The 57,671-nt window shown below is 75.0% G+C and carries 47 protein-coding genes and 2 rRNA genes (2 of these 49 only partly in view); 29 read left to right on the plus strand and 20 right to left on the minus strand.

Annotation, left to right across the window (positions count from 1 at the left end; translation table 11 throughout):
* Both ACN20G_RS32175 and rrf read left to right on the plus strand, forming a co-directional pair.
* Positions 1-1,258, plus strand: a 23S ribosomal RNA gene (locus tag ACN20G_RS32175) (it extends 1,863 nt beyond the left edge of the window).
* Between the two features lie 76 nt (positions 1,259-1,334).
* Positions 1,335-1,451, plus strand: a 5S ribosomal RNA gene (gene rrf, locus ACN20G_RS32180).
* 118 nt (positions 1,452-1,569) lie between these two features.
* On the opposite strand, the gene ACN20G_RS32185 is transcribed toward rrf, so the two are convergent.
* Positions 1,570-2,631 carry a M20/M25/M40 family metallo-hydrolase gene (locus ACN20G_RS32185; protein ID WP_424217417.1) on the minus strand — a complete coding sequence of 354 codons (1,062 nt, stop codon included), beginning with the start codon at positions 2,629-2,631 and terminating at the stop codon, positions 1,570-1,572.
* Between the two features lie 222 nt (positions 2,632-2,853).
* On the opposite strand from ACN20G_RS32185, the gene ACN20G_RS32190 reads away from it, so the two are divergent.
* The 4 genes from ACN20G_RS32190 to ACN20G_RS32205 all read left to right on the plus strand — a co-directional run bounded on the left by ACN20G_RS32190 (position 2,854) and on the right by ACN20G_RS32205 (position 7,370).
* Positions 2,854-3,363, plus strand: a complete 510-nt coding sequence (locus tag ACN20G_RS32190) for a hypothetical protein (RefSeq protein WP_424216773.1) — start codon at positions 2,854-2,856, stop codon at positions 3,361-3,363.
* A 265-nt stretch (positions 3,364-3,628) separates the two neighbouring features.
* Positions 3,629-4,600, plus strand: a complete 972-nt coding sequence (locus tag ACN20G_RS32195; RefSeq protein WP_424216774.1) for a hypothetical protein — start codon at positions 3,629-3,631, stop codon at positions 4,598-4,600.
* Positions 4,601-4,768: 168 nt separating this feature from the next.
* Entirely contained in the window at positions 4,769-5,776 is a 1,008-nt protein-coding gene (galE, locus tag ACN20G_RS32200) for a UDP-glucose 4-epimerase GalE (RefSeq protein WP_424216775.1), read from the plus strand.
* A gap of 196 nt (positions 5,777-5,972) precedes the next feature.
* A complete protein-coding gene (locus ACN20G_RS32205; RefSeq protein ID WP_424216776.1) occupies positions 5,973-7,370 on the plus strand; it encodes an oxygenase MpaB family protein in 1,398 nt (465 codons plus the stop codon).
* A 12-nt stretch (positions 7,371-7,382) separates the two neighbouring features.
* On the opposite strand, the gene ACN20G_RS32210 is transcribed toward ACN20G_RS32205, so the two are convergent.
* The gene (locus tag ACN20G_RS32210) at positions 7,383-8,468 is read right to left on the minus strand and encodes a MerR family transcriptional regulator (RefSeq protein WP_424217418.1); all 1,086 of its coding nucleotides are present in this window, start codon (positions 8,466-8,468) and stop codon (positions 7,383-7,385) included.
* A gap of 1,101 nt (positions 8,469-9,569) precedes the next feature.
* Between ACN20G_RS32210 and ACN20G_RS32215 the strand changes: the two genes are divergently transcribed.
* Positions 9,570-10,430, plus strand: a complete 861-nt coding sequence (locus ACN20G_RS32215) for a DUF3626 domain-containing protein (protein WP_424216777.1) — start codon at positions 9,570-9,572, stop codon at positions 10,428-10,430.
* Between the two features lie 41 nt (positions 10,431-10,471).
* Here the strand turns inward: ACN20G_RS32215 and ACN20G_RS32220 are convergent, their stop codons facing one another.
* Positions 10,472-11,863, minus strand: a complete 1,392-nt coding sequence (locus ACN20G_RS32220) for an MFS transporter (protein WP_424216778.1) — start codon at positions 11,861-11,863, stop codon at positions 10,472-10,474.
* A gap of 301 nt (positions 11,864-12,164) precedes the next feature.
* On the opposite strand from ACN20G_RS32220, the gene ACN20G_RS32225 reads away from it, so the two are divergent.
* A complete protein-coding gene (locus ACN20G_RS32225; RefSeq protein ID WP_424216779.1) occupies positions 12,165-13,073 on the plus strand; it encodes a helix-turn-helix transcriptional regulator in 909 nt (302 codons plus the stop codon).
* Here the strand turns inward: ACN20G_RS32225 and ACN20G_RS32230 are convergent.
* Entirely contained in the window at positions 13,033-13,299 is a 267-nt protein-coding gene (locus tag ACN20G_RS32230) for a GlsB/YeaQ/YmgE family stress response membrane protein (RefSeq protein WP_424216780.1), read from the minus strand. The genes ACN20G_RS32225 and ACN20G_RS32230 overlap by 41 nt on opposite strands.
* Before the next feature lie 310 nt (positions 13,300-13,609).
* Positions 13,610-14,362: a VOC family protein gene (locus ACN20G_RS32235; RefSeq protein WP_424217419.1), complete on the minus strand. Its 753-nt coding sequence runs from the start codon at positions 14,360-14,362 to the stop codon at positions 13,610-13,612.
* A gap of 529 nt (positions 14,363-14,891) precedes the next feature.
* Here ACN20G_RS32235 and ACN20G_RS32240 point away from each other — a divergent pair.
* The 3 genes from ACN20G_RS32240 (at position 14,892) to tatA (ending at position 18,450) form a co-directional block, all read left to right on the plus strand.
* A complete protein-coding gene (locus tag ACN20G_RS32240) occupies positions 14,892-15,299 on the plus strand; it encodes an ArsR/SmtB family transcription factor (protein WP_424216781.1) in 408 nt (135 codons plus the stop codon).
* Between the two features lie 46 nt (positions 15,300-15,345).
* Complete coding sequence (locus ACN20G_RS32245; protein WP_424216782.1) at positions 15,346-18,039, plus strand: HAD-IC family P-type ATPase; 2,694 nt, start codon at positions 15,346-15,348, stop codon at positions 18,037-18,039.
* 189 nt (positions 18,040-18,228) lie between these two features.
* Positions 18,229-18,450, plus strand: coding sequence for a Sec-independent protein translocase subunit TatA (gene tatA / locus ACN20G_RS32250; RefSeq protein WP_424216783.1), 222 nt, complete (start codon positions 18,229-18,231; stop codon positions 18,448-18,450).
* 132 nt (positions 18,451-18,582) lie between these two features.
* On the opposite strand, the gene ACN20G_RS32255 is transcribed toward tatA, so the two are convergent.
* Positions 18,583-19,041 carry a hypothetical protein gene (locus ACN20G_RS32255; RefSeq protein ID WP_424216784.1) on the minus strand — a complete coding sequence of 153 codons (459 nt, stop codon included), beginning with the start codon at positions 19,039-19,041 and terminating at the stop codon, positions 18,583-18,585.
* A gap of 300 nt (positions 19,042-19,341) precedes the next feature.
* Here ACN20G_RS32255 and ACN20G_RS32260 point away from each other — a divergent pair, with 300 nt between their 5' ends.
* From ACN20G_RS32260 to ACN20G_RS32275, 4 genes are all read left to right on the plus strand, one after another.
* A complete protein-coding gene (locus ACN20G_RS32260) occupies positions 19,342-19,719 on the plus strand; it encodes a hypothetical protein (protein WP_424216785.1) in 378 nt (125 codons plus the stop codon).
* Between the two features lie 83 nt (positions 19,720-19,802).
* The gene (locus tag ACN20G_RS32265; RefSeq protein WP_424216786.1) at positions 19,803-20,405 is read left to right on the plus strand and encodes a TetR/AcrR family transcriptional regulator; all 603 of its coding nucleotides are present in this window, start codon (positions 19,803-19,805) and stop codon (positions 20,403-20,405) included.
* Between the two features lie 161 nt (positions 20,406-20,566).
* Positions 20,567-21,838: an MFS transporter gene (locus ACN20G_RS32270; protein ID WP_424216787.1), complete on the plus strand. Its 1,272-nt coding sequence runs from the start codon at positions 20,567-20,569 to the stop codon at positions 21,836-21,838.
* On the plus strand, positions 21,835-22,008 hold the full coding sequence (locus ACN20G_RS32275; protein WP_424216788.1) for a hypothetical protein: 174 nt from the start codon (positions 21,835-21,837) through the stop codon (positions 22,006-22,008). Before ACN20G_RS32270 ends, ACN20G_RS32275 begins: the two co-directional genes overlap by 4 nt.
* Positions 22,009-22,042: 34 nt before the next feature.
* On the opposite strand, the gene ACN20G_RS32280 is transcribed toward ACN20G_RS32275, so the two are convergent.
* The 4 genes from ACN20G_RS32280 to ACN20G_RS32295 all read right to left on the minus strand — a co-directional run bounded on the left by ACN20G_RS32280 (position 22,043) and on the right by ACN20G_RS32295 (position 25,783).
* Positions 22,043-22,393: a hypothetical protein gene (locus tag ACN20G_RS32280; protein WP_424216789.1), complete on the minus strand. Its 351-nt coding sequence runs from the start codon at positions 22,391-22,393 to the stop codon at positions 22,043-22,045.
* A gap of 1,029 nt (positions 22,394-23,422) precedes the next feature.
* A complete protein-coding gene (locus ACN20G_RS32285; protein ID WP_424216790.1) occupies positions 23,423-23,818 on the minus strand; it encodes a GntR family transcriptional regulator in 396 nt (131 codons plus the stop codon).
* 40 nt (positions 23,819-23,858) lie between these two features.
* Positions 23,859-24,851 carry an ABC transporter permease gene (locus ACN20G_RS32290; RefSeq protein WP_424216791.1) on the minus strand — a complete coding sequence of 331 codons (993 nt, stop codon included), beginning with the start codon at positions 24,849-24,851 and terminating at the stop codon, positions 23,859-23,861.
* Positions 24,848-25,783, minus strand: a complete 936-nt coding sequence (locus ACN20G_RS32295; RefSeq protein ID WP_424216792.1) for an ABC transporter ATP-binding protein — start codon at positions 25,781-25,783, stop codon at positions 24,848-24,850. The genes ACN20G_RS32290 and ACN20G_RS32295 overlap by 4 nt, the downstream gene beginning before the upstream one ends.
* A gap of 300 nt (positions 25,784-26,083) precedes the next feature.
* Between ACN20G_RS32295 and ACN20G_RS32300 the strand changes: the two genes are divergently transcribed.
* The 3 genes from ACN20G_RS32300 to ACN20G_RS32310 all read left to right on the plus strand — a co-directional run bounded on the left by ACN20G_RS32300 (position 26,084) and on the right by ACN20G_RS32310 (position 30,005).
* Positions 26,084-26,758, plus strand: coding sequence for a hypothetical protein (locus tag ACN20G_RS32300; protein WP_424216793.1), 675 nt, complete (start codon positions 26,084-26,086; stop codon positions 26,756-26,758).
* A gap of 326 nt (positions 26,759-27,084) precedes the next feature.
* Complete coding sequence (locus tag ACN20G_RS32305; RefSeq protein WP_424217420.1) at positions 27,085-28,416, plus strand: M20/M25/M40 family metallo-hydrolase; 1,332 nt, start codon at positions 27,085-27,087, stop codon at positions 28,414-28,416.
* A 17-nt stretch (positions 28,417-28,433) separates the two neighbouring features.
* The gene (locus tag ACN20G_RS32310; RefSeq protein ID WP_424217421.1) at positions 28,434-30,005 is read left to right on the plus strand and encodes a YfcC family protein; all 1,572 of its coding nucleotides are present in this window, start codon (positions 28,434-28,436) and stop codon (positions 30,003-30,005) included.
* Between the two features lie 28 nt (positions 30,006-30,033).
* On the opposite strand, the gene ACN20G_RS32315 is transcribed toward ACN20G_RS32310, so the two are convergent.
* Both ACN20G_RS32315 and ACN20G_RS32320 read right to left on the minus strand, forming a co-directional pair.
* The gene (locus tag ACN20G_RS32315; RefSeq protein WP_424216794.1) at positions 30,034-30,711 is read right to left on the minus strand and encodes an HAD family hydrolase; all 678 of its coding nucleotides are present in this window, start codon (positions 30,709-30,711) and stop codon (positions 30,034-30,036) included.
* Between the two features lie 84 nt (positions 30,712-30,795).
* Positions 30,796-31,890 (minus strand): glycerol dehydrogenase, encoded by a 1,095-nt coding sequence (locus ACN20G_RS32320; protein ID WP_424217422.1) that lies wholly within the window; start codon positions 31,888-31,890, stop codon positions 30,796-30,798.
* A gap of 372 nt (positions 31,891-32,262) precedes the next feature.
* On the opposite strand from ACN20G_RS32320, the gene dhaK reads away from it, so the two are divergent.
* The 5 genes from dhaK (at position 32,263) to helR (ending at position 38,734) form a co-directional block, all read left to right on the plus strand.
* Positions 32,263-33,261, plus strand: a complete 999-nt coding sequence (dhaK, locus tag ACN20G_RS32325; RefSeq protein ID WP_424216795.1) for a dihydroxyacetone kinase subunit DhaK — start codon at positions 32,263-32,265, stop codon at positions 33,259-33,261.
* Between the two features lie 70 nt (positions 33,262-33,331).
* The gene (dhaL, locus tag ACN20G_RS32330) at positions 33,332-34,525 is read left to right on the plus strand and encodes a dihydroxyacetone kinase subunit DhaL (RefSeq protein WP_424216796.1); all 1,194 of its coding nucleotides are present in this window, start codon (positions 33,332-33,334) and stop codon (positions 34,523-34,525) included.
* Between the two features lie 206 nt (positions 34,526-34,731).
* Positions 34,732-35,139 (plus strand): YciI family protein, encoded by a 408-nt coding sequence (locus ACN20G_RS32335; protein WP_424216797.1) that lies wholly within the window; start codon positions 34,732-34,734, stop codon positions 35,137-35,139.
* On the plus strand, positions 35,136-36,314 hold the full coding sequence (locus ACN20G_RS32340) for an RNA polymerase sigma factor (RefSeq protein WP_424216798.1): 1,179 nt from the start codon (positions 35,136-35,138) through the stop codon (positions 36,312-36,314). Before ACN20G_RS32335 ends, ACN20G_RS32340 begins: the two co-directional genes overlap by 4 nt.
* Before the next feature lie 269 nt (positions 36,315-36,583).
* On the plus strand, positions 36,584-38,734 hold the full coding sequence (gene helR / locus ACN20G_RS32345; protein WP_424216799.1) for an RNA polymerase recycling motor ATPase HelR: 2,151 nt from the start codon (positions 36,584-36,586) through the stop codon (positions 38,732-38,734).
* 40 nt (positions 38,735-38,774) lie between these two features.
* Here the strand turns inward: helR and ACN20G_RS32350 are convergent, their stop codons facing one another.
* Positions 38,775-39,689, minus strand: coding sequence for a GntR family transcriptional regulator (locus ACN20G_RS32350; RefSeq protein ID WP_424216800.1), 915 nt, complete (start codon positions 39,687-39,689; stop codon positions 38,775-38,777).
* Between the two features lie 239 nt (positions 39,690-39,928).
* Between ACN20G_RS32350 and ACN20G_RS32355 the strand changes: the two genes are divergently transcribed.
* Positions 39,929-41,395, plus strand: coding sequence for a cellulose binding domain-containing protein (locus tag ACN20G_RS32355; RefSeq protein ID WP_424216801.1), 1,467 nt, complete (start codon positions 39,929-39,931; stop codon positions 41,393-41,395).
* 81 nt (positions 41,396-41,476) lie between these two features.
* On the opposite strand, the gene ACN20G_RS32360 is transcribed toward ACN20G_RS32355, so the two are convergent.
* The 3 genes from ACN20G_RS32360 to ACN20G_RS32370 form a co-directional block, all read right to left on the minus strand.
* Positions 41,477-42,985 carry a peptide MFS transporter gene (locus ACN20G_RS32360; protein ID WP_424216802.1) on the minus strand — a complete coding sequence of 503 codons (1,509 nt, stop codon included), beginning with the start codon at positions 42,983-42,985 and terminating at the stop codon, positions 41,477-41,479.
* A 152-nt stretch (positions 42,986-43,137) separates the two neighbouring features.
* Entirely contained in the window at positions 43,138-43,632 is a 495-nt protein-coding gene (locus tag ACN20G_RS32365; RefSeq protein ID WP_424216803.1) for a hypothetical protein, read from the minus strand.
* Between the two features lie 188 nt (positions 43,633-43,820).
* Positions 43,821-45,290 (minus strand): cytosine permease, encoded by a 1,470-nt coding sequence (locus ACN20G_RS32370; protein ID WP_424216804.1) that lies wholly within the window; start codon positions 45,288-45,290, stop codon positions 43,821-43,823.
* Positions 45,291-45,754: 464 nt separating this feature from the next.
* On the opposite strand from ACN20G_RS32370, the gene ACN20G_RS32375 reads away from it, so the two are divergent.
* Positions 45,755-47,719, plus strand: coding sequence for an ABC transporter ATP-binding protein (locus tag ACN20G_RS32375; RefSeq protein ID WP_424216805.1), 1,965 nt, complete (start codon positions 45,755-45,757; stop codon positions 47,717-47,719).
* Here ACN20G_RS32375 and ACN20G_RS32380 read toward each other — a convergent pair.
* Positions 47,707-49,278 carry a PH domain-containing protein gene (locus tag ACN20G_RS32380; RefSeq protein ID WP_424216806.1) on the minus strand — a complete coding sequence of 524 codons (1,572 nt, stop codon included), beginning with the start codon at positions 49,276-49,278 and terminating at the stop codon, positions 47,707-47,709. The two genes, ACN20G_RS32375 and ACN20G_RS32380, sit on opposite strands and share 13 nt — an antisense overlap.
* Positions 49,275-49,796, minus strand: a complete 522-nt coding sequence (locus ACN20G_RS32385; protein ID WP_424216807.1) for a PH domain-containing protein — start codon at positions 49,794-49,796, stop codon at positions 49,275-49,277. The genes ACN20G_RS32380 and ACN20G_RS32385 overlap by 4 nt, the downstream gene beginning before the upstream one ends.
* A gap of 86 nt (positions 49,797-49,882) precedes the next feature.
* On the opposite strand from ACN20G_RS32385, the gene ACN20G_RS32390 reads away from it, so the two are divergent.
* Positions 49,883-50,506: a TetR/AcrR family transcriptional regulator gene (locus tag ACN20G_RS32390; protein WP_424216808.1), complete on the plus strand. Its 624-nt coding sequence runs from the start codon at positions 49,883-49,885 to the stop codon at positions 50,504-50,506.
* A 148-nt stretch (positions 50,507-50,654) separates the two neighbouring features.
* On the plus strand, positions 50,655-51,224 hold the full coding sequence (locus tag ACN20G_RS32395) for an NADPH-dependent FMN reductase (protein ID WP_424216809.1): 570 nt from the start codon (positions 50,655-50,657) through the stop codon (positions 51,222-51,224).
* Positions 51,225-51,276: 52 nt separating this feature from the next.
* Here ACN20G_RS32395 and ACN20G_RS32400 read toward each other — a convergent pair whose 3' ends face one another.
* Together ACN20G_RS32400 and ACN20G_RS32405 are read right to left on the minus strand one after the other, a co-directional pair.
* Positions 51,277-53,391, minus strand: coding sequence for a PIG-L family deacetylase (locus tag ACN20G_RS32400; protein WP_424216810.1), 2,115 nt, complete (start codon positions 53,389-53,391; stop codon positions 51,277-51,279).
* Positions 53,392-53,555: 164 nt separating this feature from the next.
* On the minus strand, positions 53,556-55,460 hold the full coding sequence (locus ACN20G_RS32405; protein WP_424216811.1) for a stealth family protein: 1,905 nt from the start codon (positions 55,458-55,460) through the stop codon (positions 53,556-53,558).
* Between the two features lie 345 nt (positions 55,461-55,805).
* Between ACN20G_RS32405 and ACN20G_RS32410 the strand changes: the two genes are divergently transcribed.
* Positions 55,806-56,816, plus strand: a complete 1,011-nt coding sequence (locus ACN20G_RS32410) for a hypothetical protein (RefSeq protein WP_424216812.1) — start codon at positions 55,806-55,808, stop codon at positions 56,814-56,816.
* On the plus strand, positions 56,813-57,671 hold the 5' end (the start) of the coding sequence (locus ACN20G_RS32415; RefSeq protein ID WP_424216813.1) for a stealth conserved region 3 domain-containing protein. It continues 1,991 nt past the right edge of the window; 859 of the gene's 2,850 nt are visible here — the first part of the coding sequence; it begins with the start codon at positions 56,813-56,815; the stop codon falls past the right edge of the window. Before ACN20G_RS32410 ends, ACN20G_RS32415 begins: the two co-directional genes overlap by 4 nt.

Consider the following 57,671-nt stretch of genomic DNA (forward strand, 5'->3'; position numbering starts at 1 on the left):
GGTGAACTATGGTTAAGGAACTCGGCAAAATGCCCCCGTAACTTCGGGAGAAGGGGGGCCACGTCTGGTGATGAGTCTTGCACTCTGAGCTGGGGGTGGCCGCAGAGACCAGCGAGAAGCGACTGTTTACTAAAAACACAGGTCCGTGCGAAGCCGTAAGGCGATGTATACGGACTGACGCCTGCCCGGTGCTGGAACGTTAAGGGGACCGGTTAGTGACCTTTCGGGGTTGCGAAGCTGAGAACTTAAGCGCCAGTAAACGGCGGTGGTAACTATAACCATCCTAAGGTAGCGAAATTCCTTGTCGGGTAAGTTCCGACCTGCACGAATGGCGTAACGACTTCTCGACTGTCTCAACCATAGGCCCGGTGAAATTGCACTACGAGTAAAGATGCTCGTTTCGCGCAGCAGGACGGAAAGACCCCGGGACCTTTACTACAGTTTGATATTGGTGTTCGGTTCGGCTTGTGTAGGATAGGTGGGAGACTGTGAAGCGGCCACGCCAGTGGTTGTGGAGTCGTCGTTGAAATACCACTCTGGTCGTGCTGGATGTCTAACCTCGGTCCGTGATCCGGATCAGGGACAGTGTCTGATGGGTAGTTTAACTGGGGCGGTTGCCTCCCAAAGAGTAACGGAGGCGCCCAAAGGTTCCCTCAGCCTGGTTGGCAATCAGGTGTTGAGTGTAAGTGCACAAGGGAGCTTGACTGTGAGACCGACGGGTCGAGCAGGGACGAAAGTCGGGACTAGTGATCCGGCGGTGGCTTGTGGAAGCGCCGTCGCTCAACGGATAAAAGGTACCCCGGGGATAACAGGCTGATCTTCCCCAAGAGTCCATATCGACGGGATGGTTTGGCACCTCGATGTCGGCTCGTCGCATCCTGGGGCTGGAGTCGGTCCCAAGGGTTGGGCTGTTCGCCCATTAAAGCGGTACGCGAGCTGGGTTTAGAACGTCGTGAGACAGTTCGGTCCCTATCCGCTGTGCGCGTAGGAATATTGAGAAGGGCTGTCCCTAGTACGAGAGGACCGGGACGGACGAACCTCTGGTGTGCCAGTTGTCCTGCCAAGGGCATGGCTGGTTGGCTACGTTCGGGAGGGATAACCGCTGAAAGCATCTAAGCGGGAAGCCTGCTTCGAGATGAGTATTCCCACCTCCTTGAGAGGGTAAGGCTCCCAGTAGACGACTGGGTTGATAGGCCAGATGTGGAAGCCCGGTAACGGGTGAAGCTGACTGGTACTAATAGGCCGAGGGCTTGTCCTCAGTTGCTCGCGTCCACTGTGTTAGTTCTGAAATAACGAACTCCCGTTTGCCGGTTGAGTTCAGAATTTCATAGTGTTTCGGTGGTCATAGCGTTAGGGAAACGCCCGGTTACATTCCGAACCCGGAAGCTAAGCCTTTCAGCGCCGATGGTACTGCAGGGGGGACCCTGTGGGAGAGTAGGACGCCGCCGAACAATTATTGTGGGGGAGCCCCGCACCTTATGGTGCGGGGCTTTTCCGCGTTTACGGGGCTTTTTTGGGCAGCGCGATGCCGGCCGCCTTTCGGGGGCCGGCATCGCCGCGGGTTCGAGGTCAGCGGGTGCGGATGGCCTCGATGAGGCCGGTGACCAGGGTCGCGCGTTCGACCATCGCGGCGATCTCCAGGTACTCGTGGTCGGCGTGGGCGCCGCCGCCGACCGCGCCGAGGCCGTCCAGGGTGGGGATGCCGAGGGCCGCCGTGAAATTGCCGTCGCTGCCGCCGCCTACCGAGACACCCTCGATGTCGGGGAGGAGTCGGCGGGCCAGGGCGAACAGTTCGGTGGACGCGGACTCGGGCATCGGCGGGCGGAGGATGCCGCCCTCGACCGTGATGCGGGCCTCCGGCAGGTACGGGATGAGGTCGGCGAAGGCCCGCTCCACCCGGTGCTTCTCCGCGTCCGTCTCCACGCGCACGTCCACGCCGACGGTGGCCTCGGCCGGGACCACGTTGTCCAGGGTGCCTGCCGTGGCCACGGTGGGTGTGACCGTCGTGCCGATCTCCGGGCGGCCGAACTCGGCGATGCGCAGTACCTGGTGGGCCGCCTCGACCAGCGCGTTCACGCCGGCCGCCGGCTCCAGGCCGGCGTGCGAGGCGCGGCCGGTGATCGTGACGTGGAAGGAGCCGCAGCCCTTGCGGGCCGTCTTCAGGCCACCGCCGTCCGCGGCGCCTTCGAACACCAGGACCGAACCGCAGGCCCGCGCGCGTTCCTCGATGAGGGCGCGCGAGGAGCGCGAACCCACCTCCTCGTCGGCCGTCATCAGGATCTCCACACCCGAGCGGTCCGCGAGGGCGGCGACGGCGTGCACGGCCTGGACGAGGCCGCCGAGCATGTCGAACACGCCGGGGCCGGTGACGCGGCCGTCGGCGACGGTGAAGGGGCGGCGTTCCAGAGTGCCCAGAGGGAACACCGTGTCGTGGTGGCCCAGGATCAGGACCCGGGGCTCGCCCCCGCCCGACCAGTGCACGTGCGGACCGGCCTCGCTCTCGACGAGTACCGCGCGGCCGCCGAGACGGCTCTCGATGACGCCCGCGACGATCTTCGCGGAGGCCGCCAACGCGTCGAGGTCACGCGACGGGGACTCGACCTCGACCAGGGCCCGCAGGTCCTCGATCATCGCGTCGACGTTCAGGGTGGGGCCGGGTCCGGTCTTCTGCTTCGTCACGGCCGTCAGCCTACTTGGTGGGTGTCCACCCCTTCGAGAGGGTCGATTCCGGTCATGGTTTCGAGGTGAATGGCCGGAAATGCGCGGGTCGCGGGATGGGGGCGTGCGCTTGGCGTGCGCCCCCATCGGGTATCGGGTCGGCGAGGTCTCGGGTCTCGGGGGAGGGGAGCGGGGATGAGGATGGTCGGTCGGCGGCGGGTGTTGGGCGTGCTGCTCGGAGGGGTGACGGCCGGGCTCGCGGCGGCGTGCGCGGCCCCCGAGCTCGGGGGGCCGGGGATCCGGACCCTGCGGCGGTACGTCGTGGGGGACTGGGCGTTGATCCTGGCCGACGGCAAGGAGGGCACGCTCACCGTGGACGAGGACGGCACCTGGCGCGAGGACCTCTCGGGCCGGACCGGGACCTGGGCACTGGGTGCGACGGGGGCCACCGTCGGGCTCGACCCCAGGGACGGGGAGCCGGCCGCGGCGCCGGTGCGGGTGTCGGGGGTGCCGGAGCGGGCGCGGGCGGCACTGTCCCGGACGTACACGGTGCGGGAGGGGTGGGCCGGGCGGTACGGCGGGCCGGTGGTGTTCGGGGTGGAGGGGGACACGGTGACGGTCCGGTTCCCGGCCGGGGGATCGAGGGCCGCCGACGAGACGGTCTCGCTGACGAAGGTGTCGGGGGCGCCGCGCGACGGGTTCTGAGGTTCGGTGGAACGGTGTCGGGACCTGAGTCGTGAACTCGGCCTCCGAACGGGCCGTTCTGGGGGGTGGTTGTTTCGCGGAACGGAATTTCCGGGGCGGATCATGGGTGTATGTCCGAGTTCAGCTCCGCGTCGGGGTGACGGTTCGTCATGATCGGGGGTGGATGGGTCTTTCATCGTTTCCTAGGGTGATCACACCGCATTCCAACGGTTCGTCCGCCGCCGATGTTCGGCCGTGGCCGTGACGACCGCGAAGGGAAACAGACGTGAAGCTGAAGCGCATGACCGTGGTCGCCGCCGCCGCGATGGCCGGCCCCACCGTTCTGATGGCCTCGCCCGCGATGGCGAGCGAGATCGACGCCCCCGCCGTGAGCGTTCCGGACGCCGCGCCGAAGGACGACTCCGCCCCGGCCCCGGCCTCGGAATCGAAGAAGCTGGAGGCCGATCCGCGGCTCACCCTGGCCGGTGTCCCGAAGTCCCTGACCCCGGGAGAGTGGCAGGAGATGACCCTGGAGGTGGACAACTCCAAGGGGAAGGCGCACAAGGGCTACGTGTACGGGGTCGGTGTCAAGGGGGTGCCCCGCGCGAACGTTCAGGTCGAGGCATTCGGCGTCGGCGGCGTCAACGCCTGGGTGTCCACCGCCTTCCTCTCGGGCGACATCGTCACCCCCGGGGGCCACTACGCGATGATGTCGACGGGGAAGCTCGGCGCGGGCGAGCAGACCTCGATGAAGGTCCGGGTCAAGGTCACCGCCGAGTCCGGCAACCTGACCCTCCAGGCCGCCGGCCTCTCCGAGAAGGCGATGTACGAGCAGAAGGCCGCCCTGGTCTCCGCGGAGTACGTGCTGGGCATCGGCGCCGTCACCCCCGACCCGGGTGACGACTGCACCGACCCCGGTGAGGACACGAAGCCGCCGGTCACGGACCCGGACCCGGAGAAGCCCGGCCCCGGTGACGAGACCAAGCCGCCGGTGACCGACCCCGACCCGGGCACCGACCCCGGTACCGACCCGGAGAAGCCGGGTCCCGGTGACGAGACCAAGCCGCCGGTCACCCCCGACCCCGAGAAGCCCGGTCCGGGCGAGGAGACCAAGCCGCCGGTCGTCAACCCCGGTGACGAACTCGCCGACACCGGCGCGGGCCGGGCCACGAGCTGGGCCCTCGGTGCCGGTGGCGTCGCCATCGCGCTCGGCGCGGCCTTCGTGGCGGGCAACGGCAAGCGGAGGCGCTCCGTCTGACGTGCCGTTCGTCGACGGGACGACGGGGTCGGCCCCGTTCGGGAGCGCGGGGGGCGGACGGGGCCGGGGCGTCCGGCGCACAGGTGGGGTCGGTAGAGTGCCGGACACCTCGCGCGGGTCCCCACCGGGACCCGCCGCGGCCTCCACGCACCGAAGAGAGACACCATCGTGAAGATCCTCATCGCGGGCGGCGCCGGTTTCATCGGTTCCACCATCGCCTCGGCCTGCCTCGACGACGGCATCGAGCCCGTCGTCCTCGACAACCTCGCCACCGGACGGCGCGAGTTCACCGAGGGTCGGGCCTTCTACGAGGGCGACATCCGCGACGGCGACCTCGTCGACCGGATCTTCGCCGAACACCCCGACATCACCCTCGCCGTGGACTGCGCGGCGCTCATCGTCGTCCCCGACTCGGTCGCCGACCCGCTCGGCTACTACCGCGAGAACGTCGCCAAGGGCATCGAGTTCGTCGAGCACCTCGTCCGCAACGGCTGCCGGAACCTGATCTTCAGCAGCTCGGCCTCCATCTACGACGCCGACCCCGCGGACTTCTCCGTGGACGAGTCCTCCCCGATCCTCACCCAGAGCCCCTACGCCCGCACCAAGGCCGTCTTCGAGACGATCCTGCGAGACGTGGCCGCCTCCGGGATCCTCGACGTGATCTCCCTGCGCTACTTCAACCCCATCGGCGCCGACCCCGCGCTGCGCACCGGCCTCCAACTGCGCACCCCCAGCCACGCCCTGGGCCGCATGATCGACCTGCACCACGCGGGCGAGCCGTTCACGGTCACCGGCACCGACTACGCCACCCACGACGGCACCGGCCTGCGCGACTACGTGCACGTGTGGGACCTCGCCCGCGCGCACGTCAAGGCGATCCGCGGCTTCGCCGAGGTCACGGCGACAGAGAGGTACCGGGTGATCAACCTGGGCACGGGCCGGGGCACCACGGTGCGCGAGCTGTTGACCGCCTTCGAGAACGTCACCGGCAGCCCGATGCCCACCGTCGAGGTCCCGCGCCGCCCCGGGGACTCCGTCGGCGCCTACGCCCGCGTGGACCTGGCCCGGGAACTGCTGGGCTGGAAGGCCGAGTACGGGGTGGAGGACGGGATCCGCGACTCGCTGCGCTGGTACGCCAAGCGCGACGAGGTGCTCGGCGCCCCCACCGCCGGCTGACCCCAGCCCCGGCTGACCCCCGTCCCCGGACTGCGCCGGGTGGGGTCCGGGAGTGACGGGTGGGGGCGGCGTGACTCGGGTGGGTGAATGCGGGGAGTGACGGGTCCCCCTTTCGGCCCCGCCCCGTTGTACGGTACGGCGCACGTGATCGTCGGCGCGCCCGCCCCGTCCCGTCACCCCTCCGCAGGAGCCGGTCATGCCTTCCGTCGGGCCCCACCCGTACGACACCCCGCTGCGCGCCACCCTCGGCGAGCACCGCATCGCGCTCGTCTCCTGGCGGCTTCTCGTCCTCCAGGCCGCCCACCCCGCCGTCGGCGCCGGCATGACCGCCTTCTCCACCTACCGCGGCCACCCCTGGCGGCGGATCCAGCACACGATGGACAGCGGGCGCCGCCTGTTCTTCTCCGACGCGGAGGACCTGGCCCGCGAGGTCGAGCGGCTGCGCCGCACCCACCGCCGGATCCAGGGCACCGACGAGAAGGGCCGCGGGTTCAGCGCAGCCGACCCCGAGGTGCGCACCTGGGTGATGGTCACCCTGTACGAGGCCCTCACCGCGATGCGGGCACTGGCCGGCGAACCCTTCACCCCCACCGAACGCGACGCCGTGTACGCCGAGTTCCGCGAGGTGTGCGCGGCCCTCGGACTGCCCGGGGAGCTGCTGCCGGCGGAGGCCGCCGACGTGCCCGCGTACGTGGACAAGGTGGCGCGGGAGACGCTGGAGTACGGGGAGACCGTCCACCACCTGCTGTTCGAGATGCTGCGCACCGCCCCGGCGCCCCGCCGACTCGGCCGGCTCGGCCCCCTGTGGCCGCTCCTGCGGCCGCTGGTCTCGCGCCTCCTCACCGTGCTGACCGTGGCGGACCTGCCGCCCGCCGCGCGCCGCGCGTTCCGGCTGCGCCGCACCCCGGGCGCCGCGGCCGTGTCCTGGCTCGTGCACCACGGGGCGCGCGCCGCCGTCGACCTGCTGCCCGCGCGCGCCCGCTACCGGGCCGCGTCCTCGGGCGCCGGGCCGGCGCGGCGCCGGCCGGTGCCGGTGCCCGCGCCCCGGCGGGGCGAGGACCCGCGCCGGGCACGGCTGGAGGACTTCTTCGCACGGGTCCTGGACCAGACCGGGGACGGGCGGGTCGGGCCCGTGGACCTCCAGGCCAAGGCCCACACCGTGTGCTGGAACCTCGAACTCGACGACGCGCGCGAGGACGAGCTGTACGCGGCGTTCGAGACCTGGTGGCAGCGGCTGCGGGCGGACGCCGACGCGGACGGGGACGGAACCGTGGACCGGGAGGAATTCGTCCGCGCGATGCTCGGCGGCCTGGACCGGGACCCCGGCTACCTGGAGGAGGGGCTGCACGTGGCGCTGCGGGCCCTGTTCCGGGCCGCCGACACCGACGGCTCCGGCCGGCTCGGGCCCGACGAGTACCGGGTCGTGTTCGGCGGCAAGCGGGTGCACCCCGCCGAACTCACCGAGGGATTCCGCACGTTGGACGCGGACGGCGACGGCAGCGTGGACGAGGACGAGTTCCTGGCCGGGTTCACCGCCTACTTCACCGCCCGCGCGGCCCTCGACCCGACCGCCGACCTCTTCGGGCGGTCCTGACCGCCGCCCCCGTCACGCGGCGGTCTCGGGTGTGGGGATCACGTCGGCGACCACGCAGCCGATGTTGTCGGGGCCGCCGAGGGAGTTGGCGAGGTCCACCAGGGCCCGCACCGCCGCCGCCGGCTCCCGGACCTCGGTGAGCACCCGACGGATCCCGGCGTCCGGCACCACCGTCGACAGCCCGTCCGAGCACAGCAGCCACCGGTCGCCGGCGCGCGGCTCGTGCAACCGCAGGTCGGGGGTGTTGTCCACGCCCGGACCGAGGGCGCGGGTGAGCAGGGCGCGCCGCGGATGGGACTCCGCCTCCGCCGCGCTGATCCGGCCCTCGTCCACCAGCGCCCGCACGTGCGTGTGGTCGTGGGTGAGGAGGAACAACTCCCCGTCGCGCAGCAGGTGCACGCGGGAGTCGCCGATGTGCACGAGCGCGAGCCGCGAGCCCGTCCACAGCATCGCGGACAGGGTGGTGCCGCTCGCGCCGCCGTCCGCGTCGCCCGCGCCCACCGCCTCGTGCACCGCCTCCCGGGCCCGGTCCGCGGCGTCCTGGAGCAGGTCCAGCAGGTGGCCGGCCGGCGGTTCCTCGGTGTCGAGATGCCGCAGGGCGTCGACGGCGGCGGCGCTCGCGCGGGCCCCGGCCCGGCCGTGTCCGTCGGCGACGGCGAACAGGCGGGAGCCGGCGTGCGCGGTGTCCTGGTGGTGTTCGCGCACCAGGCCGCGATCGCTGAGCGCCGCGTAGCGCAGGGTCAGCGGGGTGAGTTCGGGAGTCGACACGAGGGTGTCCTTCCGGGACAGGTGGTCGACGAGGAACGAGGCCAGGTCGCGGCGGGCGGCCGTCTCGGCCTCGACCCGCGCCCAGTACGCGCGGACCTCGGCTGCGGCCCCGGCCGCGTCGAGGTCGCACACCCCGCGGATCTCCGCGAGCGGCATCCCCAGGCGACGCAGCCAGGCCACCAGCCGGGCCCGCTCCACCTGCGCCGGCGCGTACAGCCGGTAGCCCGTCACGGGGTCCACGCGGGCCGGGCGGAGCAGGCCGAGTTCGTCGTACAGGCGCAGGGCCTTGGGCGAGAGGCGGGTGGCCTTCGCGAAGTGTCCGATGGTCAGCACGCCGTGCCCCGTTCCCCTTCGTGCCGGGCGATCACCCGGCTCCGTCGATCGTGGGGTCTCCCCCGAGGTCAAGGTCAACACGGAGGGGGCGGGGGGACGGTGTCGGGGTGTCGGGGGCTCGCGGGCGCGGATGCCGAAGGTCCCGGGTGGGCGGGACCTTCGCGGTGTGGTCCGGGTCCTTCGCGGGGCCTCGGGGTGGGGCGCGTAAGGGAGGGTTAAAGGCGGTATCCGCACGCACGTCGGTCGAGCCGAACCCCCGGAGACGACACATCCCCATGCCCACACCCGCGCACCGCCGCCGCGCAGGCGTCGCCGTGACCGCGTTCGCGTTGCTCGGCCCGTGGTTGCTCGGGGCCGCCGCCGGCACGACGGAACCGGGGGTCACGGCGGTGGCCCACGTGCGGTCCGGTGGGTCGCAGGGGTCGGGATCGGCTTCGGCCGCGGAGCCGGGGCCGGGGCCGTCCGAGCCCGTGTCGGGGGACGACGCCGGCGCCGATGTGGGCGACGGGCCCGTGGTCGGGTTGCCGGACGCGCGTGGGGGAGGGCCCGTGGTGCGGCGCGGCGTCACCCTCGTGCCCGGTGGGGAGTCGGACTCGGACGAGGTCTCGGGGCGTGGGGGAGGGGCCGAGGTGCGGTCCGAGGCGGTGCCCGGGGCCACGTCCGAGCCCTCGCCCGCGGGTGAGGCCCAAGGTCCGGCCGGGGGTGGGGACACGGGGGGTGACGGGGCCGGCGCTCCGTCCGAGTCCACGCCCGAGGCCGGCGTCGATGCCGGGGGCGATCGGGATTCGGAGGCGGGGCGCGCCGAGCGTGGCGCGAACGAGGACGGCGCGCGCGAGGGGGGCGAAGCCGGTGGGTCCTCGTCCTCCGAGGAGCGGCTCGCCGCCGGGCCCGTTCCCGTCCCGCCCGGGCCCGTGCCCGGGCCCTCCGTCTCCGGTTCCGCGGGTCCGGGAGCGCCCGCGTCGGTGTTCGTGTCCGCGTGGCCGCCGCTGCCCGGGTCCGCGGGGGCGGCCGCCGCCACCGTGCTCGCACTCGGCGTCGTGGCCCTGGTGTGCGGGGCCCGCCGGCCCACCGTCCGGACCCGGAGGTGAGACTGGGGGCGTGAACGAGGCATTCGACGACGACGGCGGCCCGCAGCGACGGGCCTTGGCGCACGTGGCGGCCCGGGCGGTGGGGGCGCCGTTGGACCCGACCCTGCGGGTGACCCTGAACTTCCATCCCGACCGCGCCGTTCCGGGCGGCGGCACGGTGCTCGACGCGCTCGCGGCCGGCGGCCGGTACGTGTCGCAGTTCGTCACCGGCACGAGCAACGGGGGGCTGACCGCCCACCCCGGCGGGGACCGGTGGCGGTGGGAGAGCCGCATCTTCGGCGGGGCGTACGACGCGGCGCCGGCGGCGCAACGTCCCGTGTACGGGGCCCTGCACTTCCGGGGCGGACCCTACGGCGGGGCCCCGCGCTTCGGGTCGGCGCACCTGCGGCTCACCGCCGAGACCGCCGCCCGCACCACCTTCTGCTACCCCGACAGCTTCCTCGAACCGGCCGACTTCGGCACGGCGGAGCGGATGGGGCTGATCGAACTCGCGCTCGCGGACCGTCAGGACGCCCTCGACGACTACGTGGAGGCGCAGGTCCACGGGCCGGTGCGGCTCGATCGGGACGTGGAGGCGCTGGTGTTGGACCCGGCGTACCGGGGCACGCCGGTGGAGGCGGCGGCCCGGCGGTTGCCGTGCCCGCTCGCGTGGCATCCCGGATTCCGGCTGACCGCGGCCGCGTTGCGCGGGCACGCCGACTACCGGGGGCCCGAGTTCGTCGAGCTCGGGGAGCGGATCGCCGTGGACGGGGTGCTCGACCCGGCGGTGCTGGGCGAGGCGGCGCGCGGTGGCGCGTACGATCCGCAGGCCCTCAAGCGGGTCTGGCACCTGCTCGCGCGGTTCGGCCGCGCGGGCGCGACGGAGGGCTGAGGGCCCGGCCGTCGACCTGCCGGCCTGTCGGGGCGGGAGTGTCAGCGGTGTCGCGGGCGGGTGCCGAGACGGGCGACGGCCGGGAGGGCGACGAGGAGCAGGAGGCCGGCCGCCGCCGCCCAGGCCGCGTGCAGGCCGGACGGCGAGAGCGCGCCGGGGTCGGGTATCGCGCCGCCGCCTCGCACGATCGCGGTCGCGGTGGTGGCCGAGGTCCATGCCTGCGCGATCCCGGCCAGGACGGTGGGACCGACGGCGCTGCCGATCTGGAGCGCCGTGCCGGTGAGGGCCGAGGCGCTGCCGTGGTCGTGCCCGGGCACGTCCCGCAGGCCGACGGCGGTCAGCGCCGGGAAGACCAGGCCCTGGCCGACGCCGGTGACGAGCAGCCCGATGAGCACGGGACCCGCGTACGGGGTGCCGGGGCCGGCCGCGCACCACAGCAGGACGCCGCCCGCGGTCAGGAGCAGGCCCAGGACCAGCGGCGGGCGCGGGCCCCGGGTGCGCATCAGACGCCCCGACAGCAGCGCGGCGCCGGCGACGGCCAGGCTCACCGGCAGCACCGCGAGACCCGACGCGGCCGGGGACATGCCGAGGGTCCGCTGGAGGTGGAGCGGCAGCAGGAACAGCGAGCCCGTGACGCAGAAGTAGAAGGCCGCCGCGACCACCGCCGCGATCCGCACCCCGCGCCGGCGCAGCAGCCCGGGGTCGAGCAGGGCCGGCCGTCCCGCGCCGGCGCGCCCGCGACGCCACCACAGGAGGCCGGCGCCGCAGGCCGCCGCGAACAACGCCGCCGCCGGCAGGGCCCCGCCGGGCCGGGCCGCCGTGTCCGCGCCCAGCACCGTCAGGACGAGTGCGACGGGCAGGGCGAGGGCCCCCGTCGGATCCGGGCCGGGCCGGTGGGTCCGGGCGCCGGCGGGCAGGGCGCGCAGGGCGGCGAGGGCGATGCCGACGGCGGCGAGGGCCTGGAGGGCGAACACCCAGCGCCAGCCGAGGGCGCCGGTCACCACGCCGCCGGCCACGAGCCCGGCCCCGTAGCAGGCGGCCTGGGCGGCGGAGAACACGCCGAGGGCGCGGGCGCGTTCCGGGCCCTCGGGGTACGCCGAGGTCAGCAGGGCGGTGGCGGCGGGCAGGGTGACGGCCGCCCCCGCCCCTTGCAGGACCCGTCCCGCCGCGACCGTCCAGAACGAGGCGGCCGTCAGCGCGAGCACGGCGCCCGCCGCGAGGGCCGCCAGCCCCCACACGAGGACGCCGCGGCGCCGCAGCCGGTCCGCGAGGGCGCCGCCGCACGACAGCAGGCCGGCGAACGCGAGGGCGTACCCGGTCACCGCCCACGACAGGTCCTGCGCCGAGGTGCCGAAGTGCGCCCCCAGCGAGGGCAGGGCGCTGTTCAGCACGGCGACCCCGCCGACGTCGAGACCGGCGGCCGCGCTCAACACGAGCAGGGGTCCGTGACGGGGCCGCGGGGACGGCGTCCGGGCGGGGGTTCGTGTCGGCTTGGGTGTGGGTGTGGGTGTGGGTGTGGGTGTGGGTGCCGGTGTGGGGGCGGGGTGGGGCGGGGGGTTGTCGGGGTGGGTGGGCACGGGTGGGCTCCTGGCGGGCGGCGCGGGGACCCCGGTCGGGCCGGGGTCGCGGATCGCGGCCAGTCTGGGCGGCGGCCCGGCCCGTCACGAGACACCGCCCGAGGCCGGCCCCGACAGGGCCTGCCTCCACCCGGGTGGACGATCCGATAATCGACGCATGGCACCGTCCCCGGCACTACCCGAACTGGCCCGCTACCTGCGTTCGCGCCGGGCACGACTGACCCCCGAAGCCGTCGGCCTGCCCCGAGCCGGCACCCGACGCCTGCCCGGACTGCGCCGGTCCGAGGTCGCCGCCCTGGCCCGGATCAGCCCCGAGTACTACACCCGCCTCGAACAGGGCCGACAGCGCCGCCCCTCGCCCCAGGTCCTCGACGCCCTCGCCGGCGCCCTGGGACTCGACGAGGACGCCCGCCGCCACCTGCGCCGACTCGCCGAGGGCGGCCCGCCGTCCCCGACGGAGCCGGGCGGTGTCACGGCCTCGGACGTGCCGGAGACCACGCTGCGCCTGCTCGACTCGCTGTCCCCGTGGCCCGCGCACGTGGTCACGCCCATGCGCGACGTCCTGGCCTGGAACGCCGCCGAGTCCTGGCTGCTGTTCGACTACGCGGAACTGCCCGTCGAGCAGCGGAACTTCGCCTGGTTCACGTTCTGCGATCCGCGCGCGCCCCGGCTCCTCGCGGACTGGGAGAAGGTCGCCCGGGGCAACGCGCACCGGCTGCGCCACGCGCTGGCCGCCGACCCCCACAACGCGCGCGGCCGCCGGCTGGTCGCCGATCTGACCGCGCGGGGCCACCGGTTCGCCGAGATCTGGGAGGAGCACGAGGTGCGCGGCCCGGCCACCGGCAGCCACGGCTTCCTGCACCCGCGGGCCGGCCGACTGGACCTGGACTACACCGCGTACGTGCTGCCCGGTGCCCACGGCCTCGAACTCGTCGTCCTCACGGCGGCGGAGGGCACGCCCACGCACCGGGCCCTGACGCGGGCCGCCGCCGAATGCCGACCGGACACGACGGGTGGGGCGGAGGTCAGTCGCGGGAGTTGCCGAACAGCAGGCGGTACGCGATGAGCAGCACGAGGGAGCCGCCGATCGCCGCGCCCCACGTGTACAGGTCGAAGAACCGCTCCGTCACCGGCCGGTCCAGGAAACGGGCGGACAACCAGCCGCCGGTGAACGCGCCCGCGACACCGATCAGGGTCGTCCCGATCAGTCCGCCCGGATCCCGGCCGGGCAGCAGCAGTTTGGCGATCGCCCCGGCGAGCAGGCCGAGCACGATCCATCCGATGATCCCCACGGTGCGCTCCTCGCTGTCGACTCCGGGAGGCCGGGCCGACGGGCGGACACCCGCACCGGCCCGGACGCCGGGGAAGACGCGAGGGCGGGGCCGGCGGTTGCCTAGGGGACGCGCCGGGCCGGGGCCCGGGGCGCGGCGGGGGCGTGTTCGGGGCGCGTTCGGGACGCGGCCGAGGGGTGCGGCGCGGGGCGTGGTGCCCCGGGTGTGGTGCGAGGTGCGCCGGACGCCGTCCGGCCGGGGCTCGGGGGCCGGCCGGACGGGTCCCGCGGGCCGTGACGCGGGCTCGGGCCCGCGTTCGGGGCCCGGTGGGTCAGGCCGGGTCGTCGATCATCGAGGTGGCGATCACCGCGAACACCGCGCCCTGCGGGTCGGCGAGCACCGACATCCGACCGACCGGCATGTCGAACGGGGGCGCCAGGACGGTGCCGCCGGCGCGGACCGCCGCCGCCGTCACACTGTCGGTGTCGTCCACGCAGAAGTACGTGAGCCAGTGCGAGGGCGTCTCCTGCGGCATGTGCGCCAGGTCGGTGAGGCCGCCGACGGTCCGCCCGTCGACCCGCAGTTCCAGGTAGCCCTCGGCGCCGGCCATCTCGGCCGGGGCGGTCGTGATCGGCAGCACGGCCCGGTAGAAGGCGTCCGCACCGGCGCGGTCGTTGCTGTGCAGCTCGTTCCAGATCAGCGCGCCCGGCTCGTTGACGATGCCGGCGCCCGTGAAGGCGCGGGCTTGCCACAGGCCGAAGACGGCCCCGGAGGGGTCGGCGACCACGGCCATCCGGCCGATGTCCATCACGTCCATGGCCGGCACCTCGACGCGGCCGCCCGCGTCGCCGACCGCGCGCAGGGTCGCGTCGAGGTCGTCGGAGGCGAGGTAGGTGGTCCAGACGGCCGGCGGCATCGGGTCGGGCACCGAGCCGTCGGGGTTCATCGCGGCCATCACCCCGGCGACCGGCTGTCCCTTGAGGGAACAGACGGCGTATCCGCCGGTCTCGGGCGGTCCGACCTCGCCCTGCCAGCCGAACAGGTCGCGGTAGAAGTCGAGGGCGGCCTGCTGGTCGGGGACCATCAGGTCGATCCAGCAGGGGGTGCCGGGCCGGTAGGGGCCGTGCTTCTCGGGCACGGGGCCTCCAAGGGGGTGTGGTGGGGAAGGACGGGGCCTGTCCTACCCGTGGGCCGCGCGCGGCGAATCGGCCCGGACGGGTGAGGGCCGGGTGGGCGAGGGCCGGGTGGGTGGGGACCGGACGGGTGAGGGCCGGCCGGGGCGCGTCGTTCGTGCCGGGCGGGCGCCCACGGCGCGGGCGGCGGGTCGGGCGGGTCGGGCGGGTCGGGCGGGGCGGGCGTGACCGAGAGGACGGGGCCGCTGGGGAGGGGAGCGGGGGCGGTTTCCGCCGGGCTTCCCGGTTCTTTCGGGGGCGGGCGTGTCGGGGCACGGCCCCGTTTCACGGCGGCGGCGTCCGCCGGGGCGAGGCGTTTTAGACTGGCGGGCGGCGTGTACCGGGTCGCGTGCGCGGTACGAGGTCTGCGCGGTACGAGGTCTGTGCGGTACGAGGTCTGTGCGGTGGGAAGTCCGGCGGTCGCCGGGGAACGGGGAGACGGTGACGGCGCACGAGGCCGGCGGGCACGAGGATCCCTCGCCCGAGGTCCTGACGGAGGCCGCCGGCGCGTTCGGGCTGCTGGCCTCGCCGGCCCGCCTGCACGTCGTGTGGGCGCTGGCCCAGGGCGAGTGCGACGTGACCCGGCTCGCAGAACGCGTCGGCGGGGCGCTGCCCGCGATCAGCCAGCACCTCGCGAAGCTGAAGCTGGCGGGGCTGGTGGGATCGCGCCGCGAGGGCCGCCGGCAGGTGTACTGGGTCACGGACCCCGACGTCGTGCACGTCGTGCGGCATCTCATCGAACGGCGCGCGGAGGCGGCCGCCGCGCCGGTCCCGGCCCCCGCCGCCCGCGCCGCCGGAGCGCGGCCCTGGACCCGGGCGGTGCGGGGGCTGCGCGGCGTCGGTGAGTGACCGTCCGTCGGATCGGTCGCCGGGGGCCGGGTGGAGCACGTTGCGGGTGTTGCGGGAGGTCGACAGCGGGCCGCGCGGGTTGACGGAGGCCGAGGCGGCGCGTCGGCTGCTCGTGCACGGGGAGAACCGCGATCCGCGCCGGCGTGCCGTCACCCCCGGACGGCTGCTGCTGCGGGCGCTGCGCGAACCGTTCACCCTGCTCCTCCTCGGCCTCGTCGTGATCTCCGCCGTGGCCGCCGCCCCGGGCACGGCCGTGGTGCTGTTCGTCCTCGCCGTGGCGGCCGCCGCGCTGCGGGCGCGCGAGGAGCGGCGGGCGGAGCGCCTCGCGGCGGGTCTGGGGGCGGACGGGGCGGACGAGACGGGCGGGGCGACGGTGACCGTCGTACGGCGGGCCGACGGCGGGGGTGGCGGGGGTCGGGCGCGTGAGGTGCCGGTCGGTGACCTGGTTCCGGGGGACGTGGTGCGACTGGGTCCCGGGGACGCCGTTCCCGCCGACCTGTGGCTGCTGGGGTCCGCCGGGTTGACGGTGCACCAGGACGCGCTGACCGGCGAGTCCCGGCCCGTGCCGAAGTCCGCGCCCGCCCTCGAAGCCGAGGGGACGCCCGAGCCCGACGCCGCCCCGGACGCGGGTGCCGGCGGTCCGTTCGGGGATCCCCGGATGGTGTTCCGGGGCAGCGCGGTGGCCACCGGGAGCGCGCGGGCGGTCGTGGTGGCCACCGGCGCGCGTACCCGGATCGCGAGCGCGCCCGTTCCGTCCCGGTGGCCCACCGGGCCCTTCGAACGCTCGCTGCGCTCCCTGTCCTGGCTGCTGCTGCGCCTGGCCCTGCCGCTGCCCGCGCTGGCCATCGGCGTGGACGCCGTCACGGGCGGGCACACCCCGCAGACCTGGCCCTTCGCGGTGGCCGTGACGGTCGGGCTGGTCCCCGAGATGCTGCCGCTCGTGCTCACCACCCGGCTCTCGCGGGCCGCCGCCGAGCTGGCGCGGGCCCGGCGCGTCCTCGTGCCGCGGCTCCCGGCCCTGTACGACCTCGGCGCCGTCGACGTGCTGTGCCTGGACAAGACGGGCACCCTCACCGAGGGCCGGCCGGTGGTGCACGCCTCGCTCGACACGGCCGGGCGCGAGGATCCGAGGGCGCGGCGGTGGGCGGCCGTCAACGCGTGGTGGAGCGTGCACCTCGCGGAGACGCCCGCGCCCGACGCCGTCGACGCCGTCCTCCTTGAGGAGTGCGGGGAGGAGGGGGACCGCGCGGGCCTCGGCGGTGAGGCCGGGGAGGGGGCGCCGCCCGCGCATCCCGAACTGCTCGATCCGCTCGCCGTGCTCCCCTTCGACCCGACCCGCCGGTTCTCCGCCGTCGCCGTCCGGGCCCCCGGGCGGCCCGGGCACCGGCTGCTCGTCGTGAAGGGCGCCGCGCACGAGGTGCTCGACCGCTGCGCCCTCGCCCCCGAGGAGCGGACCCGGCTGGCGGACCTCGTGGACCGTGCGGCCGACGAGGGGCTCGGGGTGCTGCTCGTGGCCCTCGCCGAGACCCCGCTGCCCGCGCCGGTGTCGGGCCGGCCCCACGCCCTGCGGCCCGAGCACGTGCGCGGGCTGCGTCCCGTGGGTCTGCTGACCCTGCGCGACGCGCCCGCCGCCGGCGCCGAACGCGCCCTCGCCGGCCTCGTCGCGGCCGGGGTCAGCCCGCGCGTCCTGACCGGCGACCATCCCGGCACGGCCCGGCGCGCCTGCCGCGACCTGGGCCTGCCCGTGGCCGAGGACGAGGTCCGCACCGCCGCCGACCTCGACGCCCTGAGCGGTCCCGCGCGCGCCGAGGCCCTGGCCCGGACCCGGATCCTGGCCCGGTGCGCGCCCGCCGACAAGGCCCGGTTCCTCGCCGAACTGCGGGCCGCCGGTCACACCGTCGGCTTCCTGGGCGACGGTGTCAACGACGTGCCGGCGTTGCGGGCCGCGGACGTGGCGCTGGTGCCCCGGGGCGCGGTGCCCGCCGCCCGGGAGCAGGGCGACGTGCTGCTCGTGGACAAGGACCTGACGGCGGTCGGGGACGCGATCACGGCGGGACGGCGGGCCGCCGCCCGGGTCGTGGACCACCTGCGGGTCACACTTTCGGCCAACCTCGGCAACGCGACCGCCCTGCTGGCGGCGGGGGCGGTGCTGCCGTTCGCGCCGATGCTGCCGGCGCAGGTCCTCGTGCAGAACCTGTGCTTCGACGCGGCGCAACTCGCCTTCACCCGCGACCGTCGCGGGGGTGGGGACGCGGGCGGGGGCGATGCCCGGGACGGCGGCGGTGACGGCCGGCCGGGGCGGCCGGTGCGGTGGGCCACGGGGCGGCTCGGGCGGCTCGTGCTCGTGGCGGCGGCGGTGGGAGCCTGCGCCGACCTCGTCACCCTGGCGGCGCTCGGGCCGCTGCTCGACGGGTGGACGGGCGCGGCGCGCGAAGGCGCGGTGCACACGGCGTGGTTCACCGAGAACCTGCTCACGCAGGCCCTGGCCCTCGTGCTGCTGCCGCGCCTGACGCGCGGGGCGGGTACGGGAACGCGGGCGGCGGGGTGGGCGGCGTCGGCGTTGGCGCTCGTCGGGCTCGGCCTGCCGTTGTCGCCGTGGGGCGGGGCGCTCGGGTTCGGGCCCGTGCCGGTGACGCTGTACGCCGTGCTCGCGGGGGTGGCGGCCGGGTACGCGGCGGCGGTGTACGGGGTGTGCGTGCGTTTCGACGGGCTGCGGCGGGGTGGTGGTGCGGGGCGGTAGGGGGCGGGGGAGGTGGGGGCGATGGGGGGGCGGTGGGGCGGGAATTCATCCGGGCCGGGTGGTCGAACCCGATCACGAATGCTTGTACAGTTGCGCAATATTGCAAGTATTGAGGGCGGCGCCACCGCGCGCCCGGGGCCGCGCCCCGGCGCACGGCCGGCGTCGCGACCGACCGAAGGGACGGGCGACGTGCTCCGCAACGGACTGGAACCCTGGCACCTGTTGATCGTCGCGATCGTCGTCATCGCGCTGTTCGGCTCCAAGCGACTGCCCGACACCGCGCGCGCCCTGGGCAAGTCCCTGCGCATCCTCAAGAGCGAGACCCGCGCGATGCGCGCCGAGGACACCGCCGCCGCGCGCCCCGCCGACGCGCCCGCGACGGTCGTCCCCGCACCGCCGACCGCCTCCTGAGGCCCGCCGCGCCGTGAGCCCCGCGGGCCCCGTCCTCGGGTGAGGGCGGGGCCCGCGGGGTGCGCGTGGGGAGTGGGGGAGTGGGGGAGTGGGGCGTGGGGTGTGGGGTGTTCGCGGGTCGGTCGTCCCGGGCTATTCCACCGTGACGGTCACCGTCGGGGACACCGCGTCCCCGGCCTTGACCCGCAGCTCCTCCTTGCCCTTCGTGCGGAAGGTGTAGTCGAGGGAGAAGCTCGACCCCTTCTTCACCGCCGTCTCCGACTTCAGCGTCGTCCAGCTCGTGCCGTGCTTGTGCTGGAGGGTCACCTTCGTGCCGATCGGCAGCCCCTTGGTCCGCCCGGTGAAGACGGCCTTGCCGCCGACCTTCACCGTGGTCGGCGTCGCCGTGAGCGTCAACTCCCCGGCCTTGGCGGACGCGGAGGCGGAGGTCGACGAGGACGGCTTCGGCTTCGGCGACGGCGCCGCGCCCGCCGCACCCACGGGCCCGAGGGCCAGGGCCGCGCCCAGGGCGCCCGCGCACAGGAGGCGGGCGGCGTCGCGGACGCGGCCCCGGGGGTGGGCGGGGGATGACTGCGAGGAGGTGGGGATCACGATGGTCTCCCGTCTGTGGGACCCCGGTGCCCGCTCGCCACGCCCGACTCGGGGCGCTCCGAACTGCTCGGGGCGATCGACAGCGACGCTACGACCGCATCCGCGCCCCCGGCGAGTCGATCACCGGCCCCCGGGGGCCTGGGGTGACGCGAACACGGCACGTGGAGCGCTGTTCGGGCCCGGTCGGACGGGGTGCCGGGGGGTGGGGGGCGGTTGGGCCGAACGAGTGGGTGCGGGGCGCCGCGTGAAGCCCGTGTCCGCGGGGGTGTCGCCGGCGGGACGGCGTGGCACGATGCGCCCATGCGCTCGATTGTCGCCGGCCGCTCCGGCACCTCTCGCAACTCCCGCAACTCCCTGCTCTCCTGGAACTCGAAGGACTCCGTCCTGTCGATCGGTTCCGTGGGCTCGGTGCTCTCGATCGGCTCGGTCGGCTCGGCCCTCTCCGTCGGCTCGGTGGGTTCCGTGCTCTCCGTGGGCTCGGTCGGCTCGGGCCTGTCCGGCCTGTCGGCGGGCTCGCTGCTGAGCCTCGGCTCGTTCCTGTCCGTCGGTTCGCGCTGGTCCGCGCTGTCGGTGGGCGGGCGACGGGCGGTGTTGGCGGCCGGGGTGTTGGCGGGCGTGGCCGCGTACTCGACGGCGGCGACCCGTCCGGCCCGCGTCCCCGGGGGTCGCCTGCGCTGAGGGGCGGGGCCCGGGGGCGGGGTGCGGTGGGCGCAGGATCACCGTTCTGGATTCTGGGGTCCAGAACGTGCTAGCGTTCGATCATGGCCAGACCGCGAAACTTCGACGAGACGGCGGTACTCGACGCGGTGGCGGCGGAGTTCCGGGTCCACGGCTACGCCGACACCTCCACCGAACAGCTCTGCGAGGCCGCCGGTGTGCGCCGCAGCAGCCTGTACAACGCGTTCACGTCCAAGGACGAGCTCTTCGTGCGGGCCCTGGAGCACTACGCGGCGACGATGCGGGCCCGTCAGGAGGCGATCCTCACGGACGGCTCCCTCGACGGGGCCACGCGATTGCGCCGGCTCGTCGACGCGATCGTCGACGAGGAGCGCGCGGCCCGCGACCGCGGGCACGCCGCCGGGTGCATGGGCGTCCACACCCTCATGACCCCCGACCTGCGGGCCCGGGATCCGCGCATCCCGCGGATCCTGGAACGGGACCTGCGGGAACGCCTCGGGATGATGGCGGACGTCATCCGGGCCGGTCGGGTTGACGGGAGCGTTCCCGAGGGCCCCGACCCGCGGGACGGGGCGCTCCTCGTGAACACCGTCATCAGCGGGATCCGGGTGACCGCCCAGAACGGGGTCGAGCCCGACGCGCTGCGTCGCATCGCCCTCGACGGGCTCCGCTCGCTGCTCCCGTGATCGGGCCTGCCCCGTTCTGCCTTGAGCTGACCCGAGCTGATCCGGGCTGATCCGTCGCGTTCTGGGCGGGCGTCCGTTCGTGCCTTCCCGTGCCCGTCTTGGGGGTGGGGTGGTCCGGCATGTCCTTGTTTTGGATTCTGGAATACAGAAAGGTGTCGCCCGTGAAGCGGCCCACGTACTGGCTCATGAGCACCCTGCTCCTCGTCGCCATGAGCGAACTGCAGACCATGGGCATGCTGCCCGACATGGCCCGCGACCTCGGCGCCTCCACCGCCGCCGTCGGCGCGCTGATCTCCCTCTACTCCCTCGGCATGGCCCTCGGCGGCCCCCTCCTCGCCTGGGCCCTGCGCCTGACACCGCCGAAGACGGCGCTCCTGGGCGTCGTCGCCGTCTACTCGCTCCTGGAGGCGGCCGTGCCGCTCGTCCACGCGTACTGGTGGGTCGCGGCGCTCAGGGTGCTCACCGGGGGCCTGGGCGGCGCGGTGTTCGGCCTCACCCTGACCATGGCCGCCCGGCTCGCGCCCGCGCCCGACCGCGTCGCCGCGCCCGTCTCCGTCGTGCTGGGCGGCATCATGCTCGGCGCCGTCCTGGGCCTGCCCGTCAGCCACGCCATGGCCACGACGTGGAACTGGCAGGCGAGCTTCGTCGTCCTCGGCGCCGCCGGCCTGCTCCTCACCCTGCTCGACGCACGCGCCCTGCCCGACCTGCCGGCGGTCTCCGCGCAGAGCTCGGCCGAGGACCTGCGACAACTGCGCAGCCCCCGCCTGTGGAGCCGCTACCTCGTCAGCCTGCTCACCATCGGGGCCGGGTACGGCGCGTTCTCCTACTTCACGCCCCTGCTCGAACAGGACGCGGGCTTCGGACGGGACACCACGACGCTGATCCTCTTCGGATACGGCCTGTGCACGGTCCTCGGCAACGCGGTGGTGGGGCGCCACGCCGACCGGCACGCGGTCACGCTGCTGCGCGTCGGCCACCTGGTCCTGGCCGTCGCGCTGGTGGCCCTCGCCCTGTGCGCCCGTCAGCCGTGGGCCGCGCTGCCCGTCGTGCTGCCGGCCGTCCTGCTGGTCGGGCTCGTGGGCGTCCCGATGAACCCGGCGCTCGTGGCCCGGGTGGTGGCCGTGGGCGGGGCCGGCGGACTGGTCAACACCGTGCACACCTCCGTGATCACCCTGGGCGTGGCGGCGGGCAGCGCGGTGGGCGGCCTCGCCATCGGGGTGGCCGGGGGCGGTACGGGTGCGGGTGGCGGGGGTACCTCCGCCGCGATGTGGATCGGCGTCGTCCTCGTGGCCCTCGCGGCGCTCGTCCTGTACTCGCAGACGCGGCGACGCCGGGGGCGGGGGCGGGGCGGGGCCGAGGGTGCGGTGGGGTCGGGGACCGGTGTCGGGATCGGGGTCGGAGCTGGGGCCGGGGTCACGGGGTGCACGGGGTGAGCAACAGTGCCGCGCCCGGGACGTCCTCGACGGCGGCGGCCCGTCCGCGCAACGGCAGCAAGGGTTCCAACCGGCAGGTCCCGGGCCAGGCGTGGTCCACCTCCCACTCCGGCACCGCCTCCCCGGCGTGCTCGACCCGCAACACGTACAAGGGCTGCGCGCACTCCTGACACCACAACGGAACGTGCCCGGCGCCGCCCGCCCTCATCGCCGCCCCCGCGCCCGACGCCCCGTCGCGCGCGGGGGCACGACGGGGGTCCAGGACGGCGCGTCGCCGCCGGGCCGGCCGGCCCGGCCGGTGCGGTGGGCGGCTCCGCCGGGGCCTTCGGGGCCGTCGGGGTCGCCGGCGGGATCGTCGAGCGCGTGCAGACCGCGCACGGTCGCGGCGATGGAGGCGCGGAACGTCGCCCAGTCCGCCAACTCCCACCAGCCGGGATCCGGATCACCGGGCACACTGCGCCCGTCACGGGACCACTCGGCCACGAGCCCGGCGAACACGGGCGCCCCGGCGGCGGACGAGGAGAGGGAGGGGGAGGGATCGGGAGTCGCTGCCATGAAGAGGAAACGATTCGCCCTCGACGGGGGACACGCTGCCGGTTCGCGGGGCGGGGCGGGGGCGGGGCGGGGGCGCTGGTGGTGCGGTGCGCGGCCGGGTGCGGGTGGGTTCGTGGCAGGGGTGGCCGCCTGCCGGCGGCGGGCAGGTCAAAGGCGTTTCCCGGCGGCGGCCGGGAGGGGTGGGGGCGTCGATGGGTGCCCGGGTGCGGGCCGGTGGGCGGCTGGGGTGGCCGCCTGGCGGCGGCGGGCAAGTCAAAAGCTTTTCCCAGGGGCGGCGGGGAGGGGGGCGGGCTTTCGGTGCGTGGCCGGGTGCGGGTGGGTTCGTGGCGGGGGTGGCCGCCTGGCGGCGGCGGGTAGGTCAACAGCGTTTCCCGGCGGCGGCCGGGAGGGGTGCGGGGTTTGGGTGGGTGCCCGGGTGCCGGTGGGTTCGTGGTGTGGGGCCTGATGGGCCCCCGGTCGGGCTTTGGCCGGGCCCGAGTGTCGGGTGGCCCGGGCCGTTTCGGGTCGCAGGCGCGCGTGATGGTGGGTTGGTGCGGTGGGGGGCGTGGCCACGCACGGTCCGGGTTCGTGGGGCCCGTCGCCGGTCAGCTTCCCGGGCCTGTGGTGTGCCGTGGACCTGCCCCGGCCGCGTGCGGGCCGGTGGACGGGCACGGCCGCTGACCCCGGGCCCCCTCCGCCGCCCCTGGGAAAAGCTTTTGACTTGCCCGCCGCCGGTAGGTGGCCACCTCGGCCACGGACCCGCCCGCAGGCGGGAACGTGCCCCCACCTCGGCCCCCTCCCGGCCGCCGCCGGGAAACGTTTTTGACTTGCCCGCCGCCGGCAGGCGGCCGCACCGGCCACGGACCCGCCCGCAGGCGGGAACGCGCCCCTACCGCTCCCGGCCGCCGCCGGGAAACGCCTTTGACTTGCCCGCCGCCGGCAGGCGGCCGCACCGGCCACGAGCCCGCCCGCAGGCGGCGACGCGCCCTCACCCCGGATCTCTCCCCGCCGCCGGTGGGCGGCAATGCTCGGCTCGGGCTTCGCCCCCCGTCAGGGTGTCGGGTGTGGGGGGTAGGCGTGGGTGTGGGCTGTGGTGAGGAGGGTGAGGGCCTGGTCGGAGGTGAGACCTTCCGACTTGGCCCTGCGCAGCAGGTCCTCGGCGGCGGCGCGGAGGGTGTCCGTCGGGGTGGTGTCGGGGGCGGGGGGTGTGGCCGTGATGAAGGTGCCCGCGCCCTGGCGGACTTCGGCCAGGGCCATGCGTTCGAGTTCCCGGTATGCCTTCAGGGTCGTGTTCGGGTTGACCTTCGTGGTCGCCGCGACGTGGGCGGCGGTGGGGAGGCGGTCGCCCGCGCGGAGGGCGCCGGAGCGTACGGCGTCCTCGACCTGGTGGACGATCTGGAGGTAGGTGGCCACCCCGTTGCGGCGGACGATCGTGAACTCGATCACGGGTGGTGTCCTTCCGGGTCGTCGCCCCCGGGCGGAGGCGTCACAGGGGGCGTCGGGCGGTGCGCCGCAGGACGAGGGCGATCAGGACGGCCGCGCCCGCCACCAGGATGCCGGCCGCCGTCCACTGCAACGTCGTCTCCTGCGACTGCGGGAAGTACGTGATCACCTTGTCCACGATGCCGCGCTCCCGCAGGCAGGTGAGGGTGACGGCCTTGTCGCCGGCGGCGCAGATCTCCCACGGGTGGGTGCCGCCGGCCGCGTCGCGGGTGTGTTGGGTGAGTTCGGCGGTGTCCACGACCCACGCCGGCTTGTCGGCGCCGGCCGGGTAGACGAGGGTGCGCGACGGGCCGAGGTGCGGGCGCAGGAACCACCAGCCGGTGAGGACCACCGCGCTCAGCCCGAGGGTGGTCGCCATCGCGGGCAGCACGCGCGGCAGCACGGCGCCGACGGTGACGCCGAGGGCCGTCAGGAACAGGCACATCGCGGGCAACACCGGGCCGCTGTTGTCGAAGACGCCCTGGCTGAACCAGTGGAAGTTGTAGCGGGGCAGGACCTCGTCCCACAGGGCGGTGGTGGAGAGGGAGAGGACGGCGCCCGCGAGGGTCGCGGCGCCGAGGATCCACAGGAGTTTCGCGCGCAGCCACGCGCCCCGGGTGACGGACTGGGTGGTGACGAGGGCGGCGAGGCCGCGTTCGCGGTCGGCGGCGAGCAGGGGCGCGCCGAGGAAGACGGCGAGGGCGACGGGCAGGAGGGTGAGGGCCGCGACCCAGTCCAGGAGGGCGAACGCGAGCCAGGTGCTGTGGCGCCCGGCGAGCGCGTCCGTCCTCGAGGGTGAGTCGTATGCCGTCCGGACATCGACGATGACCGAGCGTTGCCACAGGAGGACGGCCGTGGCCGTGAGGACGAAGGCCAGGAGGGTCAGGAGTGCGGCGCGGTGTTGGCGTGGGATCAGCCAGTGCACGCCGAGGCGGCGGCCGGTGGGCCGGCGGGTGGGGCTTGTGGTGGTGTCCGGTGGGGTGAGGGTGTCGGTCACAGGGCTCGGCTTTCGATCGGGTCGGCGTGCAGGGGCGGGGCCTCGGGGTTGCGCAGGCAGGTGAGGAGCACGTCCTCGGGGTCGGGGACCTCGACGTCCCAGGTGTCGGGCACGGGGCCGGTGGGGCGGATCAGGGCGTGGAAGCGGCGGCCGGTGGCGCGGGATTCGACGACGGTGTGCGCGGCGAGGGCGGCCGGGATCCGTCCGTCGGGGTCGAGGGGGCCGGTGACGCGCAGGTGGGACTCGGTGACGGCGTCGAGTTCGCCGCTGATCCGGATCCGGCCGTCGAGGAGGACGAGGAGGTGGTCGCAGATCTGGCGGACCTCCGCCAGGGAGTGGGAGGCCAGGACGACGGTGGTGCCGCGCACGGCGACCTCCTCCAGCAGGACGCCGGTCACCTCGTGGCGGGTGACGGGGTCGAGTTCGGCGAAGGGTTCGTCGAGGAGCAGCAGGTCGGGGCGTTTGCCGAGGGCCAGGGCGAGGGCGACGCGGCGCTGTTGTCCGCCGGAGAGCCGGCCGACGCGGCTGCTCGGGGTGATCCCGCCGCCCCGGACGAGGCGTTCGGCGGCGGCCTCGTCCCAGCCGGGGTTCAGTTCGCGGCCCAGGCGGAGGGTCTCGGCGACGGTGAACCGGGGGAAGAGGGGGCGTTCCTGGCCGACCCAGGCGACGCGGCGCAGTGCGCTCGGGTCGGTGGGGGCGGTGTCGAGGACCCGCAGCCGGCCCCGGTCGGGGGTCAGTTGTCCGGAGGCGATGCGCAGGAGGGTGCTCTTGCCGGCGCCGTTGGGGCCGATGAGTCCGCTGACGCGGCCGCCGGGCACGCGGAAGGAGCACGAGTCCAGGACCCGCCGGCGGCGCCTGAGCAGGCCGAGGTCCCGGGCTTCCAGGGCGAGGACGGGGGTCTGCGCTGGGGCGGGGGTGTCGTCGGATGTCATGTCGGTGTCTGCCTCGATCCGAATTCCATCAATCAGTTAATGGAATAGTTGTATCAGGGGTGGTGTGATCTGTCACCGGGTTCTCGCGGTCGGCCGTTGTCCATCCGCCGAACGGGTTGTGTGCGCGGGCCCGGTTCCGGGCGGGGCGTCGGGTGGGGCGGGCGCAGGTCCGGGGGTGCGGGGGCCCGTTCGGGCGCGTGTTCGGGGCCGGTCGGGTGAGGCGGTGGGGGCCGGTCGAGTGGCGACGTGCCGCCGGGTGGGTGAGGCTGCCCAGGACGCCTCACATCCCGGAGGTACACCGTGTCGACGTCCCCCACCCATCGCGTCCGCCGTGCCGCCACGGCCACCGCCCTCACCTGCGCGCTGCTCGCCGGCGCCGGGGTCGGAGCGGGCGCTTCCGTCGCCGCCGGCGTGCCGGCCGCGACGCCCCCGGCCGCCGTCGCCGGGTTCGCGACGGCCCCGGACACGCCGTGGTCGGCGTTCCCGTTCGCCGCGTTCCCGTTCGCGGCGGACCCGGCGGCGGACCAGCCGGTCGCCGAGCCCACCCCCACGAGCACCGCCGAGCGCCAGCGGTTCGCCAAGACCCGCTTCGCGGCGAACGCCGGGCTCGCGGCCGGCGCCACCTACCAGTGGATCGTCAAGCCGTACCGCGCGGGCAAGTTCAAGAAGGGCGCCAAGGGCCGCACCTTCGCCCTGATCAAGGCCGGTCTGGCCGGCGCCTTCGCCTACAACCGGCTGAAGGCCGCCACCGACAACGCCAAGGGCGACCCGCTGCTGTCGAAGGCGGTCGCGCCGCTGACGGCGGGCGTGGAATCGCTGAAGAACCTGGGCTCGAAGCTTCGCAAGGGGCAGGCCGGGGACGCCGACATCGGTTCCTTCGAGGACGTGATCAACAGCGTGAAGAACGCGGGCAAGGAGGCCGGGGTCACCGTGACCGACAAGGTCCCGAGCGCCGGGCAGCTCGCCGGCGGCTGAGCCCCGGGGACATCAACCCCGACCACCCGCACATCCGCACCCGGCATTCGGCCGTGTGCCCGCCGCCCCAGGGCCGCGGGCGCGCGCGCCGGTGCCGGGCGCGGGCGTGCGGGGCGCCGTCACCCGCGCGGGCGCGGTCCGCGCGCCCCCGGGGCGCCGGCGGTCGATGATCGTACGGACGAGGCGGCAGCCGCCGGCCCGTGCGGAGCACGTCGGAAGGGACGGTGGCACACGTGGAAGCGGACGCACCGGATCGACGCGAGACCCCCACCGCCCCCCAGGCCGCCCCCGACGCCCCCGAACGGCTCGGGGCGCGGGTCGACGCGTTGTTGCCCGAGCTGCTCACCGACCTCGAACGGCTCGTGGCGATCCCCTCCATCGCCTTCCCCGGGCATCCGCCCGAGCCCGTCCTCGCCGCCCACGACCTCGTCGTCGAACTGCTGCGCGGGGCCGGGGTGGAGAACGTCCGGCGGATCGACCTGCCCGGCACCTCCCCGGTGATCCACGCCGAGATCCCGCCCCCGGACCCGGCCGCGCCCACCGTGCTCTTCTACGCGCACTACGACGTGCAGCCCGCCGGCGACCTCGCCCTGTGGGAGTCCCCGCCGTTCGAGCCGACGCCGGTGCCGGGCGGGTTGCGGGCGCGGGGGATCGCCGACGACAAGGCCAACATCGTGGCCCTGCTCGGGCTGTTGCGCCTGCACGGGGGCCGGCCGCCGGTCGGGGTGCGGATCGTCATCGAGGGGCAGGAGGAGTACGGCAGCCCCTTCGACGAGTACCCGCCCTCGGATCCGGGCCGGTTCGCGTGCGACGCGATGGTGGTGGCCGACGTGGGCAACCTGCGGCCCGGCACGCCGACCCTGACCACGGGGCTGCGCGGCGCGGCGGAGGTCACCGTGGAGGTGCGCACGCTCGCCGAGCCCCGGCACAGCGGCGAGTTCGGCGGCGCGGCCCCCGACGCGCTCCTCGTCCTCCTGCACGCGCTGGGCACCCTGCACGACGCGGCCGGGGACGTGGCGGTGCCGGGCCTGCGGCGCGACGCGTGGGACGGGGGGAGCTACACGGAGGAGGAGTTCCGGGAGCTCGCCGGTGTCGTGCCCGGGGCGCCGCTGATCGGCACCGGTTCGCTGGGCGAGCGGCTGTGGAGCGGGCCGGCCGTCACCGTCATCGGGTTGGACGCGCCGGACGTGGACAACGCGGCGTCCGCCGTGGTGCCCTGGGCGCGGGCGAAGCTGAACCTGCGCTTCCATCCGCATCAGGATCCCGTGGAGGCCCGGTCCCGACTGGTCGAGCACCTGCGGGCGCAGCGTCCGTTCGGCATCCCGCTGACCGTGACCCCGGGGGACACCGGGCCCGGGTTCGAGGCGCGTACGGACGGGCCCGGGTACGCGGCGGCGCGGGCCGCGCTCGCCGAGGCATGGGGGGCGCCCACCGAGTTCGTGGCCACCGGCGGGTCGATTCCGCTGGTCAACGGGTTGGCGAAGGCCGCGCCGGGGGCCGAGGTGCTGCTGTTCGGCGCGGCCGACGGGCTGTGCAACCTGCACGCGCCGAACGAGCGCGTGCTGTTCTCCGAGCTCCGCAACACGGTGGTGGCGCTGGCCGCGTTCGTCCGCGAGTACGACCTGACGTTCCGGGCCGCCGCCGGGCGGACCGCGTGACGGCGGCGCCGGCCGGGGTGCCGGAGGTCACCGAGCCGCCCGAACCGGCCCGCACCCGGTGGTTCCCCAGTGCCCTGACCGTGCTCGCGCTCGTGACCCTCGTGGTGTGGGCGCTGGCCTTCCTCGTGCCGCCCGGGCAGTACGACCGCGACGACGCGGGCGCGCCGATCGCGGGCACCTACCACCGCGTGGACGACGCGCGGAGCTTCACCGACCACCTGAACGACCTCTTCCTCGCGCCCGTCAACGGGTTGTACGGGGTGCAGGACACCAGGACCGGGGAGGTCGGGCCGAGCCTGGTCGGGGCGTTGTACGGCAGCGCCGGGGTGTTCCTGTTCGTGCTCGCCATCGGCGCGTTCATCACGGTGGTCTTCGCGACCGGCGCGCTGGACCGGGGCATCGCGCGGCTGGCGCACCGGTTGCGCGACCGGGGGGCGCTGCTGATCGCGGCCGTGATGGTGGTGTTCTCGCTGCTGGGCACGGTGGAGGGGTTCGCGGAGGAGACGCTGGGCTTCTACGGGCTGTTGGTGCCGATGATGCTGGCGCTGGGCTACGACCGGCTGGTCGCGGTCGGGGCGGCGATCCTGGGCGCCGGGGTGGGCGTGCTCTGTTCCACGGTCAACCCGTTCGCGACGGGCGTGGCCTCGTCGGCGGCGGGGATCTCGCTGGGCGACGGGATCGTGCTGCGGTTCGTGATGTGGGCGGTGCTGACGGCCGTGACGGTGCTGTACGTGATCAGGTACGCGCGTCGGGTGCGGCGGGATCCGGAGTCCTCGTTGTGCGGGTTCCTGCCCGGTGACCGCGACCGGCTCCGGGACGCCGAGGGGGCCGGGCGGGTCGAGGAGCCGGCCGGGGACTCCGGGCCCGCCGTCGACTCCGGCCCGGGGGGTGTCGCGGAGCCGCTGAGCGGGTTGCACAAGGCGGTGCTGACCCTGTTGGTGCTCGTCTTCGCGTTCATGATCTTCTCGGTGGTGCCGTGGGCGAGTGCCCTGTCCGGGGACGCCGACGCCAAGCCCTACGGCTGGGAGCTGGACTGGTCCTTCCCGCAGCTGTCCGCCCTGTTCCTGTGCGCGGCGGTGCTGGTGGGGTTGGTGGCGCGGATGGGGGAGGCGAAGCTCAGCGCGACGATCGTGCAGGGCGCCGCCGACTTCGTCTCGCCGGCCCTCGTGATCATGCTGGCGCGCGGGGTCACCGTCATCATGAACAACTCGCGCATCACCGACACCGTCCTGCACTCCATCGAGGACGTGGTCAAGGGCACCTCGTCGAGCGTGTTCGCGATCATCGTCTTCGTCGTCAACCTGCCGCTGGCCTTCCTCATCCCCTCCACCTCCGGCCACGCCACCCTCGCCATGCCCATCCTGGCCCCGCTCGCCGATTTCGCCGGGGTCTCGCGCGCGGTGGTCGTGACGGCGTGGCAGGCGGCCAGCGGCTGGATGAACCTGTGGGTGCCCACGACGGCCGTCACCATCGGCGGCGTGGCCCTCGCGAAAGTCGGCTACAACGTCTACCTGCGGTTCGTGTGGCCGCTGCTGGCGATCCTGGCCGTCCTGATCTGCGGGTTCGTCGCGGTCGGCGCCGCGATGTGACATCGGGCGGCGCGGCCGGCCCCCCGGCTCAGCGGGCTCCGGCCAGGAAGGCGCGGACGGCCGGGAGGGCCGCGCGCAGGGTGGGGTGGTGGGCGTGCGCCCGCGCCGTCGGGGTCGGGGTGTTGACCTGCCACACCGTCATGCCGGCCCGCAGCCCGGAGAGCACCCCCGACGGGGCGTCCTCCAGCACCAGGCAGTCGGCCGGGTCCACGCCGAGCCGGGCGGCCGCCGTCAGGTACGGGACGGGCGAGGGCTTGCCCTCGGTGACGCCCGCCGCGTCCACGACGAGTTCGGGGACCGGGAGCCCGGTGCGGGCGAACCGGCCGCGCACCCGGTGCTCGTAGTTGGAGGTGACCAGGGCCCAGCGGCCCGGCGGGAGCAGGGCGAGGAGTTCGGCCGCCCCGTCGAAGGCGGTGTAGGTGCCCGAGCGCACGTCCTCGTCCTCCAACGCGTGGAGATCGGCCAGGCAGGCCGCCGGGTCGAGGTGCGGGGCCACCTCCGCGAAGGTCTCCGTCGGGCGGGTCCGCAGGGCCGCGGCGTACACGTGCGCCGGGTCCAGGCCCCGCTCGCGCGCCCAGCGTTCCCACATCAGGCGCTGGTTGTCGAGGGCGTCGACGAGGGTTCCGTCCACGTCGAGGAGGACGGCGCGGCGGCGCGCGGCGGGGGTGGTGGGATCCGCGGGGACGGTGGGGTCGGTGTGGGTCACGGCGTGATCATGCCAGGGCGGGGCCGGCGGGCCGACGGGCGGGTCCGTCCCCGGCCGCCCCCGCCCGCCCCCCCCCGCGTTCGGTCAGGCGCGGCCGGCCTGGGCCTTCGCGTACGCGTCGCCGGCCAGCAGGGCGTCGGCGACCTGGGCGGCGGAGACCGGGAACGGCATGTTGTGCGTGGTCTCGCCCTCGACGGTGGCCGCGCGCCCGATGGCCAGGAGCTCCTCGCGGTCCGCGTCGCCGAGGCCGACCTCGGACAGGGTCGTCGGCAGGCCCACGCTCCGGCCGAAGCGCAGGAAGGCGTCCAGTTCCTCGGTGGGCGCGCCCTCCAGGACGAGCTGGGCGAGGGTGCCGATGTTGACCTTCTCGCCGTGCATCATGCCGTGCGTGCGGTGCGAGACCGTCAGCCCGTTGTGGATGCCGTGCGCGGCGGCCAGGCCGCAGGACTCGAAGCCGAGCCCGGACAGCAGGGTGTTGGCCTCCGTCACCTTCTCCAGCGCGGGCGTCACCACGTGCCGCTCGGCGGCGTGGCGGGCCTGCTCCCCGTACTCCATCAGCGTCTCCCAGCACAGTCGGGCCAGGCTCAGCGAGGCCCCCGTGGCCAGGCCGCCGGCCATCGCGGTGCGGTTCGCGGCCACGCACACCCGGGCCTCGTACCAGGTGGCCAGCGCGTCGCCCATGCCGGAGACGATGAACCGGCTGGGGGCCGCCGCCACGAGCGCGGTGTCCACGAGGACGAGGTGGGGGTTGCGCGGGAAGAAGGAGTACCGCTCGAAGGCTCCCTCCTCGGTGTAGATCACGGCGAGCGCGCTGGTGGGCGCGTCGGTGGAGGCCACGGTGGGGGCGCTGACCACGGAGATCCCGCCGCGCGCGTGGCCGACCGCCTTCGCCGTGTCGATGGCGGTGCCGCCGCCGATGCCGACGATCACGTCCGCGCCCGCGGCCTCGGCCACCGCCGTGATCCGATCGATCTCCGCGCTCGTGCACAGCCCGCCGAAGACCTCCTTCACGAGGGTGATCCCGGCCGCCGCCAGGGACTGGCTCACCGCCGTGTCCACGAAGCCCCACACGCTCCGGTCCGCGAGGACCAGGGCGGTGCCGCCCAGGGGTTTGGTGTGTTCGCCGAGGTCGTGCATCGCGCCGGCGCCCTGCACGTACTTGGGCGGGCTGATCAACATGCGGGTACCGACGGTCTTCACGGGAATCCTCCGATGCGGGAAATTCTTGCGCAGCAATTGGCTTTTTCCGCCGCCTTTTTCATGGATATCACGGTCGCGGGGTGTTTTCGAGAAGGCTCCGGAACGTTCGGCCGGCTGTGCGGTCGGAGGTCCTTTCGCGGTGACACAAGGGACCAAAGTCCCGCCCCGTGCCGCCGGTGTCGGCGGGTAACGTCGGTTTCCGGTGGGCCGGATGGACCCGTCGATCGGTGACGGCGCCCATTTCGGCCCCCGTTCGACGTCGCTTTTCCGGGCCGTCGGACTTTTCGCATTCCGTTTTCGTTCCGGACCGCGGGCCGCGTTTCGCGGGCCCCGCGAGAAGAGGTCGCCGCCGTGAAGAAGCTCATCAATTCCCCGGAGACCGTGGTCGCCGACGCGCTGCGCGGCATGGCCGCCGCGCACCCCGGGCTCGTGGTCGACGCGGAGGCGGGCATCGTCACGCGGGCCGTGCCGGCCCCGCCCGGCACCGTCGCCCTGCTGTCCGGCGGGGGCAGCGGGCACGAGCCGTTGCACGCCGGGTTCGTGGGGGAGGGGATGCTTGCCGCGGCCGTGGCCGGACCGGTGTTCACCTCGCCCGTGCCCGACACCATCGCCCGCGCGGCCCGCGCCGCGGACACCGGCGCGGGCGTGCTGATGATCGTGAAGAACTACACCGGGGACGTGCTCAACTTCGGCATGGCCGCCGAGGACTGTGAGGACGAGGACATCGCGGTGGAGCGGGTGCTCGTGGACGACGACGTGGCGGTGGCCCGCGACGCCCCCGGCCCGGGCCGGCGCGGCACCGGCGCCACCCTGTTCGTGGAGAAGATCGCGGGCGCCCGGGCCGCCGAGGGCGCTCCGCTGGCCGAGGTCGCGGCCGTGGCCCGCGCGGTGAACGAACGCTCCCGCAGCTACGGGGTCGCCCTCAGCTCGTGCACCACCCCCGCCAAGGGCAGCCCCAATTTCGCCCTCGGCGAGGACGAGATCGAACTCGGCATCGGCATCCACGGCGAACCCGGCCGCGAACGCCGCACCCTCACCACCGCCGCCGAGACCGCCGAGCTGATGCTCGACGCGATCCTCGCCGACCTGCCCGTCCCCGCCGACGAGCCGGTGATCCTCCTCGTCAACGGCCTCGGCGGCACCCCGCCGATCGAGCTGTACGTGATGCGCGCAGAGGTGGAACGGGTCCTGGCCGCGCGCGGGATCACCGTGGCCCGCAGCCTCGTCGGCAACCACGTCACCAGCCTCGACATGGCCGGCTGCACCCTCACCCTGTGCCGCGCCGACGAGGAACTGCTGCGGTTGTGGGACGCGCCCGTCGACACCCCCGCGCTGCGGTGGGGGCGCTGAGCACCCCGGTCCCCACCGACGACCCCCTTTTTCTCGTCCTCTCGTCCCGCCCGCCTTGGAGCGACCACTCATGAACACGACGACCCCCGCCGACACGGCCGCCGGCACCGGGCACCGGGCGCCGGTGTTCGACACCGCGTACTTCCGCCGCTGGATCGCCGAGAGCACCCGCCTGATCACACGCGACGCCGCCCGACTGACCGAACTCGACGCCGTGATCGGCGACGGCGACCACGGCGCCAACCTCGTGCGCGGCCTGACCGCCGTCGGCGCCGCCCTCGACGAGGCGGCCCCCGCCACCCCCGGCGAACTGCTCGTCCTCGCCGGCACCACCCTCACCAACACGGTCGGCGGCGCCTCCGGCCCCCTGTTCGGCACGGTGCTGCGCCGCGCCGGCAAGAACCTCGGCACCCTGCCCGCCCCCACCCCCGCCGCCCTGGCCACGGCCCTCGACGCCGGTCTGCGCTCGGTCCGCAAGCTCGGCGGGGCCGAGGTCGGCGACGCCACCCTCGTGGACGCGCTGGCCCCCGCGCTGCACGCCCTGGCCCAGGGCGCGGAGGCCGGCCGGCCGGTACGGGAGGTGCTGGCGGAGACGGCGGCGGCGGCGCGGGCCGGGGCGGACGCCACGGAGGTGCTCGTGGCCCGCAAGGGTCGGGCCAGCTACCTCGGCGAACGCAGCGTCGGGCACCAGGACGCCGGCGCGAACTCGGTCGCGCTGCTGATGGAGGCGCTGCTGTCGGCCGTCGACGCGAACGGTCGGGGCCCGGCGGCGGGGTCCGTCCCCGTGCCCGCGCAGCGGCCCGTGCCCGAGCCGGGGCCCGCGCCGGTCGCCGTGCCCGAGGCCGTGCCCGAGGCGGCGGCGGCCGGGGCGCGGGTCGGAGTCGTGCTCGTCTCGCACAGCGCCGCCGTCGCCGAGTCCGTGGCCGTCCTCTCCCGCGCCCTGCTCGGCTCCGCCGACCCCGGCCCCCTCGCCGTGGCCGGGGGCCTGCCGGGCGGCGGGGTCGGCACCAGCGCGGACCTGATCGAGCGGGCCGTGCGGGCCGCCGACGAGGGCCGGGGCGTGGCCGTCCTGTGCGACATGGGCAGCGCCGTGCTGACCGTCCGCGCCCTCCTCGCCGAGGGGACCCTGCCGGCGGGCACCCGGCTCGTGGACGCGCCCTTCCTGGAAGGCGCCGTCGCGATCACCCTGACCGCGGCCCTCGACGGGGACCTCGACGCGATCGACGCGGCGGCGGCCGACGCGCGCATGTACCGCAAGATCTGAGCCCCACCCCCCCCGTGCCACGGCCGGTGGGACGCGATCCGTCCCCCGCCGTTCCCCGCCGGCGGTCCCGCGCCCCCACCCGGAGCGCGCGACGGCCGGCGGGCTCCGCCGAAGAAATCTCGTCGAGCGTGTCGAGAACCCGCGCCCGGCTCCGTCCCCGGGGTGAAGGCGACCACAATGGGTCGCACCACACCGAGGAGACCGCGATGGCCAAGTACCTGCTGCTGAAGCACTACCGGGGCGCCCCGGCCGCCGTCAACGACGTGCCCATGGAGCGCTGGACCCCCGAGGAGGTCACGGCGCACATCCGCTACATGCGGGACTTCGCCGCCGCCCTGGAGAAGACCGGCGAGTTCGTGGACGCCCAGGCCCTCGCCCCCGAGGGCACCTTCGTCCGCTACGACGGCGAGGGCCGGCCCCCGGTCACCGACGGTCCCTTCGCGGAGACCAAGGACCTCGTCGCCGGCTGGATGGTCATCGACGTGGACAGCTGGGAGCGGGCCGTGGAACTCACCGGGGAGCTGTCGGCCGCGCCCGGCGCCGGCGGCCGGCCGATCCACGAGTGGATCGAACTGCGCCCGTTCCTGACCGAGCCGCCCGCGGTCGGCGAGTGAGCCCCGGCCCCGCCCCCGCCCCGAGCCCGTCGGACGAGGCCCTGCTGCGGGGCCTGGTCCCGGCGGTGCTCGGCGTGCTGGTGCGGCGGGGCGCGGATTTCGCGGCGGCCGAGGACGCCGTGCAGGAGGCGCTGGTGGAGGCGGTGCGGGTGTGGCCGGCCGATCCGCCGCGCGATCCCAAGGGGTGGCTGGTGACGGTGGCCTGGCGTCGGTTCCTCGACGCGGTCCGCTCCGACACCGCCCGCCGCCGGCGGGAGGGCGCCGTCGACGCCGAACCGGAGCCCGGGCCGGCGCCGGCCGCCGACGACTCGCTGTGGCTGTACTTCCTGTGCGCGCACCCCGCGCTCGGCCCGTCGGCGGCGGTCGCGTTGACCCTGCGCGCCGTCGGCGGGCTCACCACGCGGCAGATCGCCGCCGCGCACCTCGTGCCCGAGGCCACCATGGCGCAGCGCATCAGCCGTGCCAAGCGCACGGTGGCCGGGGTGCGCCTGGACCGGCCCGGGGACGTGGGCACGGTCCTGCGCGTCCTGTACCTCGTGTTCAGCGAGGGCTACTCCGGGGACGTGGACCTCGCGGCCGAGGCGATCCGGCTGACCCGGACCCTGGCGGCGGCCGTGGACCACCCCGAGCCGGCCGGGCTGCTCGCCCTGATGCTGCTGCACCACGCCCGCCGGGCCGCCCGCACCACCGCCGACGGGGAACTCGTGCCGCTGGCCGAGCAGGACCGGGGCCGCTGGGACACCGCGCTGATCGCCGAGGGCGTCGGGATCCTCCAGGGCGCCCTGGCCCGGGACCGGCTCGGCGCGTACCAGGCGCAGGCCGCGATCGCCGCCCTGCACGCCGACGCCCTCCGCGCGGCCGACACCGACTGGCCGCAGATCGTCGAGTGGTACGACGAGCTCGTGCGCCTCACCGACAGCCCCGTGGTCCGGCTCAACCGGGCGGTGGCCCTCGGCGAGGCCCGGGGCGCGCCGGCGGGCCTCGCGGCGCTCGCGGAACTGGACCCGGGGCTGCCCCGGTACACGGCGGTGGAGGCGTGGCTGCGGGAACGGGACGGGGATCCGGAGGCCGCGGCCGCGCTGTACGCGCGGGCGGCGCTCGCCGCGTCCAACCTCGCCGAACGGGCCCACCTGACCCGGCAGGCCGCCCGCCTGAACTCGCGCCCCCGGACGTGACCGGCCCGGGCACGCGAAAGGCGAAGAGGGTCGCGCCACTCTCCGCCACTCTCAACGTATAACGCACGGGGGCCCTTGCGGCAAGGCCCCCGGAGTGGGGCACAATCGCGGATCTGAGGTCGGAAGCAGTCGAAAAGGGTGATTCGCGAAGTGCGTGTGTTGTTGTCGAGCCCGTCGGTCCACGATGCGGCGGGAGCAGCCGGACCCGCGGGAACGGCGGTCCGCCGTCCCCCCGTCCCGTCGACCACCCCGGAACGGAGCTGATCCCCGTGACCGCCCCCTTCACCACCGGCGCCTTCGCGCTGCCCGACCGGCTCGCCGCCAAGGCCGACCCGGCGCTGATCGCCCGCGACGAGGAGCACTTCGCGGAGATCTCCCGCACCCTCGACGAGTCGATCGCCGAGCTCACCGAACGCCTCGACGCTGAACTGAAGGCGCCCGGCGGCGTCGGCCGGGGCGCGATGGAACGGGACACCGAGGTGCACCGGCTCGCCTCCCGCCTGCGCACCCTGAACCGCTTCGGCCTCGACCTGTGCCTGGGCCACATCGTCGCCGAGGACGACGGCGAACCCGTGTGGATCGGCCGCCTCGGGCTCACCGACTCCACCGGCCGCCGACTCCTCGTCGACTGGCGCTCCCCGGCCGCCGAACCCTTCTTCGCCGCCACCCACGCCAACCCCATGGGCCTGAGCAGCCGCCGCCGCTACCGCTGGACCAAGGGCCGGATCAGCGACTACTGGGACGAGGTGTTCACCGCCGACGCCCTGGAGGGCCACGCCGCCCTCGACGACCAGTCCGCGTTCATCGCGAGCCTCGCCGACCGCCGCTCCGATCGGATGCGCGACGTGCTCGCCACCATCCAGGCCGACCAGGACGCCGTCATCCGCGCCGGCTCGCGCGGCACCCTCGTCGTGGACGGCGGCCCCGGCACCGGCAAGACCGTCGTGGCCCTGCACCGCGCCGCGCACCTGCTGTACGCCGACCCGCGCCTGGGCCACCGGCGCGGCGGAGTGCTGTTCGTCGGCCCCAGCCGCCCCTACCTGGCGTACGTCGCCGACGTGCTCCCCAGCCTCGGCGAGGAGGGGGTGCGCACCTGCGTCGTGCGCGACCTCGTGCCCGAAGGCGCGCACGCCCCGGCCGAGACCGACCCCGAGGTCGCCCGGCTGAAGTCCACCGCCCGCATCGTCACCGCCGTCGAACCCGCCGTCGCCCTCTACGAGGAACCCCCGACCAAGGGCATGACGATCACCACCCACTGGTCGCAGCTGTGGCTGGGCCCCGAGGACTGGGCCGCCGCCTTCGACGCCGTCGAACCCGGCACCCCGCACAACGAGGCCCGCGACCAGATCCGCGAGGAACTCTTCGAGATCCTCACCGACCGCGACACCAGCGAGGCCACCCCCGCCCTGCTCCGCAGATCCCTCGCCGGCAACCGCGAACTCAACGGCGCCCTCAACAAGGCGTGGCCCATGCTCGACCCCAACGAGCTCGTCGGCGACCTGTGGACCGTCCCCGCCTACCTGCGCCGCTGCGCCCCCTGGCTCACCCCCGAGGAGGTCGCCGCCCTCCAACGCCCCGACCCCAACGCCTGGACCCTCTCCGACCTGCCCCTCCTCGACGCCGCCCGGCAGCGCCTCGGGGACTCCGGGGTCTCCGTCCGCAAGCGCCGCCGCGAGGCGGCCGTCGCCGCCGAGGCCGCCGGCCGACAGCTCGTCATCGACAGCATCCTGCGCGCCGACGACGACGGCGAGGGCGCCCTCACCATGCTGTACGGGCAGGACATCAAGGACAGCCTGATCGACGAGTCCGCCCTGCCCGAGGCCCCCGTCGAACCCCTCGACGGGCCCTTCGCGCACATCGTCGTCGACGAGGCCCAGGAACTCACCGACGCCGAATGGCGGATGCTGATCTCCCGCTGCCCCTCCCGCAGCCTCACCGTGGTCGGCGACCGCGCCCAGGCCCGGCACGGGTTCACCGAGTCCTGGACGGAGCGCCTGGAACGCGTCGGCCTGGACCGGGTCACCGTCACCTCCCTCAGCGTCAACTACCGCACCCCCGAAGAGGTCATGACGGAGGCCGCGCCGGTGATCCGGGCCGCGCTCCCCGACGCCAACGTGCCCACCTCCGTGCGCAGTTCCGGCCTGCCCGTCCGCCACGGCCGGGCCGACGACCTCACGCGGGTGCTCGACACCTGGCTCGCCGAGAACGCCGACGGCGTGGCCTGCGTCATCGGCGCCCCGGACCTCGCGGAACGACCGCGCGTGCGCTCGCTGTCGCCGGAACTCACCAAGGGGCTCGAATTCGACCTCGTGGTGCTCGTCGACCCCGAGTCCTTCGGCACCGGCATCGAGGGGGCCGTCGACCGCTACGTGGCGATGACCCGCGCCACCCGCGAACTGGTCGTCCTCACGAGCGACTGACCCGGGCGCCGCCCCGTCGGTCGCCCGGCGGGGCGGGGGCTCAGGGCTCGGAGTGCACGTCGCCCAGCGTCGTGGACCGGAGGATCTCGCCCCGCCCCAGGTCACCGGGCGGGATCCCCGGGTGGTGCGCCCGGGGCGCACCACCCGGCCCGGGTACCGCCCCCGCCCCGGACCCGCCGGCCGGCACGCCCAGGGACAGCCGGGACACGATCCGGTACCGGTCGCCCCGGTACACCGAGTGCACGTGCTCCACCGGCCGCCCGGACCGGTCCGTCGTCAACCGCTCGATGAGCAGCGCCGGCGACAGCACGGGCACCTCCAGCAGCGCCGCCTCCGCCTCGCTGACCACCGTCGGCTCGATGCTCTGGCTCGCCTCGTGCACGAACACCCCGTGCCGCGACCGCAGGTGCCCGTACAGGTCCCCCGCCTCCAGCTCGGCCGCGGTCAGCGAGGGCACCAGGTCCGCCGGCACGTGCAGGTGCTCGATCGCCATCGGCGCCCCGTCCACCAGCCGCAACCGCGCCACGTACCAGAGTGGCGCCCCCGGCGAGACCCGCAGCCGCCGGCCGCGCCGGGGACCGGCGGGCACCCGCACGCACTCCAGGACCCGGCTCGACCACTCCCCGCCCGCCTGACCCATCGCGAACGGGCCCATCGCGAACGGGCCCCGCTGCGCCGCGAGGTCCTGCGTGATCTTCGCCGGGGCCACGAACATGCCCCGGCCGTGCTCGCGCACCAGCGCCCCGGTGGCCACGAGTTCGTCCACGGCCGCCCGCAGGGTCGGCCGCGACACCCCCAGCTCCCCGCACAGCGCGCGCTCGGACGGGATCGGATCCCCCGGCCCCCGCGCCTCGACCAGCCCCAGCAGGTGCTCGCGCACCCGCTCCCGCTTCAGCACGGCCCGCGAGGCCGGCCCGCCCGGCCGCTCCCGCCCCGCCCGCTCCCCGTCCGCCATCGGCCCCCCGTTCCGCGCGCGACCACGCGACGACATGACAACTGGTCAGGCCCATCCAAGCATCCGCGAGGTACCCCGGGGGAGGGGTCGGGGGTGAAATCCCCGTGTCGGCAGGGGGGTTGACGGGTGCGGGGGCCCGTGCCACCGTCTTGCCACCGGTTGACCAGTTCGTCGACTGGTCAACCCGCTCGGCACGTCCGCACGTCCCCCCACCCCCACCCAGGAAGAGGACCGTCCCGATGCCGACACCCGACGCGCCCCGCCCCCGCCTCCGGACCCGTACGCGCGCCTTGCTCGCCGCCGCCCTCGTCTGCGGCACCGGCGCGGCCCTGCTCAACGCCCTGCCGGCCGCCGCCGCCGGCGAGACCGTCAAGGTCCGCTACCGCACGAGCGCCCCCGGCGCCGTCGCCGACCAGGTCGAGCCTTGGTTCACGGTGGTCAACACGGGCGCCGCGAGCGTCCCGCTGGAGAAGGTCACCTTCCGCTACTACTTCAAGGCCGACTCGCCCACCGCCCAGTACCGCTTCGCCTGCTCCTGGGCGGTCAAGGGCTGCGCCAACGTCACCGGCACCTTCGGCACCCTCGACCGGCCCACCGCCGACGCCGACCGCTACCTGGAGATCGGCTTCACCGCCGGGGCCGGCGCCCTTGCCCCCGGCGCCGACACCGGGGACCTGCAACTGCGCTTCCACCGCTCCGACTGGCAGAGCCTGAACCAGGCCGACGACCACTCCTTCGACCCCGCCCGCACCACCTACGCGGACTGGCCCAAGGTCACCGCCCGGATCGCCGGCGCCCCCGTCTGGGGCACGCCCCCCGCCCCCGAAGGCACCCCGAGCCCCGACCCCACCGGATCCCCCGACCCCACCGGCGGCCCCACGACCCCGCCCGGACCCGGCACGGGCACCCTCTTCGACGACTTCGCCTACGCCTCCTCCGCCGACCCGAACCTCGGCGCGCACGGCTGGAGCGTCCGCTCCAACGCCGGCGGGCCCGGAGTGCCCGGCGCGACCTGGGCCCCGGAGAACGTCACCTTCGGCACCGAGGCCGGCAACACCACCATGAACCTGCTCACCAGCACGGCCGGCACCCCCGAGACCACCCGCCAGACCGAGGTCCTCACCCGCGCGAGCAAATTCCGCGACGGCACCTACGCGGCCCGGGTCAAATTCGCCGACGCCCCCACCTCGGGCCCCGACGGCGACCGCCTCGTGCAGACCTTCTTCACCATCAACGACCTCAAGGCCCCGATGGCCGACGACTACGCCGAGTACGACTTCGAGTACCTGCCGAACGGCGGCTGGGGCGAACCCGCGAACATCCTCTACACCACCAGCTGGGAGACCTACCGGCCCGACCCGTGGGAGGCCGTCAACCAGCACACCGAGTCCCGCGTCTCCTACGCCGGTTGGCACGACCTCGTCCTCACCATCGACGGCTCCGCCATCCGCTACTACGTGGACGGCCGGCTCTTCGGCACCCACGACGCCCGCTACCTGCCCGAACGCCCCATGTCCATCAACTTCAACCAATGGTTGATCGACCTGGCCGGACAGAGCTCCACCGTGCCGCGCGGGTACGAGCAGAAGGTGGACTGGGTGTTCCACGCCAAGGACCGCGTGCTGAGCCCCGCGCAGGTCGCGGCCGAGATCGCCGCCCGCCGGGCCGCCGGCACCTCCTTCGAGGACACCGTCCCCACCTCCTGACGACGCGGCCCGCACGCGACCGGCCCCGCACCCCTCGACCGGGGGGTGCGGGGCCGGTCGCGGACCTCGTGCGGACGGGGCTCAGGCGGCGGCCGGGGCCTCGCCCGACAGCACCCGCAGGCGACGCGTGAACAGCATCATCACGGCGCCCGCCGCGATCACCACCACGCCCTGCCACAGGAAGTTCGCGCTCTGCCCGATCACCGCGTCCAGCCGGGGCAACTGCGCGCCGATCGCGTCGCCCGTGGCCGCCGCCAGGAACCACACGCCCATCATCTGGTTCGTGAACGCGCGCGGCGCCAGCTTCGTCGTCACCGACAGACCCACCGGGCTCAGGCACAACTCGCCCATCACCTGGATCACGTACACGCCGACCAGCCACATCAGCGAGACCCGCACCCCGTGCGAGGCGATCGCCGCCGCGCCCGACATCACCACGAAGGAACCGCCGGTCAGCAGCAGCGCCAGGCCGAACTTGAGCGGGGTGCTCATCCGCCGGCCCCGCCGCACCCAGAACGCCGCGAACACCGGCGCCAGCGCCACCACGAACAACGAGGGGATGGACTGGGTCCAGCTCGCCGGGATGTGCCACCCCAGCACGCTCAGGTCGGTCTTCTGCGCGGCGAACAGGTTCAGCTCCGAACCCATCTGGTCGTAGACCAGCCAGAACAGGGTCGCGGCCAGGAACAGCCACACGTACGCGCGCAGCCGGGTCCGCTCCGTCGCGTCCACCTTGGGGCTGCGGTACATCGAGAACAGCACCCCGGCCGGGACCACGACCGCGACCACCGTGAGCACGAAGGTGATCGTGTCGATGTTCAGCATGTGCCCGGCGGCCAGCAGCGCCACCAGCACGCCCGTCAGCACCGTCCCGTACAGCGAGCCCTTGACCAGCTTGGACCGCTCGGCGGGGGTCAGCCGCACCACCGGCTCCTCGCGCAGCTCGCGCCGCAGCCGGCGCCCGCCCAGCACGTACTGGAGCAGGCCCAGCGCCATGCCCACGGCGGCGGCGCCGAAGCCCAGGTGCCAGTCCACCTCCTCGCCGAGCCAGCCGACGACGATCGGCGCGATCACCGCGCCCAGGTTCACGCCCATGTAGAAGATCGAGTAGCCGGCGTCGCGCCGCTGGTCGTCGTCGGGGGCGTAGAGCCGGCCGACGAGGGCGGAGATGTTCGGCTTGAGCAGACCGGTGCCGACGACGATGCAGACCAGGCCCGGCCAGACGGCGCCGGGGCTGGGCACGGCCATCAGCACGTGCCCCGCCATGATGACCACGCCGCCCCAGAGCACGGCCCGACGGGCGCCGAGGAAGCGGTCGGCGATCCAGCCGCCGGGCAGCGCCAGCAGCGAGATCATCGCCATGTAGACCCCCTCGACGGCCTCGGCGGTGCCCTCGTGCAGGCCCATGCCGCCGCGCGCGGGGGAGGCGGCGAGGAAGTGGACGAGGATGGCGACCATGCCGTACAGGCTGAACCGCTCCCACAGCTCGGCGAGCGCGAGGGTGGCCAGGGCGCGCGGATGGCGGCGCCGGCGGGCGGCGGTCGGGGCGGGCGGGGCCGGGACCGGGGCGGCGGGCGGCTGCATATCCATCGAGACGTTCACATAACCATTGCACCGGGGTCGCGCGGACCCCGTATCGGCCGAAAGGCCGAGGTCGACCCCGACGGCACGGGTCCGCCCCAAGGTCCCGGGACCTTGGGCCCGTTCGGGGTGTCGGGGGCGGGGCGGAGGTCCGGGGCGGATCAGCCCGGGGTGGTGGAACGGGCCGGGGCCGGCGGCGGGGTGTCGGCGCCGGGGGCGGCGGCGTGCCAGGCCCAGACCGTGGAGCCCTCGACGGCGACCCGCCAGCCCGCGCACTCGCGGTCGGCCGAGCCGGCCTTCCCGGCGGGCCACCACGGGGCGTCGACCCCGGTGGGGGCGCCGGCCGGGCCGACCCGCTCGCAGCTCGCCGGGAGGCGCCCACCGGGCGGGAGTTCGAAGCGCAGCAGGGTGCCCGGGCCGTCGGTGCGGGTGCGGACGCGCACCTCGGCGGCGGCCTCGGGGACCCAGGCGGGGGCGGAGGGCGGGGTGGCCGCGGCGCGGGCGTCGGCGGCGCGGGCGAAGAAGGACTCGCGGACGCGGGGGTCCGGGGGCTCGGGCGCCGGTGTGCCGGCCCAGGGCGCCCACAGCAGGGTCGCGGTCCCGGCGACGGCGAGCGCCGCACCGCCGGAGAGGCACAGGAGGAGGGGGCGTTTCACGGTGATCCTGATCCTTGGGACGACGGCCGAACCTCACGATCTCGTGCGATCTTCGCACTGGTGCGCGGGGTGGGGGAACCCCGGGTCGGGAGCGCGCGACGCCCCGGGCGCGTCGTCCGCCCGCCGGGACCGGCGGGGGGAGTCGACGCGCCCGGGGCGCGCGGGGTGCGGGGTGTTCGGGGGAGGGGTCAGGGGCGCTCGGCCGGGGTGGGGCGGGTACGGGGGAGCACGGCGTACAGGACGGCCGAGGTGAGGATCCCGGCCACCCAGCCGAGGCCGTTGGCCCCGACCCAGGTGTCGGCCAGCGGGCCGCTGAACCAGTCCACCTTCGTGAACAGCAGTCCGGTGACCAGCGCGAGGGCCCAGGCGGTCATGGCCTGCCAGGCGAAGCCGCCCTTGTACCAGTACGCGCTGGTGCGGGTGGTGTCGAGGAGGGCGGCGCCGTCGTAGGTGGGCCGGCGCAGCATGTCCACGCCGAACACGCCGATCCAGGCGGAGAAGGCCACGGCCAGCAGGGTCAGGAAGGAGATGAAGGAGCCGAAGAAGCTCGTGGCCACGACCATGAGGAGGAAGCCGCAGACGAGGCTGATCAAGGCGTTGACGCTGACGGCCCAGGCGCGGGGGACGCGGATGCCGAGGGTCTGGGCGGTGAACCCGGCCGAGTACATGGACATCGAGTTGATGAGCAGCATGCCGATCAGGGCGATCAGCAGGTAGGGCACGGCGATCCAGGTGGGCAGCAGGGCGCCGATGAAGGAGACCGGGTCCTGGGCGGTGGCGAGGTCGGGGGTGCCGACCGCCATCACGGCGCCCATCAGCACCATCGGCAGGACCACCACGCCGGCGCCGCCGATGGTGGCGCCCACGACGCCCTTGGAGGAGGCGGTGCGGGGCAGGTAGCGGGTGAAGTCGGGGCCGGAGGGGACCCAGCTGATGCCGCCGGCCGCGATGGTGCCGATGCCGGCGATCATCATGGCGGTGGAGCCGGCGGGCTTGTCGAAGACGGCGCTCCAGTCGGTGGTCACCAGCAGGTAGCCCAGGACGAGGACGCTGAAGGCGCCGAAGAGGTACGTGGACCAGCGGGAGCAGACGCGCAGCGCGTTGATGCCGAGGCCGGAGACGGCGAAGGTGCAGCCGACGAAGAAGAGCAGGGTCACCACGATCAGGGCGGTGTTGCTCTTGATGCCGAAGAGGAGGTCGAGGACGGTGAGGACGGCGTAGGCGCCGCTGACCGCGTTGATGGTCTCCCAGCCCCAGCGGGCGACCCAGATGAGGGCGCCGGGGAAGAGGTTGCCGCGCTGGCCGAACACGGCGCGGGACAGGGCCATGCCGGGGGCGCCGCCGCGCTTGCCGGCCAGGGAGACCACGCCGACCATGCCGTACGAGACGACGGGCGCGGCCACGGAGACGACCAGCACCTGCCAGATGTTGAGCTTGTTGAAGATCACCAGGCCGGCGCCCATGGTCAGCAGCAGCACGCTGATGTTGGCGGCGACCCAGGTGGGTATCAGCTCGCGGACCCGCCCGCTCCGCTCCGCGTCGGGCACCGGTTCCAGGCCCCGGGTCTCGACGCCCGCGGACTCGACGGGGGCGGTGTCGGTCCCCGTGCCGGGCCCGACGCCCGCGGTCGGCTCGGTGGTGACGGTTTCGGCAGGCATGCGCTACTCCGTGGGGGGAGGGGTGGGAAGCACACCATCATCCGGGATTCGGGCAGAAAAGTACAAAAATTCCGTGATCCGATCGTAGGAATGACCAAAGGATGGAGAGCGTGATCCGGTGCGCGCGATCCGGCGCGGGACCTTCGGCGGGGGCGGACGGAGGGACGGGGCACGCGGGGCACGCTTCGGGCGCTCCCCGGCGCACGCCCCCGCCGCCCGGGCCCGCCGGCGGGAACCGGCCAAGATCCGCCCCCGGCCGGTCCCGACGGGACACGGGTCCCCCGCCCCGGGCGCCCGTGCCCGCCCGGGGCGGCGGGATCGACGATGCGTCCGAAACACACGCGTTCGACACGCGTCCCCGACCCGTTGAGGTCGACACACTGCCGACACCGCCCCGCCACCGGCCCCCGACCGGCCGGCACGCGGGCGGCTCCCGTCGTCGACTCCCACGCCAGGAGGCCCGTTTGAGCACGTTCCGAGAACCGCGCACACCCGACGCCGCCACCGCCGTCCTCGCCCCGCCGACCCCCGTCGGCCGCACCACCCCCACCTCGGCGACGGCCGCCGCCGAGGAACTCGTCGACGCCTACTGGGCCACCTACGACGCCGACGCGGCCGAGGCCACGGGCATCGAGGTGCTCCGCCGGATGCCCCGCATCCTGGCCACCGTGGCCCGGCTCGCCTGGTCCGCGAGCCGGCGCGACACCCTGCTCGTCGTCACCCTGCAACTCCTCGCCGCGAGCCTCGGGGCCTTCTTCCTCGTGGCCTCCGTCGGCGTCCTCCAGCACCTGTTCACCGCCGCCCCCACCCCCGACCGGGTGCGCGAGGCCGCGCCCCGACTCGCCCTCGCCGTCTGCTTCCTGTGCGGCCGGGCGCTGCTGGAGGCCCTGGTCGGCGCGGCCCAGGCCCGGCTCGCGCCGGCCGTCCGGGCCCGCCTCGAACACGAGCTGCACCACCTCGCCTGTCACGTCCCGCTCGCCGTCGCCGACGACCCGACCTGGCACGACGACGTGCTCCGCGCCGAACAGCGCGGGCTCTTCCACGCCCGGCAGATCGTCGGGCAGGTCGTGACCCTGGCCTCCGCCGCCCTGGCCCTGGCCGCCACCGGCTCCGTCCTCGCCGTGCTGCACCCGCTGCTGCTCGCCCTGCTCCCGCTCTCCGTGGTGCCCGCCGCCGCGGTCGCCGCCCGGGCCGCGCGGGCGCGGTTCGCGTCGTTCAAGGAACACCAGGCGATCAAGCGCCGGATCCGGGTGTTCTCCTGGCTGCTGGTGGACCGGGACTCCGCCGCCGCCCTGCGCTCCGACACCGCGCAGGCCGCGCTGCTCGCCGAGCACGCGGCGCTGACCGAGGCCATGGCCCGCGAGGACGCCCGGCTCGGGACGCACGCCGCCCGGCTGACCCTGTGGGGGCGCGCGGTCGGCGGCGCCGGCCTGGGGGCGACGTACCTGGCGCTGGGCGCGCTGCTCCTCGACGGCCGGGTCTCGCCGGCGGTGGGCGCGGGGGCGGTGCTCGCCGTGCAGGCCGGGCAGGCCGCGCTGAACCGACTGGTCACGGTCGGACACCTGGTCTTCGAGGACGCCCTGTGGGTGCGCGACCTGCTCGCCTTCCGGGACCGCGCCCTCGTGCCCGCCGAGGGCGGGGCGCCGGCCCCGGAGCGGCCGACGGAGATCCGTTTCGAGGGGGTGTCCTTCACGTACGGGGGCGCCGACCGGCCGGCCCTGCACCCCTTCGACCTCACCCTGCGCGCCGGGCAGCGGGTCGCGTTCGTGGGGGCCAACGGCTCCGGCAAGTCCACGGCCGCGAAACTCCTCGCCGGTCTGCACCGGCCCACCACCGGCCGGATCCTGTGGGACGGGCGGGACACGGCGGAGATGGACCCCGAGTCCCTGTGCGCCCGCGTGGCCTGCGTGCTCCAGGACCCGATCCGCTACCCGTTCCCGGCCCGCTCCAACATCACCATCGGCCGGGGCACCCTCACTCACGCGGAGCCGGAGCGGGTGCTGGAGGCCGCGCGGCGGTCCGGCGCGGACCGGATCATCGCGGGGCTGCCCGGGACCTGGGACACCGTGCTGTCCAAGAGGTTCCGGGGCGGGCGGGAGCTGTCGGCGGGGCAGTGGGCGCGGATCGCGGTGGCCCGGGGGCTGTACCGGGAGGCGCCCGTGCTGATCCTCGACGAGCCCACCGCCGCGATGGACCCGCGCGGGGAGCACGCCGTGTACGCGGCCGTGCTGGACGACGCGGAGGGGGCGGAGGCGGAGCGGATCACGGTGCTGATCTCGCACCGGCTCGCGGCGGTCGTCGGCTGTGACCTGATCCTGGTGTTCGGCGAGGGCCGGGTCCTGGAGGCGGGCACGCACGCCGAACTGATGGCGGCGGGCGGGGAGTACGCGGCCCTGTTCGCCCTCCAGGCCGGGGCCTACCGGGAGTGACGCACCGGCCGGTCCGTCGCGTCGCGCGCGGGGCGCGGCGGACCGGTCGTGGGTTCGGGCGCGGGCGCGGGCTCGGGTTCGGGCGGGTCCAGGAACTCCTCCAGGATCCCGGGCCGGGCGCGCGCGGCGAAGAGCGGGGCCTCGCGCGCGTCGAGGTCCCGGATCGCGTAGCCGTGCCGGCCGGCGGCCACCGCGGCCGTGAGCGTGGTCAGTCCGGCCCGTCGGCCGCCCGGGGAGCTGGTGAAGGTCCAGGCGAGGACGGCGGAGCGGTCCAGGACCAGGGTGTCGCGGCCGAGGGTGCCGGCGCGGGCCACCAGGTACGGCCCGTGCAGGGCGTGCCCCAGGCTCCGGTGGGCGTCCCGGGCGAGCAGCCACGCGCAGCCGCCGCCCAGCGCCGTCCAGCCGCCGGCCGCCCAGGCCCAGCCGGGGTGTCCGGTGGCGGCGGCGAGGGCGAGTGCGGGGAGCGCGGGCCAGAGCGCCGCGTGCAGGGCGCGCCGGCGGCGCCGCAGCCGGGCGGCCGGGGGCGCGGGGCGCAGCGGGGTGGTGAGCGCGGGGGTGTTCAGGACCTCGCCGAGCAGGCGCAGGGCCTCGGCGCGGGGTCCGGGCGGGGCGAGGGCGCCCCGGGCGTGGGCCTCGTCGGGGCCGCCGAGGCCCGCCGCGATCAGGGTGGGGCGGGCGCCGCCCGCCGCCCGCAGCGGCAGGGGTTCGCGGAGCAGGGCCCCGTGCAGGCGGCTGCGTTCGATGTCGGCGCGGCGGGTGGTGAGCAGGCCCCGGCGGACGGTGAGGGTGTCGGGGCCGGTCCACGCGGTGCGCAGCCCCCACCAGTTCTCCACGTGCAGGGCGATCGCGCCGAGGGCCCCGAGGGTGCCCAGCGCGAGCAGGGCGAGGAGGCCGAGGAGGGCGGCGGGGCCGGCGGGGTCGGGGCCGAGGGACGCGGTGAGGCGGTGGAGGGCCTCCGCGCGCCACCAGGGGTAGTCGAGGGTGTCGGCGATCCGCGCGGCCGTGCCGGCCGCGATCAGGATGCCGCCGGGGAGCCAGAAGGTGAGGGGTGCCCACAGGGCGCCGCGCCACGTGAAACGGGCCAGGTCGCCGGTGGGGGCGGGGCGGTCGGGGTCGGCGCCGGCGAGGAGGGCGTCGCGCAGCCGGTGGGCGGCGGGGGTCGGCAGGGCGTTGAGGACGAGCCGGGCGCCGGTGGTGTCGGTGTCGCCGGTCACGCGCAGGACGGTGAGCCCGAGCAGCCGGTGCCCGGGCGGGGCGGTCAGGTCCACGCCGCGGATCCGGCGCAGCGGCAGGGTGCGTTCGCGGCGGGCGAGGAGTCCGGAGCGCACGACGAGCGCGTCGCCGGTGAGCCGGTAGCGGGTGCGGTCCAGGCGCAGCGCGGTCAGGGCGATGGCGGCGGCGAAGGCGAGGAGCAGCGTGGCGACGAGGGCGCGGGTGACGGCGGGCGGGGGGCCGAGGTCGAGGGCCAGGCCGAGGAGCAGGGGGCCGAGGGGGGCGGCGACGGGCGCGCAGAGGGGGAGCGCGGTGCGTCGGGCGGGCCCCGGCGGGCGGGGGCTCACGGGGTGTCCGCGGGGGCGAGGGCGGCGGCGCGGGTGACGTGGGCGGCGAGTTCGCGGGCGGTGGCGTCGGTCAGGCCCGGGACGCGGATCCGGCCGGCGGTGGAGGCGGTGGTGACGGTGAGGGTGCTCAGGCCGAACCGGCGGCGGAGCGGGCCGCGCGTGACGTCGACCTCCTGCACCCGGGAGAGGGGCACGATCCGGTTGCGGCGCAGCAGGCGGCCGTCGGCGGCGTGGAGGGCGTGGGCGCCGAGTTCCCAGGCGTGCAGGGCGTGTTGGCGTCGGGGCACGAGCAGTTGCCAGGCGAGGGCCGGGGCGAGGGTGGTGAGCGCGAGCAGGGGGCCGAGCCAGGGCAGGGCGCCGGGGAAGAACAGGGCCGAGCAGCCGGCGAGGGCGAGGCCGAGCAGGAGCAGCGGGCCGCTGACGGTGAGCAGGGCGCGGGCCCGCCACCAGGTGAGGGCGGCGGGCGCGGGTCGGTTGCGGGGCGGGCGCAGGCGGGGGAGGGCGGATGCGGGGTCCATGCCGAAGCCTTTTCAAGTCAACTGTATTGGTTCCCGTACGGTACAACGGTACGACCGACTTGCAAAGACGGGGTGAGGGACGCGAGATGCCCAAGAAGGTGGACCACGAGGCCCGGCGGCAGGAGATCGCCGAGGCCCTGTGGCGGATCGCGACCGCGCGCGGCCTGGACGACGTGAGCCTGCGCGACGTGGCCGCCGAGGCCGGCATCTCGCTCGGCCGGCTCCAGCACTACTTCCGCAGCAAGGACGAGATGCTGCTGTTCGCGCTGCGGCACGTGAACGTTCTGGCCGAACGGCGGATCCGGGAGCGGATCGAGGGCGCGGCCGTCGCGCGCGGGCGGGCGCCGGGCGCCCGTGAACTGCTGCGGGAGTGCCTGCTCGGGCTGCTGCCGCTGGACGAGCACAGCCGGGTCGGCAACCTCGTGGGCGTGGCCTGGCTCGCCCGCGCCATGCACGACGAACGGCTGGCCGCCGAGGCCCGCGAGGGCGTCCCGGCGCTGACCGCGTTCCTCGGCGACCTGGCGCGCGCGGCCCGCGCCGAGGCCGGTACGGACGAAGGCGCGGGCGGCTCCGGGGTGGGCGCGGCGGCCGAGGGCGCGCTGCTGCTCGCGACGGTGGACGGGCTCACCACGTACACCCTGCTCGGCGTGCACACCCCCGACGAGGCCGTCGCGCTCCTCGACGCGCACCTGGCCCGCGTGCTGGCCTGAGGGCCCCGCGTCCCGTCACGCGGACGCCCGAACCGGGACAACTCCGCCCGAGTGGTGCCGAGGTGACGGATCGTGGTTGCGGTGGCGGCCCCCGACTGATTGCCTGACCGGCGCGGTACCCCGATCTTTCGTGCACAGGAGTCACACCATGCCCCACCTGCAGTTCGTCATCGCCAGCACCCGCCCCGGTCGGGTCGGCCCGGCCGTCGCCGCCTGGGCCGCCGAGCAGGCCCGCGCCCGCGGGGACTTCGACGTGGAGGTCGTGGACCTCGCCGAGATCGGCCTGCCCCTCTTCGACGAGCCCGAGATGCCCGCGACCGGCGTCTACCACCACGAGCACACCAAGCGCTGGAGCGCGACCGTCTCCCGCTCCGACGCCCTGGTGTTCGTCATGCCCATGTACAACGGGGCCTTCACCGCGCCGCTGAAGAACGCCGTGGACTTCCTGCACCGCGAGTGGCAGGGCAAGCCCGTCGGCCTGTTCAGCTACAGCGCCGGCCCCTCCGGCGGCGCCCCGGCCGCCGAGATGATCCGCCCGGTGCTGACCCGGGTCGGCTTCCGGGTCGCCGAGCACGCCGTGGCCCTCCCCGGCACCGGCGGGCTCGTCACCCCCGAGGGCCTGGACGCCCCCGAGGGCCTCGCCGAGGGGCTCGCCGCGCTCCTCGACGAACTCGCCAAGTCGGTCGCCGACACCCCGGCGGTCCCGGCCGGTATCTGAGGCCCGCCGCCCGCACCGGGTCGGCACCCGCGTCGGGCCCCGCGCCGCGCCCCTACTTCAGGCGCGCGGCGTGGAGGCCGGCGCTCGGGGTCAGGTGGACGAGCAGGGCCATGCCCGCGCCCGTGTCCACGAGGGCCGGGGTTCCGACCAGCAGGGGACCCGGGGTGGTGCCCCAGCGGGCCGCCCCGGCCCCGGCCCCGGTCCGGTGCACGGCCGTGCTCGCGGAGCCCTTGTTGTTGCGGGCCGCGTACAGCAGGGACCCGCCCCGGAAGGGCAGGAGCGCGACCGCCCCGTACCCGCGCGCCGGCAGGCCCGGGTCCCGGGGCGCCCAGGCGCCGCCGCGGGCGGGCAGGACCGCGCCGACCACGCGCGCGGTCTTCGCCTCGCGGTAGGCCAGGCTCACGTCCCCGGTGTCCGTGACGGCCGCGACCGGCGGATCGGCCGGCGGCGGCAGCGGCAGGTCGGCCGGGGTGAACGGGCCGCCCGGCGCGCTCTGCGCCCAGTGCCGGACGGCCTCGCGGCCGGAGCCGAACACGTGGATCCGGCCGCTCTTGTCCGTCACCGCGGACAGGCCCTCCTGCACCTCGCCGCCGCCGAGCGGAGTCCACGAGCCCCAGCGGCCGTTCGCCTCCCGACGGCGCGAGACGACCCGCTTGGACCAGTCGCGGGTGAACAGCACGGGCCGGCCCGTCGCGTCGAGGGCGACGGCGGGCGCGCCGACCCGGCGGCCCCGGTCGGGGTCGCGCTCCGGATTGCCCAGGCTCGTCCAGGGGCCGAAGGGGCCGCCCGGCGCGGACTGTTCGCACGTGACGAGTTCCCGGCGGTTGTCGGCCCGGGTCGGGCCCAGTTCGGCCACGCGCACGGCGAACAGCATCCGGCGCCCGTCCCGGGTGGTCAGGGCCGTCAATCCGGGCAGCAGCCGGTCCCCGCCGAGGAAGGTGGGGCGCTCGTCGAAGGTGCCGGAGCCCTTGGCGGTCTCGCGCCACGTCGCGGGCCGGCCGCCGAGCACGGCGAAGGCCGTCAGCACCCCGTCCGGGCCCGCCGTCACGACCGGCGGCGCCGGAGTGCGCAGGCTGGTGCGCTTGAGCCAACCGGTGCCGTAGGAGCGGTTCTTGCCCACGTCGTAGTCCCCGCACCCGGCGGTGAACGTGCACGCGTCGGGGGAGCCGCCGTAGGCGTTGAGCACGTTGCCCTTGGCGCGGATCAGCTCGCGGGGCAGGTTGTCGGGCCAGCGCTCGTTGTAGTAGCCCCGGTAGGGCACGACGGCGTACGGCGCGTCCTTGTCCGGGCCCGGCCCCTTGTACCGCTCCAGGGCCGCGAGCGCGAACAGCGCGGCGGCGGTGTGGTCGGGGTGGTCGGAGTAGCCCGCCTGGTCGTGGTGCTTGCGGAAGGTCTTGTCGTGCACCTGCATGTCGGGGTCCGGGTCGAGGATCCGGATCAGGTTGGGGCGGTGCGTGTCGAGGAGGTGGGCGAGGGCGGCGATCAGGCCCTCGCGGTCCATCGGGTGGCTGGTGGTGACGGGCGAGCCGGTGCTCACGAGGGTGCTGGTGCGCATCGTGGGGTTGGTCCACAGGTCGGGCAGGCCCATGGCGCGGGCCCGCGCCGGTCCGGACCCGCCGCCGTGCTGGCGGATGCCGAGGAAGACCAGGGTGATGCCGGGGTGCTGTTCGAGGGTGTCGACCTCGATGGCGGTGCCGTCGGGCAGGGGCTGCGCGGTCATCCGCCAGGGGGAGTCGGTCCTGCCCGTGGCCATCAGGGAGTACGCCTGGCGCAGGCCCTGGCGACGCGCGCCCGCGTAGCCGGGCACGTCCGGGGCGGGCCGGGGCCTGCCGGGCACCTTGTTGACGCCGCCGCTCTCCCCGCAGTTCAGGTACACGCTGACGAGGGCGTCGTTGGCGTCGATGGACTGTTCGAGTTCCGGGTTCATGAAGTACAGGTCGTCGTCCGGGTGGGCGAGGATCTGCAGGGTGCGACAGCCGCTGGTGCCGTCGTGGTCCGCGGCCACCGCGGCGCGGGCGGGCGCCTTCGACGGGCTCGGCGCGTCCTCGGGGCGCGGGCCGGCGCCGTCGGAGTTCACGCAGGCCGCGAGGCCGGCCACGCCGGCCAGGGCCATGCCGGTCACGACCGTGCGTCGACTCGGGCGCGGACCGGTGGAGAGAGGGAACACGGGCGGACATCCAGGGTGGGCGGGTGGCGCGCACACCGGGGGCACCCGCGTGTCACCACATGAAGGGACAGATCGTGTATCGCGCCCGATACCCCGACCTTTCGGTCGCGGGGTCCCGGGCAACCTGTCAGATGTGGTGTGACGTGCGCCGGTTCCGATCCATCTCAGGAATTTCGCTCGAATCGGCTCGGGATCGGGAAGTACGCCGACAGGAACGCCTTGACCAGCCGGTCCGTGCGCTCGAAGTCCCCCTCGTCCGAGGTGGTGTCGTTGACGCAGAACACGTCCTTGTCCCGGTTCAGCAGCAGCCGGTCGAGGTGGTTCGGGGTGTGCGGGTGGGCCACGTCGAGGTACACGTAGCGCAGGTCGCCCGGGACCGCCCGCCGGGTGTGGAAGGCGTAGTAGTGGTGCAGCGAGGACGGGATGGCGAGGTCGTCGCGGCTGCGGAACCGGTGCGAGCCGGTGGCCGCGTGCTGCTCGGGGAACTCGGCCTCGATCTCGGCCAGCACGGCGCGGCTGAGCGCGTGCGGGGTGTGCCGCATCTTCGCCACCGGGGTGGTTCCGAAACGGCCCTCGATCAGGGCCCGGTTGTTCTTCCCGGCCGCCGAGACCGGCACGTCCTCGTCGGTGCGCGGACCGAGCGGGACGAGGGCGGGGGAGGGGAAGAAGGTGGTGAGCCCGTTGGCGTGGAAGAAGTCCTCGGGGGTGCGCTCGGCGCCGAGGAACACGTCGTCGTTGAAGTAGAGGAAGCGCTCGGAGAGGCCGTCGATGTGGTGCAACCGGCTCTCGATGGCGTGCGAGTTGAAGGTGGGCAGCGCCTGCGGGTCGTCGAATATCTCGCGGTGGGAGACCACCCGCAGCCCGGGGGCGGAGGTGTCGAGCCACTCCGGGACCTGGTCGTCGGTGACCAGGTGCACGGTGCGGATCCACGGCGCGTACATCTGGATCGAGCGCAGCGAGTAGCGCAGCTCGTCGTGGTCGGCGTACCGGGCCGCGTTCGCGGACTCGGCGTGGTAGACGGCCCCCGAGAAACGGGCCCGGCGGGCCTGCCACGCGGGATCGGCGCCGTTCACCCACGTGTACACGGCGTCCACCGGGAAGGTCACGTCGCCGGGCAGCAGGGAGGTGAACTCGGGGCGGGTGCGCACGTCGAGCCGGCCGGTGACGGGGGTGCCGTGCGGGGCGGTGAAGATCTCGACGGGCACCGTGACGTCCTCGCCGACCAGCGGCAGCGACTCGGTGGCCGCGTTGCGCCGGGGCGCCAGCAGCCGGCCGTCCTCCTCGGGCCAGAACTCGACGTCGCAGCCGTACTCGGGGCCCAGGACCAGCCGTCGGCCGGGGTCGGTGAGGTAGGAGAACAGGCGCAGGGCCTCGCCGTCGGACTGCCGCTGCCAGGCGCTCGCGAGGTGGGCGGCGGCGATCCGGCCCGGTCCCTTCGCGGTGTCCCCGGCGACGAGGTAGCCGGGCCGGGTGTGACCGTGCTCACGCAGGGCCTTCAGGGCCGCGGCCCGATCGCGCAGCGGCACGCCCACGGTGGTGTGGCCGCGGCCGCGGCCGCGCACGCAGAAGTGCTCGACGCCGGCGGCGGTCAGGGCCTCGGTGACGGCGCCCAGGTTGTGGGCGCGGGCCGCGCGCGGTGACAGGTCGGCGAGCGGCACGGCGAGCCGGGGTCGGCCGCCGACGGTGACGACGAGGGCGCCCGAGCCGTCGATCAGCCGCTGATTGGTCGCGGCGAAGCCGGAGGAGCGCAGCCGACCGCCCTGGAGGGTGGCCGTGGCGGCGGCGAGCTGCTGCTTGACCTTGCGGCGCCGGTCGGGGGAGAAGCGGCGGGCGATGGCCTTGCGGCCGCGCACGGGCAGCACCTTGCGGTACACGGAGACCAGGGCGGAGCCCTCCGCGTTGTGGGTGCCGCCGACCCCGGGCACGCCACCGGAGGACCCGGCGGGCGCGGGCTGTCGGGGCACGCGGGGGTACGACGCGGCCTCGGGCACGGTGCTCTCGCCGCCGCGCGGTCCCGGTGCCTCGCCCGTGCGCTCCCGGATCCCCGGAACGTGTTGACCCTGTGTCATGACCCCACCTGCCCTCGCCTGTCCTCCGCGACCGGACAGGTCGGTCGGCAGGGGGCCGACCCGTGGAGGCCGAGCCACTTCGGAACTAAGTTAATGTAACTAGTACGTCAAGATGAAGTGCTGGGCAAAACTGGTTGCCAGGCCGGAGCCGTGTACTGCTCTCGTCGTATGGAAGGCGCAGGTCCTTCCGGCGTCGCGAAGGTCACACACCTGGACGGATCGCCCGCGGCGATTCCGTGCCCTCCGTCGGGCACCATGTCCGGGACGACAAGGGGGAACCTTCCGCGCCACGCAACCGAAGCACCGGCCGCACCCCTCTTCCAGGGCACGACCGGAGATCGGAGCATGATGGCTGACCCCCTCCTCGCCCGCGCGGTGCGCGCGGCGAAATGGGCCCGGGGCACGGCCGGCCGCGCCAAGCGCCGCGCCGAACGGATGGACACGGTACCCACCCTCGGGGTCCGCGCGGGAGCGGGCACACCCGTGCGCCCCCTGCACCTCTCGCTGCTCGGCGGCCGCACCCTCAACCTCGCCGTGACGAGTCCCACACCGGACGCCGAACTCGCCGGGGCCCAGCTCCACCTCGTCTCGCGCGGCACCACCCACCGGCTCCCGCTGGAACGCGAACCGCAGCCGCACGGCGAGATCCTTCTCACGCTGACCACCCCCCTGCGCCACGCCCTCCACGACGCCCCCGAGGCCCGCGGCCCCCGACTGCGCGACGGCCGCTGGCGCCTCGTGCTGGTCACCGAGGACCGCGCCGGACGCGTCCGCCGCACCCCGCTGGCCGCGCCCCCGCCCGTCCCCCTCGCCGACGGACCCACCCTGGCCGGCCCCCCGGACCCGCGCACCGGCGTCCGGCACCGCGTGATGCGCACCGTCGACGGCCACGCCGTTCTCAAGGTCGCCGGCCCCCGCCGCCAGGCCGAACTGGTCGCGCTCGACCTCGCCTGGGACCACATCACCGTCCGCGGCCGGGTCCTGGGCACCGACGTGCCCACCGGCGCCGCCTGGCAGGCCGAGGCCGTCCGCCGCGGCACCGGCGGCGCCGCCCTCCCCATCGCCACCCGCTGGGACGGGGACGCCTTCGCCTTCGAGCTGCCGCTCGCCGAGATGACCGGCCCCGGCCAGGCCCAGCGCGTCTGGGACGTGCGCCTGCGCACCGACTCCGGCAAGCTCCGCATCGCCCGCAAGCTCACCGACGTGCGCCATCCCCGCCGCGTCTTCCGCACCCCCTTCCGCAGCATCGCGACCGCCGACGGCTCCGTGCTGCGCGTCCACGCCCATCTCGCCGCCTCCGGCACCCTCGCCGTGGCCTGCGCCCGTGTCGTCTCCTCCGAGGACTCCACCCGATGAAGATCACCTTCCTGCTCACCTGGGGCGACGAGATGGGCGGCACCGAGATGGCCGTCTACACCCAGGCGGCGCATCTCGCGGACCGCAACCACGAGGTCGAGGTCATCAGCGTCTTCAAGACCCGTCCCGAACCCTTCTTCGAGGCCGGCCGGCCGATCCCCCGCCGCTACCTCGTGGACCGGACCGGCCCCTACGAGCGCCCCGTGCGCGCCACCGGCCTGTCCGAGTCCGACTGCCGCACCCTGGCCTCGCTGGCCAGCGAGGTCGTCAAGCCCTCCTGGGAGGGCACCTTCGACCGGCTCTCCGACATCGAGATGACCGCCGCCCTCGGCGGCCTCGACACCGACGTGCTGATCACCACCACCCCGGCCCTGATGGCCGCCGCCGCCGAGCTCGCCCCGGCCCGCGTGATCACCGTCCACCAGGAGCACCGCGCCTCCCAGCTGCGCGGGGTCAGCGGCGAACCGCTGCTCGTGTACGCGCCCCGCATCGACGCCCTGGTCTCCCTCACCGACCGCACCAACGACTGGTTCGCGGACTCGCTGGGCGCCACCGCCCCCGAGCTGGTGGCCATCCCCAACGCCGTCCCCGACGGCTACCGCCCGCGCTCCGACCTCGACGGCAAGACCATCGTGCTGGCCGCCCGCATGACCCCCGAGAAGCAGCTCGACCACGCCATCGAGGCATTCGCCGCGATCGCCGACGAGCACCCCGAGTGGACCATGCGGATCTTCGGCGACGGCCCGCAGGAAGTGAACCTGCGTCGCATGGTCGAGGCCCGCGGCCTGCACGACCGGGTCCGGCTGATGGGCCGCTCCGCGCAGATGGAACAGGAGTGGGCCAAGGCCGCCCTCG

Source organism: Streptomyces dryopteridis (genome assembly GCF_049606955.1).
In the GTDB taxonomy this organism is placed as follows: domain Bacteria; phylum Actinomycetota; class Actinomycetes; order Streptomycetales; family Streptomycetaceae; genus Streptomyces.

Excerpts from the sequence above, each read along its gene's own strand:
- ACN20G_RS32185 (WP_424217417.1), bottom strand. The coding sequence starts at position 2,631 with ATGATCGAGGACCTGCGGGCCCTGGTCGAGGTCGAGTCCCCGTCGCGT.
- ACN20G_RS32190 (WP_424216773.1), top strand. The coding sequence starts at position 2,854 with ATGAGGATGGTCGGTCGGCGGCGGGTGTTGGGCGTGCTGCTCGGAGGG.
- ACN20G_RS32205 (WP_424216776.1), top strand. The coding sequence starts at position 5,973 with ATGCCTTCCGTCGGGCCCCACCCGTACGACACCCCGCTGCGCGCCACC.
- ACN20G_RS32225 (WP_424216779.1), top strand. The coding sequence starts at position 12,165 with ATGGCACCGTCCCCGGCACTACCCGAACTGGCCCGCTACCTGCGTTCG.
- ACN20G_RS32235 (WP_424217419.1), bottom strand. The coding sequence starts at position 14,362 with ATGGTCCCCGACCAGCAGGCCGCCCTCGACTTCTACCGCGACCTGTTC.
- ACN20G_RS32260 (WP_424216785.1), top strand. The coding sequence starts at position 19,342 with ATGCGCTCGATTGTCGCCGGCCGCTCCGGCACCTCTCGCAACTCCCGC.
- ACN20G_RS32265 (WP_424216786.1), top strand. The coding sequence starts at position 19,803 with ATGGCCAGACCGCGAAACTTCGACGAGACGGCGGTACTCGACGCGGTG.
- ACN20G_RS32280 (WP_424216789.1), bottom strand. The coding sequence starts at position 22,393 with ATGGCAGCGACTCCCGATCCCTCCCCCTCCCTCTCCTCGTCCGCCGCC.
- ACN20G_RS32295 (WP_424216792.1), bottom strand. The coding sequence starts at position 25,783 with ATGACATCCGACGACACCCCCGCCCCAGCGCAGACCCCCGTCCTCGCC.
- ACN20G_RS32320 (WP_424217422.1), bottom strand. The coding sequence starts at position 31,890 with ATGTTGATCAGCCCGCCCAAGTACGTGCAGGGCGCCGGCGCGATGCAC.
- dhaL (WP_424216796.1), top strand. The coding sequence starts at position 33,332 with ATGAACACGACGACCCCCGCCGACACGGCCGCCGGCACCGGGCACCGG.
- ACN20G_RS32335 (WP_424216797.1), top strand. The coding sequence starts at position 34,732 with ATGGCCAAGTACCTGCTGCTGAAGCACTACCGGGGCGCCCCGGCCGCC.
- ACN20G_RS32350 (WP_424216800.1), bottom strand. The coding sequence starts at position 39,689 with ATGGCGGACGGGGAGCGGGCGGGGCGGGAGCGGCCGGGCGGGCCGGCC.
- ACN20G_RS32355 (WP_424216801.1), top strand. The coding sequence starts at position 39,929 with ATGCCGACACCCGACGCGCCCCGCCCCCGCCTCCGGACCCGTACGCGC.
- ACN20G_RS32360 (WP_424216802.1), bottom strand. The coding sequence starts at position 42,985 with ATGGATATGCAGCCGCCCGCCGCCCCGGTCCCGGCCCCGCCCGCCCCG.
- ACN20G_RS32370 (WP_424216804.1), bottom strand. The coding sequence starts at position 45,290 with ATGCCTGCCGAAACCGTCACCACCGAGCCGACCGCGGGCGTCGGGCCC.
- ACN20G_RS32385 (WP_424216807.1), bottom strand. The coding sequence starts at position 49,796 with ATGGACCCCGCATCCGCCCTCCCCCGCCTGCGCCCGCCCCGCAACCGA.
- ACN20G_RS32390 (WP_424216808.1), top strand. The coding sequence starts at position 49,883 with ATGCCCAAGAAGGTGGACCACGAGGCCCGGCGGCAGGAGATCGCCGAG.
- ACN20G_RS32395 (WP_424216809.1), top strand. The coding sequence starts at position 50,655 with ATGCCCCACCTGCAGTTCGTCATCGCCAGCACCCGCCCCGGTCGGGTC.
- ACN20G_RS32405 (WP_424216811.1), bottom strand. The coding sequence starts at position 55,460 with ATGACACAGGGTCAACACGTTCCGGGGATCCGGGAGCGCACGGGCGAG.
- ACN20G_RS32410 (WP_424216812.1), top strand. The coding sequence starts at position 55,806 with ATGATGGCTGACCCCCTCCTCGCCCGCGCGGTGCGCGCGGCGAAATGG.